Raw genomic sequence first — 57,671 nt, forward strand, 5'->3', positions numbered from 1 at the left:
GCGATCTGGCTTGATCCGCACTTATCAGGCAGTAAAGCGTGTAGAAATGCGATCACTGACAATAAAGTCCAGTTGCAGGCGTGCCGGCGAATTGACCAGCACGCAGGGTAGCTTTCAAACCTGGACTATCGCTTTCACGAGCAAGCGTCGATTCAACAAGGCCCAGGGTTGATCAGCTCCACACAGCGCAGCAGCTCAGTCAAACAATGCAACGGCCTGGGCTGTGGCTTCGGTGATACGACCCCAGTCGCCATTTTTCACCCAAGCGCTGTCGATCATCCAGGTCCCGCCGACGCACATCACGTTCGCCAGCGCCATGTAGTTCTTGAGGTTCGCGGCGCTTACACCACCTGTGGGGCAAAAACGCACCTCCGGGAACGGACCGCCCAACGCTTTGATTGCGCCAACCCCGCCACTGATTTCCGCCGGGAACAGCTTAAAGCGACGATAGCCCAAGGCATAACCGATCATGATTTCCGACGCGCTGCTGATGCCTGGCAACAGTGGCAACTCGCTATGAACCGCAGCCTCCAGCAGATCGTGCGTACTGCCTGGGGTCACGATGAACTGCGAACCCGCAGCTTCGGCAGCCGCCAGCATGCGGCGATCCAGAATAGTGCCAGCGCCGGTACACAGCTCCGGACGCTGGTCACGCAATATACGAATGGCTTTGAGGCCAAACTCCGAACGTAGGGTAATTTCCAGCGCGTTCAGGCCGCCTGCCGCCAGCGCATCGGCCAGCGGCAGCACGTCCTGTTCACGCGCAATAGTGATGACCGGCAGAATCTTCGCTTTCGCACAGAGTTCGTCGATCTGGGCAATCTTGCTCGCCATGTCATTGAACGGTTGTTTCACTTGGGTATTTTCCATGGCGGCTGATCCTTTGCTTATGGGCACCAGTAGATCTCTAGAGACGGGTTGAGGAAGGCACGGATCGGCATTTCGGCGACGTCATCGCCCGCCAGCGCCGTGCGCAGGGTTTGCAGTTTGGCCTGTCCGGAAATCGACAAAATCGGCGTTTTGGCCGAAGCCAGAAGTTTGCGGGTCATGGTCAGACGCTGATGCGGCGTAGTAGGTGCGTACATCGGCAAACACAAGTGATCGCTGTTCAAATCCAGCGCGTCGGCCAAATTCGGGCTGTTGGGAAACAGCGACGCCGTATGACCGTCATCACCCATGCCCAGCACCAATACGTCAATGGAGGGCATCTCCTCCTTGAGCGCGTTATCGGTCGCAACGGCGGCTTCATCCAACGTTCGAGTCGGACGGTAGAGGCTGAAAAAGCCCGCCTCTGCCGCAGGTCCCTGAAACAGATAGCGCTTCACCAGGCCTGCGTTGCTGTCGGCGTGCTCAGTGGGCACCCAGCGCTCGTCAGCTAAGCTGACCGCCACTTTGGACCACTGGATTGGCTTCTGCGCCAAGGCTTGAAAGAACGCCACCGGGCTTTTCCCACCCGAAACCACCAGTGTCGCAACGCCATGGGGATTGCTGTTGATGGCCGCCGTCAAAAGCTCGGCCACATGATCGGCCAGTGCATCGGCCAATAGGGTTGGATTGTCGAATTCGAGCGCCTTCAGGCCTGCTGGAAATTCAAGTTCACATATCGCCATACCAGGATCTCCCGTCACGCGTGATCAGTGCAATGGAGCTCATCGGGCCCCAAGAGCCCGCGGGATAAGGCTTGGGCGCATCGCCAGCCTTTTTCCAACCAGCAATAAGCTGGTCGCACCATTGCCACGCAGATTCAATTTCGTCTTTGCGGACAAACAAGTTCTGATGGCCGCGCATCACTTCCAACAACAACCGCTCATAGGCATCAGGGATCCGAGCACTGCGGTACGCATCGGAAAAGCTCAGTTGAAGCGGATTGCTGCGCAGTTGCATGCCTTTATCCAGCCCCTGATCCTTGGTCATTACCTGCAGCGAGATTCCCTCGTCAGGCTGCAACCGAATGATCAAACGGTTGCTGATCTGCAACCGTTGCTCGGGGGCGAAGATGTAGTGCGGCGGTTCTTTGAAATGAATCACGATCTGCGACAGCTTTTGCGGCATGCGCTTGCCTGTACGCAAATAGAACGGCACACCGGACCAGCGCCAATTGCGAATCTCGGCACGAATGGCTACGAATGTTTCGGTGTCGCTCTGGGTGTTGGAGTTCTCCTCTTCCAGATAGCCGGGAACCGGTTTGCCGTCGCTGTAACCGGCGATGTATTGCCCACGAACCACTTGAGTCGCCAGGCGTTCCGGGGTGAAGGGCGCCAGCGCCTTGAGCACTTTGACTTTTTCGTCCCGGATACTGTCGGCGGACAGGTCGCTGGGAGGGTCCATTGCAATCAGGCACAGCAGCTGCAACAGGTGGTTCTGGATCATGTCGCGCAACTGCCCGGCCTGATCGAAATACCCCCAGCGGCCCTCGATCCCTACTTTCTCCGCCACAGTAATCTCGACGTGTGAAATGTGGTTCTGGTTCCACTGGGTTTCGAACAAGCTGTTGGCAAAACGCAGCGCAATGAGGTTTTGCACCGTATCCTTGCCCAGATAATGGTCGATCCGATAGACACGGTTTTCCGGCAAGAACTGCGCCACGGCGTCGTTGACCCTGCGCGACGACGCGAGGTCGTGGCCGATGGGCTTTTCCAACACCGCGCGAGTACGGTCGGTCAACCCGACAGACGCCAGGTTTTCACAGATGGCGCCGTAAACTGATGCTGGGGTGGCGAAATAAGCGATCAGGGTTTCTGCGTTACCGACTGCGTCGGCCAGCGCAACGTAGTCTTCGGCCTTGAGAAAATCCACGTGCAGGTAACTCAGGCGTGCCTGAAAACGCTCAAGGTGTTCGCCTTCAAGTTGGGCATCGGGCACAAAACGACGCAGGCTCTTGTCGATGTAAGCCAGATGATCTTCTGGGCTACCGGTTTCGCGAGCCAAAGCTAGAATTCGGGTGTCGGCATGCAGCAGCCCTGCTCGGTCGAGCTGGTACAACGCTGGAAACAATTTGCGCACTGCCAGGTCACCCAAGGCGCCAAACAGGGCAAAAGTGCATGGTTCAACCGTAATCGAAAGCATAATGTTGGTTCTTTTATCAAGTTAGACTACAAATACCTTTTTTAAAGGCGTTACTCAAGGCCATATGTAGTAATAACCACAACATTTCTTCAAAACCTACATTCCAGTGGTGATCAACACAGGCCCTCAGTACGATAGGCCAACTTTGCGACAGGCTAAAGACCCTGATACAAGCGCTGCGACAGCCGTCGCTCAATAGGCTTTCACATCGCCTGCATGACACCTTTTGCAAACAGGCCGGCAGATCCGCTTGTTGCAGCTTCACAAGGACTTTCAATGGACCGTGTACGAAATCTTCTGGAACAGATCCAGAGCCGTCTTGAAGACTTGAACAAGGCCGAGCGCAAAGTCGCCGAAGCCATTCTGCTCAACCCTCAGCAAGCCACACGGTTCAGCATTGCAGCGCTCGCGCAGGCGGCGAAGGTCAGCGAGCCTACGGTCAACCGTTTCTGCCGCTCGTTCGATGTCAGCGGTTACCCCGAACTCAAGTTGCAACTGGCGCAAAGCCTGGCCAGCGGCGCGGCATATGTCAGCCGAGCCGTGGAGGCGGACGACAATCCCGAGGCGTATACGCGCAAGATTTTCGGCAGCGCCATCGCATCACTGGATAGCGCCTGTCAGGCGCTCGATCCAAATCTGGTCAGTAAAGCCGTGGACCTGTTGATTCAGGCGCGGCAGATCCACTTCTTCGGCCTCGGCGCTTCGGCGCCTGTGGCGTTGGACGCGCAGCACAAGTTCTTTCGTTTCAATCTGGCCGTGACCGCTCATGCCGACGTGCTGATGCAGCGCATGCTGGCGTCGGTGGCGCACACCGGCGAACTGTTTGTGATTATTTCCTACACCGGACGCACTCGGGAGTTGGTCGAGGTGGCGCGTATCGCTCGCGAGAACGGCGCTTCGGTACTGGGCCTGACAGCCGCCAATTCGCCACTGGCGAAGGCCAGTACCTTGAGCCTGAATATCCCACTGCCCGAAGACACGGATATCTACATGCCGATGACCTCGCGGATCATTCAACTGACCGTGCTCGACGTTTTGGCGACCGGCATGACCCTGCGCCGCGGCGTGGATTTCCAGCCGCACCTGCGCAAGATCAAGGAAAGCCTCAATGCCAGCCGATATCCGGTGGATGATGAGTTGAATTGAGCGAGTTTTTCTGTAGATATTCTGTTCCCCGTCAAGCTTTCAGCAGGTGTTTTTCGCTGAATGGCGCGAAGGGGCAGTAAACCCGGTGCGCGCGGTCTACCTGTTACACCGCGTGCGCAGACTTACGACGGGTTCCCCGCCGGTCGCGGGACAAGCCCAGCGCCTACGAGTCGTCATCGCAAATGCTCCACGGTCAGAATGCACTGTAGGAGCCAACTTGTTGGCGAGGGAGTTTATGCGGAGTATCAGGTACGCCGCTTCGCCAACAAGTTGGCTCCTACAGGAAAAGCCCCGGATCAATCAATGAACCAAATGCGCCTGCAAGCTCAACCGTGCCTGCTGTCCCGGCGCCAGGCTGAAACTGTCCGCCGCTGCTGATGCCGCTTCAATGCGCACAAACCCGCTCGCCTCACCCGCCTCCACGCCCAGCAAGGGTCGACTGCCGGGGTGCCAGACGACGGTGCTGGCGCTGTCGCCAGTGTCGATGCTTAAACGGCGGCACCAGACCTCGTCCTGCAACTCCAACGTGCCAGCATGCTCGAATACACGTTGGCAACCTCCAACGGGCCGCAACTCACCTTTTTGCTCACAGGCACTGCGGCTCAGTTCATCGTAACCGTAAGCGCCATCCAACCCTTCCAGCGCGACATGGGCAACATCGCTGATCCGCCAATAGGCATGCAGTGCATGGCTGAACTGGCACGGCTGGCTGTCCTCATGCAGCGTCGCCAGTCGCAGATCCATGCCCACCCCCAGCTCGGCAAACAGATCGGCTTGCCAATCCCACAATTTCAAACGCCAGTGCAGAGTTACGCCAGCTTCGCATTCGGCACTGTCGATCAACTTCCAGTCGAGCAAACGTGCCCAACCATGCGCAGGCCAACCACTCTCACATGGATGACGTCCGACCCAAGGCCAGCAGACCGGAATGCCGCCGCGTATGGCGCCGACCTGCGGCCACTGCGCCGCGCACCACAACCAAGGCTTTTGGTCGCGGGGCTGAAAGTGCAACAGTTGCCCACCCTGGCGGCTGAACACCGCCTGACATTGAGGATGATCGATCACCAGCACCTCACGCTGCTGATACCGCTCCCACTGAAACGTCGGCCGTGGCCGAGTCGATGTAAAAAAGCGCTGTAGGGGATGCTCAAGCAATCCTGTCTCGCCGATGGCCATAGCTGCCCCATGTGAGTGATCTTGAAGCGACACAACCTTTCTGTAGCAGCGAGCTTGTTCGCGAAGTGCCATTGCTGACGCACAGAGCCATCTGCCTCGCCAACAAGTTGGCTCCGATACGGACTGTTCATCCCCAATAAAAAACACCCTGAAACCTCCAGGGCCGACAACCCAAAAAAACGGGCAGCCAGGCTGCCCGTAAAGCACACACGACCCTTGATCGTCTTTGGAGCGCGCAGGAGCGTGCGCCGGAATCAGAACTTCGACTGGATCTTGATACCTGCAACCAGTGCGTTGTCGACATCATCGACACCGCCAGGGCTCTTGATGTACTGCAGGTTAGGACGCACAGTCAGCCAATCGGTGACGTGGAAGCCGTAGTAGATCTCGGAATTGTATTCAGTCTGCTGGATCGGCAGATAGCCAGGGTTATCGTAATCATCGATCCCGTTGGTGGCGTTGATCAGGCGACGGTTGTCCTGAGCATCATCGTTGACGTGGATACGCGCGATACCGATACCGATGTCATCCTTTGGACGCGCATCGAAAGGCCCTTTGTAGACGAAACCGACCTGCTGATAGTTGTCGACGAAATTGGTGGCTTTGTCATGCACAGTGGCGTTGGCGAAGATGCTCAGCCCCCGAGACGCATCGCCGTTGTGGCTGGTCAATTGCTGCTGAGCCACGACCCACCAGCCGTGCTTGTTCTTGTGGCTTTTGAAGTCGCCGCCGGCAGTCGCTTGTGGCTGGCCGTCTTCGTTTTCATAAAGGTCATCGGCATTCGGGCTGCTGACGTAGTAACCCAAGCGATACTCGCCGGGCAGCGCATTGATGCTCGGCGACCAGACCACTTCAACCGGAACCACGGTGCCTTTGGCGCCGCTGCCGCTGAGCTTGAAGCTGTTGCCGGTTTCCAGATAAGAGGGGTTCTGCTCGTAGACACCGATCTGGGCAAAGACTTCTGGCGTGATGTTGTACTTCACGCGCAATGCCCACTGGCTGACGGGCCAGTTGTACCAAGTGTTCACATAGTTACCCACTTGCGAACCACAGGACGAAAGGTTCTGGAAATCGCATGGGAAGCTGTTGAAGTCCTCGCCTTCGCCGAATCGACCCAGTTTCACATCCAGGGCGCCGTCGAAGTATTTCTGCTTGATCCACATCTGAGTCAGACGCCAGGTCTGACCACGGCCCCAGACTTCTTGCGAAGAGCTTAGAGTGCCGGCGCGCGGGTCGCCGATACGGTCGTTGGAAATGTTATTCCCGCTACGCTCGGTGATCGCCAGCTTGAACTCGGTGTCTTTCCAACCGAGGATTTTTTCCAGATCCATCTGCATACCGATGGCGAACTGGTCGCTGTATCGGGCTGTCTTGTCGTTGTTGTAACCGCCATGAAGGTTGGAGCCCATCTCACCGACGTATTCAAGCGAGAAGTCGTAACCCTTGTCGTACAGCTCCTGGCGAACACCACCCCAGTCGCCCGTCATGTGCTCGTTGGCGTGAAACGGCTCTACCGCTTGAACCGTACCCACACAACTCAACACACCTAAAACAGACAAGCCACCGATCAGCCGGAACTGGTTAAGCGATTTTTTGTGGTGCGTCTTCATCCCTTAAATCCTCGTTTTATTGTTATTAGCTTTAAACATCGTGTAACTACTTGCTTCGTGTGCCTGATTGGCCGGCTTACGGCAGAAATGGCCAGTCAGAGGTGCCTGGTCTCACATTAATGGGTCGGGATCAGTGGCGATTGAGCCGCGTGACATTGCTGACGCGTTCAGCCGTTTTCTGCTTTCCCAGCACACCCAGACGCTCTCCTGTATTGGCGTCGAATAACAGAACCTTGCTCGGATCCAATTGCAGGTTCAGCGACTCACCGACCTGCGGTGCAACATCTGGCGCCAAACGGCAGCAGACTTTGCTGTCGTTGAGCGTAACGAACACCAGCGTGTCTGGCCCCGTTGGCTCGGTGACCTGCACTTGAGCACGAATGCCTGGCAATGCACTGGTTTCGCCGGACGCTAGCACGATCTGTTCAGGGCGAAGGCCCAGAATCACCTCACGGTCTTCAAACCCCGCGTCGCTCATGCTCATTGGCAGTTCGCAACGCGCCTGACCGCTGTCCAGCAGTGCAACCAGACGGCCCTCCTTACGTTGCAGCCGCAGGGGGATGAAGTTCATCGGCGGCGAACCGATGAAGCTGGCCACGAACAGATTTGCCGGATCGTTGTAGATCTGTTTTGGCGTACCGAACTGCTGAATGATGCCGTCCTTCATGACCGCCACTTTGTCGCCCAGCGTCATTGCCTCGATCTGATCGTGGGTGACGTAAACCGTGGTGGTTTTCAGACGCTGATGCATCAGTTTCATTTCGGTACGCATCTCGACCCGCAACTTGGCGTCGAGGTTGGACAGCGGCTCGTCGAACAGGTAGATCTTCGGACGACGCGCCAGCGCACGGCCCATCGCCACACGCTGTTGCTGACCACCGGACAACTGGCCCGGCTTGCGATTGAGCAGGTGTTCGATCTGTAACAGCTTGGCGACCCGCGCCACTTCCTCATCGATGGCGGTCTGGCTCATCTTGCGGATCTTCAGACCGAACTCGATGTTCTCGCGCACACTCATGGTCGGGTACAGCGCGTAGGACTGGAACACCATGGCGATGTCCCGATCCTTCGGGCTCATGCCGCTGACATCCTGATTGTCGATGACAATCTCGCCGCCGGTGATGTTTTCCAAACCGGCGATGCAGTTCATCAGGGTCGATTTCCCGCAGCCTGACGGACCGACCAGAATCAAAAACTCACCGTCATTGATTTGCAGCTCGATGTTCTTCAGGGTCTCCGGCAGGCCGACACCATAAGTCTTGTTTACATTGCGTAGTTCGAGCGTTGCCATGATTACCCCTTGACTGCGCCGGCCGTGAGCCCGCGCACGAAATACTTGCCTGCAACGATGTACACCAGCAGGGTCGGCAGACCGGCGATCATCGCGGCAGCCATATCCACGTTGTATTCCTTGGCGCCCGTGCTGGTGTTGACCAGGTTATTCAGCGCCACGGTAATTGGCTGGGAGTCGCCACTGGAAAACACCACACCGAACAGGAAATCGTTCCAGATCTGGGTGAACTGCCAGATCAGGCAGACCATGATGATCGGTGTCGACATCGGCAGAATGATCCGGCGGAAAATGGTGAAAAACCCGGCACCGTCCAGCCGAGCAGCCTTCACCAGCGCCTCCGGAATGCTGACGTAGTAGTTACGAAAGAACAGCGTGGTGAATGCCAGCCCGTAGACCACATGGACAAACACCAGCCCCGTCGTGGTATTGGCCAGCCCCATCTTGCCGAGCGTGAAAGACGCCGGGAGCAATACGGTCTGAAAGGGCAGGAAGCAACCGAACAGCAACAACCCGAAGAACAGTTGCGAGCCACGAAAGCGCCACATCGACAACACATAGCCGTTCAGCGCGCCGATTGCCGTGGAGATCAGCACTGCCGGGACAGTGATCTTGATCGAGTTCCAGAAATAGCCATCCACCGTTGCCCAAGCTTTGACCCAGCCGATTGCGGTCACCACAGTCGGCCAGCTCAGCAGGTTGCCGGTGCTGATGTCTTCGGGCGACTTGAAGCTGGTCAGCAACATGACCACCAACGGCACCAGATACAGCACGCAGGCAATGATCAACACCGCATGGATTGCGATTCGGCTGAGGCTCAGCGACTGTTTGCCAACGAGACTAGTCATGACGCTTGGTCCTCAGCTCGGAATACAGGTAAGGCACGAGGATGGCGAGAATCGCCCCGAGCATCAGGATTGCACTGGCCGAGCCCATGCCCATCTGGCCACGGCTGAACGTGAAGGAATACATGAACATCGCAGGCAGGTCAGACGAATAACCCGGACCGCCCGCCGTCATCGCCGCCACCAGGTCAAAGCTCTTGATCGCGATATGAGCGAGGATCATCACCGCGCTGAAGAACACCGGGCGCAGGCTTGGCAACACGACCTTCCAGTAGATTTTCGGCATGCTTGCGCCGTCGATTTGCGCTGCACGAATGATCGATTGATCGACCCCGCGCAGGCCGGCGAGAAACATCGCCATGATGAAACCGGACGCCTGCCAGACGGCGGCGATGACCAGGCAATAAATCACCCGGTCCTGATCCACCAGCCAGTCGAGACGAAAACCCTCCCAGCCCCAGTCGCGCAGCATCTTGTCCAGCCCCATGCCTGGGTTTAACAGCCATTTCCAGGCGGTACCGGTGACGATCATCGAGAGCGCCATCGGGTACAGGTAAATGGTGCGAATGAACCCTTCGCGGCGAATGCGTTGATCCAGAAACACCGCCAGCGTCACGCCGACGACCAGGCTGATGCCAATGAACATGCCGCCAAACACTGCGAGGTTTTTGCTCGCGACCCACCAGCGATCACTCTCGTACAGACGCATGTATTGCGCCAGGCCTGCCCACTTGTATGTGGGCAGGAAGGTCGAGGTGGTGAACGACAGCACGAACGTCCACAGGATGTAGCCATAAAAACCGACCAGCACGATGAACATGCTCGGCGCCAGCACCAATTTAGGCAGCCAGCGTTGCAGCGCATCGAACGGCGAGGCTTTGCTGAAGACAGCGACAGAGCTCATCGAAAAATCCACATTCAAAACATCGTTTCCAGACCACAGGCGCACTTGAAACCAGACTCAGGCTTCATCAGCACGAACTGCGGCTGGGGTTACCGCTGGCGAACCAGCGGCGGGTCATTGAGGTTACTTGGCCGAGGTGATGGCCTTGCCCAGTTGCTTGGCGGCGGTTTCAGGATCGGCTTTGGGGTCGTTGATGTAGTTGGTCACCACATCGAAGATCGCGCCCTGCACTGCCAGCGTGGTCGCCATGTTGTGCGCCATGCTTGGTTGCAGACCGGTAGTCTTGGCATCCGCCAGGAAATCCTTGGCAGCTGTCTGCGCACAAGAGTCGAAGCCGTACTTGTCCATGTTGCTCAACATGTCGTTGCGCACAGGGATCGAGCCTTTGTTGATGCTGAAGACTTTCTGGAAGTCTTCGCCCAGGGTGACTTTCGCCAGATCCTGCTGCGCGGCAGTGGTGCCGTTCTTGGCGTTGTCCTTGCCCTTGAACACAGCGAGAGAATCGATGTTGTAGGTGAAGGAACGGTCAGTACCGGGGAACGCTACACACTGATAGTCCTTGCCAGCGATCTTCTTGGCGGCGGTCCATTCGCTCTTGGCCCAGTCGCCCATCAGCTGCATACCGGCCTTGCCGCTGATGACGTCGGCTGCGGCCAGGTTCCAGTCACGACCGGCCCGATTAGGGTCCATGTAGGTCGCAACTTTCTTCAGTTCAGTGAAAACCTTGACCATGTCCGAACCGGTCAGGGTTTTATCATCCAGATCGACAAAAGCCTTTTTGTAGCCATCAGAGCCCATGACCGACAACACGACATCTTCGAAGACAGTGCTGTCCTGCCAAGGTTGACCACCATGGGCCAGGGCAATAAAGCCTGCGGCCTTGAGCTTGTCGCCTGCGGCGTAGAATTCCTCAAGGGTGGTAGGCGCTTTGTCGATGCCGGCTTTCTTGAAAACTTGCGGGTTGATCCACAGCCAGTTAACCCGATGGATGTTCACCGGCACGGCTACATAGTTGCCTTCGTACTTCACGGTGTCGGAGACTTTCTTGTCCAGCAGACTGTCCCACTTCTCTTCTTTGGAGACGTCTTTGAGGGCGCCGGTGTCGAGCAGGCCGGTCTGTGCCCATTCTTGAATGTCCGGGCCTTTGATCTGTGCAACACCAGGCGGGTTACCCGATACAGCACGGCTCTTGAGCACGGTCATCGCGGTGGAGCCACCACCACCGGCGACAGCGCCGTCTTTCCAGGTAAAACCATCTTTTTCGACTTGTGCCTTGAGCACATCAACAGCTGCTTTTTCACCGCCGGACGTCCACCAATGGACAACTTCGACAGTACCTTTGGATTCGGCAGCGATGGCGCTCAGAGGGAACAACGAGGCGAGGGAAATGAGTGCAGCGAGACGGGTGATTGAATTCATCTAGTTGACCTTTCTTTTTGTTATGCCTGAGCAAGTCTTGGTGCTTGCGCTGCATGGATTCTAACCAAGGGGCAAGAGCGGACGGTAACGAAGGGACGCGTAATGGTCACTGAATGGTTACATTGAACAAACACTCACCATGAATACCCGACACCGCGCTGCGTTTACGGTCAGTTTCGATGATTGATAAAAGATTAACTGGCGTCTTGGCGAGCGGTCGGGCCGCCGCTCGGCTGTTTAGATAGGTCATTTATTATCTGTTCAATAAATGACCTATCTAATATTTATCCGCACTGGCGATATGTCAGTCGATGACTGCAGATCAGACCAGCGCAATCACGGGCAAGCAAGCTCCACAACGGTTCAACCCAACGCCGTATCCATCACCATCATCACGCAGAAGCCAGCAACCAGCCCCAGGCTTGCGATGCGGTCGTGACCGTTGCGCCGCGACTCTGGAATGATTTCATGCGTGACCACCAGCAACATCGCCCCGGCAGCCAGCGCCAGGCCTATCGGCAGCAACAGCTCGGCGACCGCCACCAGCCAGGCGCAGAGCACCGCAAATACGGGCTCGACCAAACCTGACGCAGCGCCAATCAAGAACGCCTTCAAGCGTGACATCCCGGCGCCCGCCAGTACCAGAGCGATCACCAGGCCCTCGGGGACGTCCTGAATGGCAATGCCCATCGCCAGGCTGTCGGCGTGAGCCAGACCGCCGCCCGCCGACACCCCGACCGCCATGCCTTCGGGGATGTTGTGAGCGATGATCGCGATGACGAACAACCAGATGTTGGACGCAATTGCCGGATGCTCCAGTGATGGAGGTAGGCTCGTGTCCCGCGACACCAGGTTATCCACAACAAACAGTCCGACGGCGCCCAGCAAAATACCGAAGCTGATCAACCCGCCCGCACCCCAGGGCGAAAACCCCAGGCCTTCAGCGGCGCTCAGGCCCGGCACGATCAGCGAGAACGCGGTGGCCGCAAGCATGATGCCAGCACCAAAGCCCAGCAGGCCGTCGGATACCGCGACCGGCATGCCGCGAATCACCAACACCGGCACCGCTCCCAGCGCCGTGCCCAACGCACAGATCGCCCCGCCTTCCAGCGCGCGCAGCATCCGTGGCTCCAGACTCAACCACGACAAGCCCTGAGCAATCAGTAATCCCGTACCGGCCAGTACCAGAATTGAACCCAAAGCCAGACGAAACAACCGCCCACTGCTGATCGTAAGTATTTCCGAACGCATAACCCGCCTTACTTCTTGTTGTTATAGGTATCAGACCAATGCGGCCTGATAACGCCTGGCGACTTCAGCCCAGTTGATGACGTTGTAGAACGCGCTGATGTATTCGGGACGACGGTTCTGATAACGCAAGTAGTACGCGTGCTCCCAGACATCCAGACCGAGGATCGGCGTATTGCCATTCATCAACGGGCTGTCTTGGTTGCCACTGCTTTCGACAACCAGTTTCTTCTCGGGCGTAACGCTCAACCAGGCCCAACCACTGCCAAAGCGAGTCAATGCGGCCTTGGTGAATGCGTCCTTAAAGCTGTCGAAACCGCCCAGTTGATCGTCGATGGCCTTGGCCAATGTGCCTGTCGGCAGACCACCGCCTTTCGGGCTCATGACTTCCCAGAATAGCGAGTGATTAGCGTGCCCGCCGCCCTGGTTGATTACCGCCGGGCGCAATTTCTCCGGTAGCTGCTTAACGCTGGCTACCAGCTTTTCGATGGGCCATTCGGCGTACTCGGTGCCTTCGACGGCCGCGTTGAGGTTATTGATGTAGGTCTGATGGTGCTTGGTGTAGTGGATTTCCATGGTTTGCGCATCGATGTGCGGTTCCAGGGCGTCGTAGGCGTAAGGCAATGCAGGCAAGGTAAATGGCATATCAATGAACTCCGAAAGAAAGGCTGCCCGCAGTGGTGGCGTTTTTTGCAAGCGCTGAACGCGAGTGCTCGCCACTGCTGTTGAGCAGACGATGGGTGCGAGGGTATTCGCCATGCTCGTTGATGAATCCCAACAGCTCGGCGTAGGTTTTATGACTGTGACTGAAGGCTGCCTGACGCAACGCCGGTGTCAGGCGCGGGGTCTGAATCATGTTCAGCAAGCGCTGGTGGGCCGCGCACAAGTACTCGGCGCTCTCCTCCGGCTGCTTGAGGGCCAAGTGCAAATCAGCCAGGTTGTGGTGAGAAATAACGAAAGCTGCCACCGCTTCGTCGGGCACGCTCCAGCGCTCCAGAAGTACCTGAGCCAACGCCAGCGCTTGCAGGTAAAGCTCGCGCGCGTCGATCAGATCACCGGCGTTGAAGCAGCTGTTGCCTTTCAGGATCGTGCGTTTCCAGTGCTCCATAGCGTGCCTCCAGAGGCGATGACAGCGGCGATCAAAGTCCGCCGGCAGTGAGTTTTTCCGGATTGAGCAGGGTTTCCAGTTGAGCGCGCTGCAAATCCGTGTGTTCGAGGGCGACGTCGATAATCGGGCGACCTTCGCGGTAGGCGGTCTTGGCGATCTCAGCGGCTTTCTGATAACCGATGATCGGGTTGAGTGCCGTCACCAGAATCGGATTGCGCGACAACGCCTCCTTGAGCTTGGCTTCGTTGACTTTGAAGCTGGCGATGGCCTTGTCTGCCAGGACACGGCTGGCGTTGGCCAACAGCTCGATGCTCTCCAGCAGGTTGTGAGCGATGATCGGCAGCATCACATTGAGCTCGAAGTTGCCCGATTGGCCCGCAATGGTGATGGTCGCGTCGTTGCCGATGACCTGTGCGGCCACCATCGCAGTGGCTTCCGGAATTACCGGATTGACCTTGCCCGGCATGATCGAGGAGCCAGGCTGCAGCGCTTGAAGTTCAATTTCACCCAGACCTGCCAACGGGCCGGAGTTCATCCAGCGCAGGTCATTGGCGATTTTCATCAGCGACACGGCAGTGCCTTTCATTTGCCCGGAAACCGCCACTGCGGTGTCTTGCGAGCTGATCAGGGCGAACAGGTCTTTGCCCGGAACAAAGCCTATATTGCTCAAACGACTCAAGTGCCCAGCGAACCGCGAGGCGAATTCCGGGTGCGCATTGATGCCCGTGCCTACCGCTGTGCCGCCTTGCGCCAGTGCTTGCAGGCTCGGCAGCAGGTTTTCCAGATGTTGGACGTTGGCGCGAATCTGCTGCGCCCAACCGTTCAGGACTTGGCTCATGCGCACCGGCATAGCATCCATCAGGTGCGTACGACCGGTCTTGATGAAGGGATGAACCTGTTCGGCCTTATGCTCGATGGTCTTGATCAAATGCGCCAAGGCTGGCAGCAATTGCTCGTGCATGACCAGCGCGGCGCTGACGTGGATGGTGGTCGGGATGATGTCGTTGCTGCTCTGGCCGCAGTTGACGTGATCGTTGGCATTGACTGGTTCGCCGAGCACACGGCTGGCCAAGGTCGCGATCACTTCGTTGGCGTTCATGTTGGTGCTGGTGCCAGAACCTGTCTGGTACACGTCCACAGGGAAATGCACCATGTAATCGCCCGCCAACAGCTCTTTACACACGGTGACAATGGCCTTGCTCTGGCCTTCGGTGATCTGCTTGAGCTCAAGGTTGGCCTGAGCGGCCGCCGCTTTGGCCAACAGCAATGCCCTGATGAATTGGGCCGGCATACGCAAGTGGCTGATGGGGAAGTTATTCACCGCACGCTGGGTCTGCGCGCCGTACAGGGCCTCGGTCGGGACCTGCAACTCGCCCATGCTGTCGCGTTCAATACGGGTAGTGCTCATCGGAAGATCCTTGCATCAGTTCAACGAGAGAAATCGAAGGCTGCAGGACACAGGTCGCCAATTGATGGGCGAAGGCCTGCCAGCGTTGGCGTTGCAGTGGGGAATGAGCCAGGCCCTGCATGTCGTGCAGTGGTCGCCACGCCTGATCCAGACACAGGCAACGCCAATGCCAGGGCAGCGCGGTATCACGTGCGGTATCGAGCAACAGGCGAAAGGTGCTTTCGACGATCAGCGAGTGTGGCGTGGCCGTGAACCGCGCGAGGTAGCGACCTTCTGCCAAGTAATGTTCGATCACCCGGGGTTCATCGGGATCGAGCGCACAGCGAATCCGAAGACTCAAACCACGCCAGTTATCCAGATAAGGCAACTCGTGCAGGACAGGACCCATGACCCGACTCTTTCAATAAATGATATTCATTATTAAATGAGTTTGAGAATCAAAACAACCCCGACAACAAAACCGTAACGGCCCGAAACGCGATCAGAGTCTGTAGGAGCCAACTTGTTGGCGAGAGATGGACGCGGTGTATCAGGCGCAATGCTTCGCGAACAAGTTCGCTCCTTGGGCGTTCTGGCCCTGCCCCCCCCATAAAGCATTTGCGATGACAGCTCGTAGGAGCAGGGCTTGTCCCGCGACCGGCGGGGAACCCGTCGTAAACTTGCGCGCGCAGTGCGACAGGCAAACCGCGCACACCGGGTTTACTGCCGCTGCGCGCCAGATCGCGGGACAAGCCGCGCTCCTATAGCTGTTCACCCGCCACATTGAAGACATACGCCATCCGCAGCGGTGAAGCATTGGATACGGCCACGCTTTTCAGCAAAAAACACCTACCGAAAGCTTGACCAGGAAAAGAGCATCTACAGAATTCTGCGGTCAACAAAAAGGCCTGCACACCGGTAATCGATGGCAAGCCTTGGTTACGGCATCAAAGCTGGATGAATCAGCTCCCTGCGACCGTCATTTTCTCGATCAATACCGACCCGGTGCGAATGTTACTGCGCATTTCCAGGTCGCTGCCGACGGCAATGATTTGCTTGAACATATCCTTCATGTTGCCAGCGATGGTCACTTCCTGGACCGCGAATTGTATTTCGCCATTCTCGACCCAAAATCCCGCCGCACCACGGGAATAGTCGCCTGTGACCATGTTCAAGCCGCTGCCCATCAGCTCGGTAACCAACAGACCGCGCCCCATCCGCCGAATCAACGCCGCCTGATCTTCGGTGCCGTGGGTGACAAACAGGTTGTGTACGCCCCCTGAGTTCGCCGTGCTCGGCAAGCCGAGCTTGCGTCCTGAATAGGTGCTGAGGATGTAGGACACCAGTTCGCCATTCTCCACGAACGGTTTGGCATACGTCGCCAGGCCGTCACCGTCGAACGCCGAACTGCCCATCGCCCCAATCAAATGCGGACGCTCGTCGATGGTCATCCACTCTGGGAACAACCGCTGACCGATGGCGCCTTCCAGGAACGAGGACTTGCGGTACAGGTTGCCGCCGGAAATCGCCCCGAGGAAGCTGCCGAACAAACCACCCGCCAACTCAGCAGAAAACAACACCGGCACCTCACAAGTCGGCACCGGACGCGCGCCCAAACGGCTGGCAGCCCGTTGCGCGGCTTTCTGGCCGATCAGCTTGGCGTCCATCAGCAGTTCGCCACGGCGATTGACGTCGTACCAGTAGTCGCGCTGCATTTGGCCGTCACCCTCGGCAATCATCACGCAGCTCAGGCTGTGACGGGTCGAGGCATAACCACCAATGAAACCATGGCTGTTGCCATAGACGCGGCAGCCTTGATGGACATTCAGCGTCGTGCCATCGGCGTTCTTGATACGCGGATCGGCATCAAAAGCGGCCGCTTCGCAAATCAGCGCCCGCTCGATGGCTTGCTCCGGGGTGATGTCCCACGGATGAAACAAGTCGAAATCCGGCAGATCCTTGGCCATCAGCGCGGCATCGGCAAGGCCTGAGGCTTCGTCTTCGGAGGTGTGTTTGGCGATTGCCAGGGCTGCGGCGACGGTTTCGCGGATCGCGTCCGGGCCGCTGGCGGAGGTGCTCGCCGAGCCTTTGCGGTGCCCAACGTACAGAGTGATGCCAAAACCCTGGTCGCGGTTGAATTCGACAGTTTCCACTTCGCGCTGACGGACCGAAGTCGACAGGCCCTGCTCCAGCGACACAGCCACTTCACAGGCACTGGCCCCCTGACGCTTGGCTTCGGCGACGATTTGTTCGACCTGCTCTTGCAAGGCCGGCAAGGCCTGCGGGCCGACGCTTTCTGATGCACTCATGACGTTCTCCATCAAATTCTGATTTCGGCGATGACCGAATACCCACCGGGCCGGACATTTGGCCCCTGACTGGTTATCATGGCGGCGTTTATTTGCGGACGGCCCCCATGGTTGATTCTTACGACGACTCCTTCGACGGAGAGAAAAGCAAAACCCAGGTCAAGCGAGAGCTACATGCTCTGGTTGAACTTGGCGAACGCTTGACGACTTTCAAACCGGACATACTGGCCAAACTGCCACTGACCGACCCTTTGCGTCGGGCATTGGCCGATGCTCCCAAGCACACCGCGCACATCGCGCGCAAACGCCACATACAGTTCATCGGCAAGCTGATGCGCGATCAGGACCTCGACGAAATTCTGGTGCTGCTCGACCAACTCGATGCCTCCACGCGCCAGTACAACGAGCGCTTTCACAATCTGGAACGCTGGCGTGATCGCCTCGTGACCGGCGCCGACGACGTACTGGAGCTGTTCGTCAACGAGTACCCGCAAGCCGATCGTCAACAACTGCGCTCGCTCATCCGTCAGGCTCAGCACGAGGCCGCGCAAAACAAGGCCCCGGCCGCAACCCGTAAAATCTTCAAATACATCCGCGAGCTGGACGAAGCCAAACGCGGACTGCGCTAAGCGCTGAGCGCCGGACGAGCGAATCGTCCGGCGCGGCTTTCTTGAAACCTCTGATCAGGAACCGGTACCACCCACGGTAATCGCATCGATCTTCAAGGTCGGCTGACCGACGCCTACCGGCACCGATTGCCCATCCTTGCCACAAGTCCCCACACCGCTGTCCAGCGCCAGGTCATTACCGACCATCGACACCTTGCTCATGGCTTCAGGACCGTTGCCGATCAATGTCGCGCCTTTGACCGGGGTCGTGATTTTGCCGTCTTCGATCAAATAGGCTTCGCTGGTAGAGAACACAAACTTGCCACTGGTGATATCCACTTGGCCACCACCGAGGTTGGCGCAGTAGATGCCGCGCTTGACCGAAGCAATGATTTCCGCAGGATCGCTCTGACCGCCCAACATATAGGTGTTGGTCATACGCGGCATCGGCAGGTGCGCATAGGACTCGCGACGACCATTGCCCGTGCGCGCCACGCCCATCAGGCGAGCGTTCAACTTGTCTTGCATGTAGCCCTTGAGCACACCGTTTTCAATCAACGTGGTGCATTCGGTTGGGGTGCCTTCATCATCGACACTCAACGACCCACGACGCCCGACCAGCGTCCCATCATCAACGATGGTGCAGAGCTTGGAGGCGACCATTTCACCCATGCGACCGCTATACGCCGAGCTACCTTTGCGGTTGAAGTCGCCTTCCAGGCCATGCCCCACCGCTTCGTGCAACAGCACACCGGACCAGCCGGAGCCCAACACGACAGGCAAGGTGCCAGCAGGCGCAGGGATCGCCTCCAGATTGACCAGCGCCTGACGCAACGCTTCGCGGGCGTAGCCCATGGCGCGGTCTTCGCTGAGGAAATAACGGTAATCGGTACGACCGCCGCCGCCGTGACCGCCGCGCTCGCGACGACCGTTCTGCTCGACAATGACGCTGACGTTGAAGCGCACCAATGGCCGCACATCGGCTGCCAGGCTGCCATCAGTGGACGCCACGAGAATGCGCTCCCAAACGCCCGCCATGCTCACGGTGACTTGCTGGATACGTGGGTCAAGCGCACGCGTAGCAACGTCGATACGTTTGAGCAGCTCGACCTTCTCGGCGCGAGTCATGACTTCCAGCGGATTGTCAGGCCCGTAGAGCTGTGCGACGTCCTGGGTGGTGAAAGCCTGAACCCGACCGTTTTGGCCTGCGCGGGAAATCGAACGGGCGGCACGCGCAGCGAGGGAAAGGGCTTCAGGGGTGATCGCGTTGCTGTAGGCAAAGCCGGTTTTCTCACCCGACTGCGCACGTACGCCGACGCCTTGATCGAGGTTGAAGCTGCCTTCTTTGACGATGCCGTCTTCCAAGGCCCAGGACTCGGAAATCTGCCCCTGGAAATACAGGTCGGCCGCGTCGATCCCAGGCCCGGCCAGCTCGCCCAGCACCGATTGCAGGCTCTCGATGCTAAGGCCGCCGGGCGCCAGAAGGTGTTCGCTGACAGAGGACAAGTCGCTCATATTCACTCCGGGGTGTTGGCAGGCCGCAAGGCGTCCTGCGAAAAAAATCGCCGGTGATTCGACACCGGCATTCGCGCCCGTATGGACGCTTGCTCTTGACTGTCTCGCTCGGCCAGCAGCACGGCTTCGCCTTGTGCCTGTTCGGCCAGCACGCGACCCCATGGATCTATGATCGCCGCGTGTCCGAATGTTTCTCTTGGCCCTGGGTGAGTCCCGCCTTGCGCCGCTGCCAGCATGTAGCACTGGGTTTCGATGGCCCGCGCGCGCAGCAGGATTTCCCAATGCGCCGCACCGGTCACGGCGGTGAAGGCCGATGGCGCGGTAATCAGTTCGGCGCCTGCTTCACGCAGGGCGGTGTACAGCTCTGGAAAGCGCAAGTCGTAACAGACCGTCAGGCCCAATTTCCCCACTGGCGTATCGACCACGACCACGTTGTTGCCGTGGGCATAATCGTCCGACTCCCGGTAACGCCCGCGACTGTCGGCAACATCCACATCGAACAGGTGCAGTTTGTCGTAACGCGCCACCGTCTCGCCCTGTCCGTCGACCAGCAACGAACACGCCGTGACTTTGCCCAGCGGCCGATCATTGGGCGGCAAGGGCAAAGTCCCAGCGACAATCCATAAGTTGAGGTCACGAGCGGCGAGTTTCAACCACGGCAGGATAGGACCTTCACCGCGAGCTTCGGCGCGACCGATATCCGCCACGTCGCGACGGCCCATGGCGGCGAAATTTTCCGGCAGCACCGCAAGCTTCGCACCGCCTGCTGCGGCCTGCTCCAGCAAGCGACGAGCCTGGGCCAGATTACCCTCGATATCGCTTTGACTGACCATCTGAATCACAGCAAAGGACATACGTACTCCTCACTCGATAGACCGGCACTGTACTCCAAGCGCCGGTGGCAGGCTCATGCCGTCTGACTATTGCGGTTTTTCAAATGGCTTATCGAAAGTAATTTTCGGCTCTTTCCAAGGGCCTTCGACCTTGTATTGCACGCTGGCGAACCGCGCGACACGATCTCCCAGCAGCTTGTCGACCAGAAACAACGCCCCCCCGATGGCCGGGGCACCGACAATCAACGCAGCGATGGGCAAATTATTGGTCACGGGCAAGGTGACCAGCAGCTTGGCGTCCACGCGGTCGTTGACCATGTCCAGCGTACCGTCGAGCTCCAGATTGCTCGAAGGACCGATCAGCGTGATTGGATCACGCGTCACGTAAACACCATCGCTGGCCACCAACAGCCCTTTGACCCGGTCGTAACTGAAGCCCTTACCGAGCAAGTCTGAGAAATCCAGACGTAAACGGCGACCGATGGAATTGAAGTTGAGCAGGCCAAACACGCGCAACGCCTGCGCTCCACCTTCCACTTCAACAAACTGACCACTGCGCAACGTCGCGTCGAGCGTGCCGGAGTAACGTTTGAGCCCCACCCATGCAGGCGATCCGGGCCAGCGCCCATCGGCGTTCATTTGGAATTCCTGGCTGGTCACGGTCGGCGCAAAGCCCCATGCCTTGAGGATATCGGCCAGGTTCTTGCCAGTGACCTGCCCTTTGAACCAACTGCTGGTCGCGCCCATTGCACCTTCCCAGCCACCATTGCCCTTGAGCTGCATGCCTTTGAGACCAAGATCCATGTCGGCCAATTGCATGCCGTTAGCGGTCGGTCGGATCTTCAGCGACCAGGCACCCAGCAAGTCATCCCCTTGAAACAGCTGGGTGACCTTGATGTTCATTGCAGGCACCTTGCGCGGGTCGATATCGGCCAGCGGATCAGGCGCGTTTTCGACCACAGCGGCATTCGGGTCAGGTGCAGGCAATCGGACGTACAGCAGGTTGATATCGATTGGCATGGTTTTGCTGTCAGGCAGCATCGCCGTGCCCTTCATCAACGAACTGTCCAGTGCCAGCGCCCAGGCTGCGTCCTTGCGATTGAGCTGAACGCTGGCCTGATTGAGCGTAGACCCCATGGCCGTGAGTTTGCCAATCTGCAAATCGACACTGTTGAGCAGTTGCTTGGCGCTGCCGCCTGGATCGTTACCGGCATAATGTTCAACCATCGCCTGCCATGGCGCGATGTCCAGTTCCCTTAGGGAGCCGCGCACCCTCAGCCCTTTCGTATCGGGAACAATCGCCCCGCCCTCGCCCAGAAACAGCTCACCACGACCGTCGGCAAATTTACCACCCGGCGCTGCAAAAGCCAGATTACCGAGATTGCCAAAACCGACATTCAAACGTCGCTCAGGGCCTTGTAGGTTCATGCTGAAATCGCTGTCGCGCACCTCGTCGGCGGTTTTGCCAAAGGGTGCGGGAAGATCGATTGCCAGCCCCTTGAGGCTGGAATTGATACGTAGCCGGCTGTCAGCGCCACTGAGCGTGATCTGCAATTGATATGGCAGATCGCCCGACACTGGCAGTGGTTGGGTGACGCCCAGCCAATCGGTCAAGCGCTTGACGGCTATCTGGCTGCTGGCAGCAATGCGCGTTACTGGCGCGCCGGGCTTGCCTTCGCCAAAAATCTCCGCAGTCACCGGCTTGTCGAAGGCGATGGCCTTGATGTTCTTGCCACTGAGCCCTTTGGCATAGTCAAAACGGAAGTCGCCGTTGAGCTGGGTCAAGTCCAACACCGGATCGGCGAGCTTCAAGTGCGCGCCCTCGGTTTTGAAATCCACCGCGACTTTCGGCACCTGGCCCTTGACCAGCGGGATATCAAGGTTGATGTGGCCCTGCAACGGCCCTTCACCCTGCCAACCCGCGAACATCTGGGCGGTACCAATGGGCGCTTCCTGAAGGATCTTCACACCATCATCGAGCCCGCCGGCAAAATCGCCATCCACCAGCAAATGGCTCGGTTGACCAGCAGCGACGTGCGGCACATCGACCGACACGTTGCTGACTTGCGTATTGAGCAGCTGGCCTTTGGTGGCACGAATACGCACACCGCTGTTTTCAACAAAAACGTTGCCATCGACACCGGTCAGCTGCGGCCAGCCTGGCTGAAACGCCAAGTTGGCGTTACGCACGTTGAAGAACAGACTGATGACCCTTGCCACATCCGGCGCGTTTTTATTGATCGAACCCTGATACTGGAAAAACCCTTGATCGACGTTGCCACTCAAGATAGCGGTGCGCAGCCATTCGTCGAGCGCCGGGCTCAGCACGGCGGGCAAGTATTTGGACGTGTAGCGACCATCGCCATCGACCATGCCGACGCGCAGGTCCATGTAGTCTTCCTGGCTTTGGTCGAAATGCAGACGAATCAGGAAATCGCTGGCGATCTTGCCGTCATCGCCCAACACCTTGATATAGGGTGCAATCAGGGTGAAACCCTGGTCGTCCAACGCCCAGGTCAAACGCGCCTCGGCATGCTTATACTGCCATTCATTGGCAAAAATCGGGTCCAGGTGCAGCATGAAATCGTCAGTGTTCAGACGCAATTCGCCCTGCCCAAGATCACCACTGATCGCGCCGCTGACATTTCCGGCTGCCGGAGCGCCGTGATAAGCGTCGAAACCGACCTTGTCCAGATTGGCGGCAAAACTCAAGCGCTTGGCACCTGTGGCCTGCGGGCGATAGTCAATCAGCGCATTACGCAGCCCGCCCGTCACGTTCAGGTGATCCAGCACCACCATCAGCGTGTCGGGCAATGGCGCCAGAGAGTCGAGCAACGGCGTGATAGGCGTCAGGTCCAGGCGATCGGCCTGTACGTGCCAGACTTCTTCGCTGTCGGACGTTGCCGCTGTCTGCCGAAGCTGAATCCGGCTTTCCCAACGCTTTTCACCCAGGTTCATCGCCAGCGAATCAAGTGAAACCAGCAAGCCACTATCGCCACGCTGAACCCAGGCGTTAAGCGCCAGGTTCTCGATTCGGCTCGACTTGCGATCCGCATACGCGCCTTTGAGCAGCGGCGCGTTCAGACGTACGACCGCGCTTTGCACAGTGCCTTTGCCCCAACTGAGCCAAAACTCGCCACCGGCCTTCAGGGTTTTCAACTTCCAGTCACGCGTCAGACTTTTCGGCAACCACTGCGCCCAGTCACTCTGCGGCAGGCTCAGGTAGGCATCGGCTTCACCGTCACGCCATGCTTGAGCGCTCACCCGTGACTTGACGTTAAGCGACAGCGGCTGACCGTCCGGCAACGTCAAGCGGGCGTCCAGACGCTGATCGCTACTGCCCGTTTTCAACGTCAGGCTGACGTAGGTCAGGGTCAACGGTGCCTGGGCGAAAGGCTGCAAGGTGATTTGGCTGTCGAACAGCGACAGGCGCGACACCATCTGCATTTGCGTCAAAACGTGTTCTGGGTCCAGAGGCGTGTCATTGCTGACCGGCAACCCTTGCAACGACCAATGGCCGTCTTTGTCTTCGCTAAGGATCAACTGCAAGCCGTCGAGCTCAATATTGGCAATCCGCACCTCGCGCGCCGACAGGCTGGCCCAGAGGTCGGGCACCGCACGCACATGATCGAGACGAAGCGCGCTGGCACCCTCGCCCACCATCACGTCATGGGCCACGAACACCGGCACAAAACCACTCCAGCTCCCTTCAAGACGGCCGATGCTCAGCGGCATGCCAAGCGCGGCCTGGGCTTTGTTTTGCACCTCGATGCGGTATTCGGCCACCAACGGCGCGAGTTCTCGACCCACGCTGACGTACAGCGCAATCAATACCACCACCAGCGCGCACAGACTCAGGCCCCAACGCAAAAGGGTCGCGAAAAAACGAGTCAGACGCTCCATGTCGCCGAGCCTCCGGGCAGGAAGCCTGCAAACAGCGCCCGGCTCAATCGTGCAGGTGTCGGTACGTCCGGGAAGTGCTCATTTGCCACGCATCATTCTCTTTGAAGGGCATCCATGCCGTCGGCCCGCCGGGCTTGGTTTTATGATTTTTGTCGCTCCACCCTTCACGGTGGAGCGCGTTCAAGCACAGTCAGAGCAGTACAACGTCGTATTGTTCCTGCGAATACATGGTTTCGACCTGAAAACGAATGGTTCGGCCAATGAAAGCCTCAAGCTCGGCTACATTGCCAGATTCTTCGTCGAGCAGTCGATCCACGACTTTCTGGTTGGCCAATACTCTATAACCGACGGCCTGGTAAGCACGCGCTTCGCGAAGGATCTCGCGGAAGATTTCGTAACAGACGGTTTCCGGGGTTTTCAGCTTGCCGCGCCCCTGACAACTGCTGCACGGCTCGCACAACACTTGTTCAAGGCTTTCACGGGTGCGCTTGCGGGTCATCTGCACCAGGCCCAACTCGGTGATGCCGATGATGTTGGTCTTGGCGTGATCACGCTCCAGCTGTTTTTCCAGCGTGCGCAGCACCTGGCGTTGGTGTTCGCCGTCCTCCATGTCGATGAAATCGATGATGATGATTCCGCCCAGGTTGCGCAGCCGCATCTGCCGGGCAATGGCGGTCGCGGCTTCCAGGTTGGTCTTGAAGATGGTTTCTTCAAGATTGCGATGGCCGACGAATGCACCGGTGTTGACGTCGATGGTGCTCATGGCTTCGGCTGGATCAATCACCAAATATCCACCGGACTTCAACGGCACCTTGCGCTCGAGGGCTTTCTGGATTTCGTCTTCGACGCCGTACAGATCGAAAATCGGCCGCTCGCCTGGATAATGCTCAAGGCGATCAGCGATTTCCGGCATCAGCTCGGCAACGAACTGAGTGGTCTTCTGGAAGGTTTCCCGCGAATCGATGCGAATCTTCTCGATACGTGGGCTGACAAGGTCGCGCAAAGTGCGCAGCGCCAAGCCCAGGTCTTCGTAAATAACACTGGGGGCGCCGATGGTTTTGATCTGTTCGCCGATTTGATCCCAGAGCCGTCGCAGGTAACGGATGTCCATCATGATTTCGTCGGCGCCTGCGCCTTCGGCGGCGGTACGCAAGATGAACCCGCCCGCCTCCTTGATGCCTTCCTGCGCCACGCAGTCGCTCACCACTTTCTTCAAGCGTTCGCGCTCGGCTTCGTCCTCGATCTTCAGCGAAATGCCAACGTGCGCGGTGCGCGGCATGTATACCAGATAACGCGAAGGGATCGACAACTGAGTGGTCAGGCGTGCGCCCTTGCTACCGATAGGGTCCTTGGTGACTTGCACCACCAGGCTCTGGCCGTCATGCACCAGCGAGGCGATGCTTTCGACGGACGGGCCTTCGCGCATGGAGATTTCCGATGCGTGAATGAACGCCGCACGGTCCAGGCCAATGTCGATGAACGCTGCCTGCATCCCCGGCAGCACGCGCACGACCTTGCCCTTGTAAATATTGCCCACTATCCCGCGGCGCTGAGTGCGCTCGACATGGACTTCCTGCAAAACGCCGTTTTCGACGACCGCCACGCGCGACTCCATCGGCGTGATGTTGATCAGAATCTCTTCACTCATGACTTGTTACCTTCCAGGCATTGCCAACAGGGTATGCCGAAACGCTGGAGGATTTCTGCGGTTTCGCACAGCGGTAAGCCGACGACCGAGGAATAGCTGCCATTGAGGCTTTCGACGAAAATCGCCGCCAAGCCCTGAATCGCATAGCTGCCCGCTTTGTCCTGCGGCTCGCCACTGGCCCAATAGGCCCGCGCTTCTTCAGGGGATACCGCGCGAAATTTCACGCGACTGCTGACGGTTCGGGTTTCGCAGCGCTGCTGGTCGACGACAGCGACGGCGGTCAGCACCTCGTGTTCGCGGTCTGACAACGCAGTAAGCATCGCCAGGGCGTCCGCTTCGTCCACTGGTTTACCGAGAATCTTGCCGTCGAGCACCACGGCAGTGTCCGCGCCCAGCACGCAGGCGCTTGAATAGGTCGGGGCATTGGCCAGCGACAGCAGGCCAGCATCGGCTTTGCCACGCGCCAATCGTTCGACATACTCAGTTGGGGTTTCGTTGTCGAGCGGGGTTTCGTCAATATCGGCGCTGAGCGTGGTAAACGTCACGCCGATCTGTGTGAGCAACTCACGGCGGCGAGGGGAGCCAGAGGCCAGGTGAAGTTGGGGCATGGGACGTCTCCGTGTCAGTGGATATCAGCTTAGGCGGTTGCGAAGAGCGGCGACTCGGACCGCCTCCCCTTTTACAACACGCAACCTTTGCAGGCTGTGTGGGAGCGCGTTTGCTCGCGAGAGGCCGATACATCCGATACACATCAAGAGCCTGAACCGCCGCATTGCGAGCGAGCCCTCCTCCACAGCCTTGCCTAGGTATTTAATTTATCTTCAGACGCAGGCGTAACCCACGCAAGCCATAGCTGACCCATGGCCACAACAACGCGCTGACCAATGCTGGCAACACCAGCGCCAGCGTCGGTTGACGATTGCCGGTCAGGGCGCTGAGCCACAACTGGACCAACTGTGCCAAACCGAAAATCACCAAAATCACCAGACACTGCTGCCACATTGGGAACATCCGCAAGCGCTGTTGCAATGACAGCACCAGGAAGGTGATCAGTGTCAGGATCAGTGCGTTCTGGCCCAGCAACGTGCCATACAGCACGTCTTCGGCCAGGCCCAGCATCCAGGCGGTGACCATGCCGATCTTGTGCGGCAGGGCCAGCGCCCAGAACGCCAGCAGCAGCGCAAGCCATAGCGGACGAAAGATTTCCATGAACTGCGGCAGCGGTGAAACGCTGAGCAGCAGGCCGATGGCAAAGGTCAACCAGACGACCCAGCCGTTTCTCGCGGGGGCATGACGAGCCATTATTCTTCCCTCTGCCGTAGCGTATCGGGCGCGGCAGACGCCGGCTTGGTCGCCGCCGGCCTGACGGGCGGTTTTGCGGGAGGCTTGCTCGCCAAAGGTTTACTCGGCGCAGCCGCTGGCGTTGCAACTGGCGCGCTTGCGGGCGCCGGCGTGGCGTGGGTAGTTGCCGAAGGCTTGGCAGGTGTACCCACTGCCGGCTTGGCTGGCGTTGCCGTCGCAGGTTTTGCAGCGCTCGCCGGTGAAGTCGCAGCTGGCAAAGTCGCCGAGGGCACCGCAGCAGGATCGCCCTGATGCTCCAGAGACTCCTGCTGTTGTGCGGCATCGGCAGCGCGCTCTTCCGGCGACCGGCCATCAGAGAACACCAGCAACAGGTAACGGCTACGATTCAACGCAGCGGTGGGCACGGCGCGAACAATGGCGAATGGCTGGCCAGAGTCATGAATGACTTCCTTGACCGTGGCCACCGGATACCCGGCAGGAAAACGCTGGCCGAGGCCCGAACTGACCAACAGATCGCCTTCCTTGATGTCGGCGGTATCGGCCACGTGGCGCAACTCCAGCCGCTCAGGGTTGCCGGTACCGCTGGCGATAGCACGCAGGCCATTGCGGTTCACCTGCACGGGAATGCTGTGTGTGGTGTCGGTCAGCAGTAGGACGCGCGAGGTGTACGGCATCAGCTCGACCACCTGCCCCATCAAGCCTCGGGCATCGAGCACCGGTTGCCCCAGCACGACACCGTCGCGCTCACCCTTGTTGATGATGATGCGATGGGTGAAAGGGTTTGGGTCCATGCCAATCAGCTCTGCGACTTCAACCTTCTCGTTGACCAACGCCGAGGAGTTGAGCAGTTCACGCAGGCGCACATTCTGCTCGGTCAAGGCCGCAAGCTTTTGCAGGCGTCCTTGCAGGAGCAGGTTTTCGGTCTTGAGTTTTTCGTTCTCGGCGGCAAGCTCGGTACGGCTGCCGAACTGGCTGGCAACGCCCTGATACAGGCGCTCCGGCAAATCGGCAATCCAGTAGGACTGCATCAGCACCAGCGACATCTGACTACGAACAGGCTTGAGCAAGGTGAAACGTGCGTCCACGACCATGACCGCAACCGACAGCACGACCAACACCAGCAGACGAACGCCCAGCGACGGGCCCTTTGAGAAAAGCGGTTTAATAGGCCGCTCCTTGCAGGCATACGTTCGATCGATTGTGCCTCGATTGGCTGTGCTTATTCATGCGACATGAAACCGGCCCGGTGCAAGTTGACGGAAGTACAGATTGACAGACTTTGAACGCCACAGGGTGGCGCCGACACAACACCCACACAGGCAACACCGTGGGTGCCGCCTGTCGGGTTCATCACAGTTGCAACTCTAGCGTGTTACTCGCTGGAGAGCAGGTCCATGGTGTGTTTGTCCATCATCTCCAGCGCACGGCCACCACCACGCGCAACACAGGTCAGCGGGTCTTCGGCGACGATGACCGGCAAACCGGTTTCCTGGGCCAACAACTTGTCGAGATCGCGCAGCAATGCGCCACCACCTGTCAGCACCAGACCGCGCTCGGCGATGTCCGATGCCAGTTCTGGTGGAGATTGCTCCAGCGCGCTTTTCACGGCCTGAACGATGGTTGCCAGGGATTCCTGCAACGCTTCCAGTACTTCGTTGGAATTCAGGGTGAAAGCACGTGGCACGCCTTCTGCCAGGTTACGACCACGCACGTCGACTTCACGCACTTCGCCGCCCGGGTAGGCCGTGCCGATTTCCTGCTTGATGCGCTCGGCAGTGGATTCACCGATCAGGCTGCCATAGTTGCGACGCACGTAGGTGATGATCGCTTCGTCGAAACGGTCGCCGCCGACACGCACCGATTCCGCGTAAACCACACCGTTCAGGGAGATCAGGGCGATTTCAGTGGTACCACCACCGATGTCGACCACCATCGAACCGCGTGCTTCTTCAACCGGCAGGCCGGCGCCGATGGCTGCGGCCATTGGCTCTTCGATCAGGAATACTTCACGGGCGCCCGCGCCCAGGGCCGACTCGCGAATCGCACGACGCTCGACCTGAGTGGATTTGCATGGCACGCAGATCAGCACCCGAGGGCTTGGCTGCAGGAAGCTGTTTTCGTGAACCTTGTTGATGAAGTACTGCAACATTTTTTCGCACACGCTGAAATCGGCAATGACGCCGTCTTTCATCGGACGAATGGCAGCGATGTTGCCCGGAGTACGGCCCAACATACGTTTGGCTTCCATCCCGACAGCCACGACGCTCTTCTGATTTCCGTGGGTCCGGATGGCCACAACCGATGGCTCGTTCAGGACAATACCGCGCTCACGCACGTAAATAAGGGTGTTGGCAGTGCCCAGGTCGATGGAAAGATCGCTGGAAAACATGCCACGCAGTTTCTTGAACATGGGAAAGGGACCCTAGGGAACGCGTGGGTAAAAAAGAGCGGCAAACTCTAACAACGACAGGGATTTTGGGCAAGGAGCCAATATGTTAAATTGGCGGTTTTTCCGAGCACTACCCTCGACGTTCGCGGCCTTATGACCGTTTAAAGCGTGTAGTGTTCTGCAATCTGACGTACGGCGCATGCCGTTCGCATTCCACTGGAGAACCCCATGGCGCTTGATCGCTCCGACGTGGAAAAAATCGCCCATCTGGCCCGACTCGGCCTGAATGACGCCGATATACCACGTACCACCGAAGCACTTAACAGCATTCTAGGACTGGTCGACCAGATGCAAGCGGTCGACACCACCGGTATCGAGCCTCTTGCGCACCCGCTTGAAGCTTCTCAACGACTGCGTGAAGACGTGGTCACCGAGAGCAACCACCGTGACACGTATCAAGCCATCGCACCAGCGGTCCAAGACGGCCTTTATCTGGTTCCGAAAGTCATCGACTAAGGGAATGTGCCTGCAATGCATCAAATGACACTGGCAGAGATCGCTCGCGGACTCGCCGATAAAAAGTTTTCTTCCGAAGAATTGACCCGCACGTTGCTGGCCCGTATCGCCCAGCTCGACCCGCAGATCAACAGCTTCATTACCCTCACCGAAGACCTGGCCATCACCCAGGCCCAGGCCGCTGACGCGCGCCGTGCAGCTGGCGAGAATGGCGCCCTGCTGGGCGTCCCGCTGGCGCACAAGGACTTGTTCTGCACCAAAGGCATCCGCACCAGTTGCGGGTCGAAGATGCTCGACAACTTCAAGGCACCCTATGACGCCACCGTGGTGGCCAGGTTGGCAAGCGCTGGCACGGTGACGCTCGGCAAGACCAACATGGACGAATTCGCCATGGGGTCGGCCAACGAATCCAGCCATTACGGCCCGGTGAAAAACCCGTGGAACCTCGATCACGTACCGGGCGGCTCGTCCGGCGGTTCGGCGGCTGCGGTTGCCGCTCGTCTGTTACCTGCGGCCACCGGCACCGATACCGGCGGTTCGATCCGCCAGCCCGCGGCGCTGACCAACCTGACCGGCCTCAAACCGACCTACGGTCGCGTTTCGCGCTGGGGCATGATCGCTTATGCCTCCAGCCTCGATCAGGCTGGCCCGATGGCACGTACCGCCGAAGACTGCGCCCTGCTGCTGCAAGGCATGGCGGGCTTCGACACGAACGATTCCACCAGCATCGACGAACCCGTGCCCGATTATGCCGCCAGCCTCAACGGTTCGCTGCAAGGTCTACGCATCGGCGTGCCGAAGGAGTACTTCAGTGCAGGTCTGGACCCGCGCATCGCCGACCTGGTCATGGCCAGCGTCGAAGAGCTGAAAAAACTCGGTGCCGTAGTCAAGGACGTCAGCCTGCCCAACCTGCAACACGCGATCCCTGCTTATTACGTCATCGCGCCAGCAGAAGCCTCCTCCAACCTGTCGCGCTTCGACGGCGTACGCTTTGGCTATCGCTGCGAAGATCCAAAAGACCTGACCGATCTGTACAAGCGCTCCCGCGCCGAGGGCTTCGGTCCTGAAGTGCAGCGCCGGATTCTGGTCGGCGCTTATGCGCTGTCGGCGGGTTACTACGACGCCTATTACCTGCAAGCGCAAAAAATTCGTCGCCTGATCAAAAATGACTTCATGAACGCCTTCACCGAAGTCGACGTAATCCTTGGCCCGACCACGCCCAACCCGGCCTGGAAAATCGGCGCCAAGAACAACGACCCGATTTCTGCCTATCTGGAAGACTTCTACACCATCACCGCCAACCTCGCGGGTCTGCCGGGCTTGTCCATGCCTGCGGGCTTTGCCGACGGTCTGCCGGTGGGCGTGCAGTTGCTTGCGCCGTATTTCCAGGAAGGCCGCCTGCTGAATGTCGCGCATCAGTATCAGCAAGTCACTGACTGGCACTTACGCGCCCCTACAGGCTTCTAAGGAGAAAACACATGCAATGGGAAGTCGTGATCGGGCTGGAGATTCATACCCAGCTCACCACCCACTCGAAGATTTTCTCCGGCAGCGCCACCACGTTCGGCTCTGAGCCCAACACGCAGGCCAGCCTGGTTGACCTGGGCATGCCTGGCTCGCTGCCGGTGTTGAACAAAGAAGCGGTGCAAATGGCGGTCAAGTTCGGCCTGGCCATCGACGCCGAAATTGGCCAGCACAACGTGTTCGCCCGCAAGAACTACTTCTACCCGGACTTGCCCAAGGGCTACCAGATCAGCCAAATGGAACTACCGATTGTCGGCAAAGGCCATCTGGACATCACCCTGGAAGACGGCACCATCAAGCGCATCGGTGTGACCCGCGCACACCTGGAAGAAGATGCCGGCAAAAGCCTGCATGAAGACTTCAGCGGCATGACCGGGATCGACCTCAACCGCGCCGGTACACCGCTGCTGGAGATTGTTTCCGAGCCGGACATGCGCTCGGCCAAAGAAGCAGTGGCCTATGTCAAAGCCATGCACGCGCTGGTGCGTTACCTGGGGATCTGCGACGGCAACATGGCCGAAGGCTCGCTACGCTGCGACTGCAACGTGTCAATTCGTCCGAAAGGCCAGGTCGAGTACGGCACGCGTTGCGAGATCAAGAACGTCAACTCGTTCCGCTTCATCGAGAAGGCAATCAACAGCGAAATCCAGCGGCAGATCGACCTGATCGAAGACGGCGGCAAAGTCATTCAACAGACCCGCCTGTACGATCCGGCCAAAGACGAAACCCGCTCCATGCGCAGCAAGGAAGAAGCCAACGACTACCGTTACTTCCCCGACCCTGACTTGTTGCCGGTGGTCATCGAAGATTCGTTCCTTGATCAGGTTCGCGCCACACTGCCCGAGCTTCCCCCGCAAAAACGCGAACGTTTCCAGTCGCAATTCGGGCTGTCGGCCTACGACGCCAGCGTTCTGGCATCGAGCCGTGAGCAAGCGGATTACTTCGAGAAAGTGGTGACCATCAGCGGCGATGCCAAGTTGGCGGCCAACTGGGTGATGGTTGAACTGGGCTCCCTGCTGAACAAGCAAGGCGTCGAAATTGACGAGTCGCCGGTCAGCGCCGAGCAGTTGGGCGGCATGCTGCTGCGCATCACCGACAACACCATCTCCGGCAAAATCGCGAAAATGGTCTTCGAGGCCATGGCCAATGGTGAAGGCAGCGCCGATGAGGTGATCGAGAAGCGCGGCCTGAAACAAGTCACCGACAGCGGCGCCATCGAGTCGATGCTCGACGACGTGCTGGCGGCCAACGCAGAGCAAGTCGAACAGTATCGCGCGGCAGACGAAGCCAAACGCGGCAAGATGTTTGGTTTCTTCGTTGGTCAGGCGATGAAGGCCTCCAAAGGCAAGGCCAATCCGCAGCAGGTCAATGAGCTGTTGAAAAGCAAGCTGGAAGGTTGATGTAAGCGTTGATCCTCATCCGGTAGGAGCGAATTCATTCGCGAAACGATAGTACATACGACAAATAAGCGTTGGTGTGCCTGCGTCTCGCGAATGAATTCGCTCCTACAGTTTGGTCTGGCTTCATCCCGGGCGACATAGAACAGCCGGGTAAAGAAATCTTCAAAGGACTGCGCCCCATGCTACGGCTTCTCGGCGCTTGCGCCCTACTCTCCCTGCTGGCCGGTTGCGCCAGTGAAAGCATTATTGACCCTCACGGCTACAACGCCACAGGCGGTGCGTCGTACTACGGTGCCAAACACCAAGGCAAACGCACTGCCAGCGGTGAGCGCTTCGATCAAAACTCACTGACGGCGGCCCATCGGCAACTGCCCTTTGGCACTCGCGTGCAGGTCACCAACCTGGACAACAACAGAAAGGTCGTGGTGCGCATCAATGATCGCGGGCCGCACACTCGCGCACGCCTGATTGACGTATCACGCGCAGCGGCCGAGCAATTAGGTATGCTGCGCAACGGCACCGCCAAGGTTCGCGTGCAGGCGCTGGACGATTGACTGCCACTCCCCAACCGAACACCGAAGGTATCCTGAATTCTCGAATTATCGACACTGCCGCTGCCCAATCTGATTGAGCTGATCGGTGGCCTGCTGTTACTCATCATCGGCGCTGAATTGTCGGTGCGCGCAGCCGTGGGGCTGGCGGCCATTCTTCAGACTCGCCCGCTGTTCCTGGGCCTGACCGTCGTGGCATTAGGCAGCAGCGCGCCGCAAATGGCGGTCGGCCTGCAAGCCGCATTTTCAAGCAGCAGCGACATCGCTATCGGCAGCGTCGTCGGCAGCAACATCTTCAACGTACTGGTCACCCTTGGGCTGGCGGCGCTGATCATCCCGCTGCGCGTTGCTCGGCAGTTGGTCCGGGTCGACATCCCGCTGATGATCGGCGCCACTGCATTGGTGGCTGCGCTTTCCTGGAATGGCGTGCTCAGCGGGTTGGACGGGGCGATTTTGCTACTCGTTCTGGGCGGCTACCTCGTCATCGTGCTGCGCCAGTCCGCCCATGGCACCCACTGTTTAATCATTGCGGATCGTCCGAAAAGGAAGGTTCGCCCGCTGATCGCGCAGTTGGCGATGATGATCGGTGGGCTGGCATTGATGATCTACGGCAGCCACTTTCTGGTCAGTGCCGCCACCGTCATCGCGCAGGACCTGGGGCTGTCCGAGCGAGTCATTGGCCTTACCGTGATCGGCATCGCCACATCACTCCCAGGGTTAATGACATCGCTGATTGCAGCCTTGCGTGGCGAACGGGATATCGCCGTGGGCAACGTGATCGGCAGCAATCTGTTCAATCTGCTGGGCGTGTTGGGCGCCACCGCGCTGATCAGCCCGCAGCCGTTGTCGATCTCACCCAACGCACTGGATTTCGACCTACCAGTAATGCTCGCGACGGCTGCGTTGACCTTGCCGCTGTTCTACTCGGGCTATCGCATCACACGCCTGGAAGGCTTGCTGCTGTTGGCGTTGTATGTGGTTTACGGACTGCACATCGTGTCGTTTACAACGGGCATGCCACTGGCCGATCAGTTGGAGAGCCTGATGCTTCATTACGTGCTGCCGGTGCTCGCGTTAGGTATCGCGTTCACCACCGTACGGGCGTGGCGACGGCAGCATTGATGGAGCTGGCGGTGCCCTGCGTATTGGAACGGGCACCGGCCGTTAGATCCACCCACCCCATTGCAAAATGACGATGCCGATGTTGGTCGTCACCGCCGCAGCGAGGGTGGTCATCACAATAATGGCGGCGGCCAACTCATGATTGCCATTGGCCGCACGGACCATGACGTAGCTGGCTGAAGCCGTCGGTGCGCCGAAATACAGAAACAGAATCCCCAACTCCGCGCCCCGAAACCCAACCAACCACGCGCCAAACGTGCAGATCAAGGGTAACCAGACCATCTTCATCAAACTGGCACTGACCACCAGGCTGCCGCTTTCGCGCAGGGATTTAAGCGACAAGGTGCCACCAATACAGATCAACGCCAGTGGCAGGGTCATCTGCGCCAGGTAACTGCCCGAGGTGTCGAGCCACTTGGGGAGTGGAATCTGGAAATAAGCGAACGGCGCAGCAAACACGATGCTCAGGATCAGCGGGTTGGCCAGCACGCTTTTGAAGATGCTCCACGGATCGGATTTGATCACCGGGCTGTACACCGCCAGCACCACGGTCGCCAGCGTGTTGTAGAACAGAATCACCAGCGCGGCGAGGATCGCTCCCAACGAAATACCGTAATCGCCATACATGCTGGCCGCCAGCGCGAGACCGATGACGCCGTTGTTGCCGCGAAACGCACCTTGGGTGTAGATCCCGCGTTCTGCGTAAGGCACCCGGTAAATTGCCCACCCCCAGGCAATGGCGAAACCGACCAGGGTGGCGACGATGAAGTAAATCAACACGCCTGGCTTAAATGCAGCGTGCAGATCAGCGTGAATAATCCCCAGGAACAACAGCGCCGGCATGGTGCAGTTGAACACCAGGGCTGAGGCTGTGTGGATAAAACTGTCGTTGATCCAGGCGATGCGTTTGAGCACAACACCGAGAAACAACATGGCGAACACCGGCGCAGTGATGTTCAGGGTTTCCAGAAAAATAGCCAACATGCCGATCAAAACCCTGTCCCGTCGTTAGGTGGCTAATGATATGCCAGCGTAGACGGTTGCGTGACAGGGAATTGCGGCGAATGCAGATGTGGAGGCTGACGCAGCCCTGGTAGGAGCATGCCCCCTGATACCTCGATCATTCTGATCCACCGCATTTGCCAAATTTACTGCCGCTGCGCGCCAGATCGCGAGCAAGCAACGCTCCGGCGACCCGCCAGAATCAAAAGCGGGAAAGCCCTGACACCCGGTTTGCTGCGCGACAGCCCGGCGTCTGGACGGCGGGCCACCTCCTACAGGTGATGCGGTGTCGTAAGCCCGGAATCAATCAAGCCTGCGCAGGCACCAGTTTCTTTTCGAACACCGAAACCCCATCCAGATCACGCAGGGTCACAGTCAACTCCGAGGTCTGCCCGTCGATGTTCACTTCCCCAAAGAACTGATACCCGGCAAACGGCGACATGTTTTGCGCAGTCGGGGCTTTCTGGAACACCAGTTCCGGGCCGAAGGTCTTGTCCAGTGTGTTAGGCCCGAACGTCCCGGCATTCAACGGCCCGGCGACGAATTCCCAAAATGGATCGAAATCCTGAAACACCGCCAGATCCGGCTGATAGTGGTGTGCCGCGCAGTAATGCACATCGGCGGTCAGCCACACGCAGTCCTTGATCTTCTGCGCACGCAGGTAACCCAGCAGTTCGGCGACTTCCAGCTCACGACCTTTTGGCGCGCCGTTATCGCTGTTGGCTATCGCCTCCCACCGCGCAACGCCCGGGCTGACTTCACCATCCGGCACACCCAGGCCAATGGGCATGTCCGCCGCGATGACCTTCCATTGCGCGCCCGACACCGCCAATTCGCGCTTAAGCCAATCCAACTGTTCACGACCGAGAAACGCTGTAGTCGGCCCCTTTTTTTCAGCCAGATTCGCATCGTTACCGTCGCGATAACTGCGCATATCCAGCACGAATACATCCAACATCGGGCCGTAACTGAGTTTGCGATAAACACGCCCGCCGTTGTCGGCATTCTGCAAACGCATTGGCGCGTATTCGAGAAACGCCTGACGCCCGCGCGCGGCCAATAGCTGGATGTCTTTCACCTTGTAGCGATCATCCAGTTGCTTGCTCGGCGACCAGTTATTGCTGACTTCGTGGTCGTCCCATTGCCAGATCTGCGGCACCTGGGCGTTGAAGCGGCGCAGGTTTTCGTCCAGCAGGTTGTAGCGGTAAGCGCCGCGATATTCGTCGAGCGTCTCGGCGACCTTGCTCTTTGCTTGGGTGGTGATATTGCGCCAGACGCGGCCGTCTTCCGCGACGATCTCGGCGGGCACCGGGCCGTCAGCGTAGATGGTGTCGCCGCTGTGGATAAAAAAGTCCGGCAAGCGCAGGCGCATGGCTTCATAGATGCGCATGCCGCCGATGTCCGGGTTGATGCCAAAGCCCTGGCCCACGGTGTCACCACTCCAGACGAACCGAATGTCGCGTTTGGTCTGCGGGACACTGCGCAGATGCCCAAACCAAGGCTCGCTGGCAACGCTGGTTTGTGCATCTTCGAAGAACACGCGATAGAAGATCGCTTGATCGCTGGGCAGGCCGGTGAGTTCAACCCGGGCGGTAAAGTCAGTACGTTGGTCGGCCAGCAACGAGACGCTGCGGCGCGGACTATTGAAGGTGCTTCGGGTGTCCCACTCCACGACCATGCGCGACGGACGGTCGCTGCGACTCCAGACCATCGCCCGATCACCTTGCAAGTCGCCGGACTGCACGCCATCGGTCATTTTCGGACGGTCTTTGACAGACGCGATGACAGCCGGCGCAAGCCCTGGAAGCAGCAGACCCGCGCCGGCGGCCTGAATGATGCGACGGCGGGTCAGGTCCAATTGAGTCATTTTTATCCCCCTATCAAACGAATATGCAGGGGTAAAATTTACAGACGGTTGTTGGCTGGAATGTGACAGGGACTTCAGGCGACACAACGACCAATAAGACTGCCACCTGTCTCGTGCCGCTGTCGCCTCCACAATATTTCCGGTGCTAACGAACGCTATGTCCCCGCAGGCACCGCATCCAGCTCAACCCCCTCCGGCCGTTTCAATGCGGCATACAACAACCCCGTCACCAGGCTGCCCGCCACAATCGCCAGCAGGTACAACAGTGCATGATTGATCGCATTGGGGATCAACAGCACGAACAGCCCGCCATGCGGCGCCATCAGTTTGCAGCCAAAATACATCGACAGCGCCCCAGTCAGCGCGCCGCCAACAATGCTTGCCGGGATCACTCGCAATGGATCTTTAGCCGCAAACGGAATCGCGCCTTCAGAAATGAAACACAGCCCCAGCACAAATGCTGCCTTGCCCGCCTCACGTTCACTTTGCGCGAATTTGTGCCGAGCGATCAGCGCGGCGATGCCCATGCCGATTGGCGGAACCATCCCCGCCGCCATGGTCGCGGCCATCGGCGCACCGCTGCTGGAGGCCAGCAACCCGACCGAAAACGCGTACGATGCTTTGTTGATCGGCCCACCCAGATCAGCGCACATCATGGCGCCCAGCAACACGCCCAGCAGTACGGCGTTAGCAGTGCCCATGGTGTCGAGAAAATGGGTCAGACCTTCGAGCATGCCTGCGACTGGTTTGCCGACGACGTAAATCATCACCAGACCGGTGAACAGGCTCGCCAGCAACGGAATGATCAGAATTGGTTTCAGCGCTTCGAGGCTGGCCGGCAATTTCGCATAGCGATTGACCGCCCATGCACTGTATCCCGCGAGAAAACCGGCGATGATCCCGCCAATAAAACCGGCGCCCAACGTGCTCGCCAGCAACCCGCCGATCATGCCGGGCGCAAGCCCAGGGCGGTCAGCGATGGAATACGCGATATAACCCGCCAGCAACGGCACCATCAGCTGGAACGCTGCCCCCGCGCCAATCTGCTTCAAGGCGGCAGCCAGCGTTCCCGGCTCGTCAGCCGCATGAATGCCAAACACAAACGACAGCGCGATCAACAACCCACCCGCCACCACCATTGGCAGCATGAACGACACGCCGGTCAGCAAGTGCTTATAGACACCGGTTTTCTCCTGTTTGGTCGGCGCTTTCGAAGCGCCCTGCGAGGATTCGACCTTGCCTTCGGCGAGCGCTTTTTTCAGCGTCGCCTCTGCTTGTTTGAGCGCGATGCCAGTGCCGCAGCGATAAATCCGCTTGCCGACGAAACGCTCGGTGGCGACCTCGATATCAGCGGCGAGCAACACCACGTCAGCCTCGGCAATCGCTTGAGCATCGAGCGGATTACGCGCGCCGACCGAACCCTGGGTTTCGACCTGCAACTGATAACCGAGCTTCTTCGCCGCCTGCTGAATCGCCTCGGCAGCCATAAAGGTATGGGCGACGCCGGTCGGACACGCGGTGACCGCGACCAGACGTGGTTGAGCGCTGCTCACGACCGATGCGGTTTGTGCGTCAGTGGCGATGTAAGGCTCGGCGAGCTGCGCGCCAGTGCGCACAAACCCATCCACATCCTGCAACGCCTGGGCAGGCGTCGATTGATAAAGCCGTTTGCCAACGAACCGCTTGAGGTCCAGCGGGCCGGTATTGACTACCAGCACCCAATCGGCAGCCGCGATGTCAGCGGGCGTCAGTTGCTGTTGCGCATTAGCCGGATCATGCACCTCGACACTGGTGCTCCAGCCTTGGCGCTGGGCCGCTGCGTCGAGCAGTCGAGCGCTGAGGACACTGCTGATCTTGCCATTGGGGCAGGCCGTAACGATGGCTAGCTTCATCAAAATTCCTCTTTTTATTATTCCGTCAGCGGGCGTACATGGACGCCACTCGCAAGCCGCTTGAGTTGTGTGACGTCGTTGATGCCGAAGCCGATCTGCGTCACGGCCATCGCGGCAATCGCCGTGGCGATGCGTAAGGTCTGCTCCGGTGAATGGCCGCTGAGCAAACCATGGACCATGCCCGCGAGCAGCGAGTCGCCGGCCCCTACGGTGCTGGCGACCGTGACCTTCGGCGGCAGCGCATGCAAGGCGATGTTCGGAGCGAACCAATGCACACCTTCGGAGCCCTGAGAAATCACCACATTTTCGATCCCGCGCTGATGCAACTGCACGGCGGCCTGTGACTGCGCGGCAATCGAAATGATCGGTGCATCCAGTGCATCAGCCAGCTCTTCGGTGTTGGGCTTGATCAGCCAAGGCGAGGCTTCAAGCCCCAGACGCAAGGCCTCGCCGCTGGTGTCCAGCGCTACCTTGAGCCCCTGCGCGTTCAAACGCAGCAGCAAGGCTTTCAGCCAGTGGGCAGCGACACCGCGCGGCAGGCTACCTGCGACGACCACCAAGTCGAAACTCGGCGCGATTTGCTCGATGCGGGTCGCCAACGCCTGCTGAGCCTCAACACTGACCTCAGGGCCAGGCCCATTCAGATCGGTGATCCGTCCGCTGCTTTCTGCCAGTTTGATGTTGCTGCGGGTTTCGCCCGGCACACGAACGAACTCATCGGTGAAACCGCGCTGGCCGAACAGTGTTTCAAACGGCAGTTGATTGTCGACCCCGAGAAATCCCGCCACCGTCAACTCATGCCCCAGATCGGCCAACACCTGCGCAACGTTCAGTCCCTTGCCAGCGGCATGACACAACATCGCGTCGCTGCGGTTGACTTGGCCGACCTGCAACTGGCCCAACTGCACCGTCAGATCGAGCGCCGGGTTCATGGTCAATGTCAGAATTTTCGCCATTACAGCCCCTCCACAAGCGCGCGGACTTCACGGGCGCTGCCGACGGCCAATGCCGCCTGCGCCAATTGTCGTGCGTCACTTCTATTCAATTCGCGCACGCAGGCTTTGACTTCGCCAATGCTGCGGGCCGATACGCTCAGTTCATCAACCCCCAGGCCAACCAGAATCGGCACCGCCGCAGGATCGGCCGCCAGCTCGCCGCACACGCCCACCCACTTGCCATGCGCGTGGGCGGCCCGCACGGTGATGTCGATCAGTTGTAATACTGCCGGATGCAGCCCGTCAGCCTGCGCCGAGAGCGTCGGGTGCCCACGGTCGATGGCCAAGGTGTATTGGGTCAGGTCGTTGGTGCCAACGCTGAAAAAATCCACCTCTTTGGCCAGCACGGGTGCCAGCAGCGCTGCCGACGGCACTTCGATCATGATCCCGAGTTGTAAATCGGCGACCGGGATTTCCAGACGCAGGCGCTCAGTCATGTCCCGCGCCTGATGCCATTCCTCAACCGTGCCCACCATCGGAAACATGATCCGCAGCGCACGGTTGTCGGCAGCGCGCAACAAGGCGCGCAACTGGCTCTCCATGATGTCCGGACGTTGCAAGGTCAAACGAATGCCGCGCACGCCAAGGAACGGGTTTTCCTCTTTGTCGATTGGCCAGTACGGCAGCGGTTTGTCGCCACCGACGTCGAGCGTACGGACCACCAGCGGACGGCCTTGAAGGTCGTCGAGCACGCGTCGGTACTCAGCTTCTTGCGTGGCTTCATCTGGCGCCTGGTTGTGCGCCATGAACAGCAATTCGGTGCGCAACAAACCGATGCCTTCGGCGCCCTGCTCCACCGCTGCGGGTGTGCCCGCGCTGTCGCCAATGTTGGCGAACACTTCGACCGTGTGCCCGTCGCGAGTGACCGCAGGCTCCATGCGCAAGGCTGATGCGGCCTGCAATCGCTTGTCGCGGCGGTCCCGATCGTCAATCGCACGCTGCACAGTGATGGCGTCCGGCGTCACAGTGAGGCGCCCACGCTGACCGTCGATCAACAGCAGCGTGCCAGGTTTGATCAGCAATACGGCATCGCCCGCGCCTACCAGCGCCGGGATACCCAGCGCACGGGCCACAATGGCGCTGTGCGCAGTGGCGCCGCCGCGCGCGGTCAGAATCCCCGCGACACGGGTCGGATCGAGACGCGCAACGTCGGAGGGCCCGACTTCATCCATCACCAGAATGTACGGCTGCTGCGGCTCGGCCAACTCACCGACGCCACAGATTTGCGCCAGTACCCGACGGCCCACGTCACGCAGGTCAGCGGCGCGCTCGGCCAACAACACATCTTGCAATTGTTCCTGTTGCCGAGCTGCAGCATCGATCACGTTCATCCAGGCGGCGGCTGCGCTTTCGCCTTTTCTCAGGCGCGAGGCGACCTCATCGATCAGTTCGGGATCGTCGAGCATTTCCTGGTGAGTGATGAATATCTCGCGAATGGCCTTGGCCGTGCTGCGTTGGATCAGCCGCTCGATGTCTTGACGCACTTCGGCCAGGGCCGATTGCAAGCGTTGGTGTTCGATGGCGTGGGACTCGCCCAACAAGGGGTAGTCGAACACTGGCAACACCTGCACATGCGCCGGCCCCATGGCGATGCCCGGCGAGGCGCCAACCGCTTGAACCTGACTGCCGTGAGCCGGCGCTGACAGCGTGTGGGCAACGACAGCGGCCACGGCGGCTGTCGGTGCTGGCGCGGCGGCGGTCGGCAGCGGTTCGATGTCTTCCCCCAGGCCATCGCGTACCGCCGCGATCAGTGCGGGCAAAGCGTCACCCGCAACGCTCGGCTCAGCGATAAATTCCAATACTTGCCCGCGTCGCGCGCCCAGGCTCAATAGCTTGCTCAAGCTTTTGGCGGAGACGGCGCTTTCGCCAGTGTCGACGATTCGTACCTTGATCTCGCCGTCAAACCCCTTGGCCAGTTGCGCCAGGATTTTCGCCGGGCGGGCGTGCAAACCATGAGCATTGGCCAGAGCGACACGCTCGGTGGGCCAGTCTTGCGGTAGCTCGCCGCCCAGTACTTCCAGCACCGCACGGCTGTTGGTGGCGCCACCCAGTTCGTGGCCTCGGCCTTCGATCAGCAACGCACACAGGCGTTCGAGCAAGGCCTTATGGGCTTCACCCAGGCTGGCGAGGCAAAACAGGCCGGTCAAGGGCTGACCGAGGTGACGAATCGGTTTGTCCGGCGTGACAAATGCCAACCCCGGACGCTTGACCATTTGCTCGCGGTGTAACAACCACAGGCCATCGCCCAATGGCAGCGGCTCGACCTGTTGCAGCACGGCGGCGAAACCGTTGCTCGCACAATCCGCCCGACGCAGCAAACGTGCGCCATGCCAGACCAGCTCTTCAAAATCATCCACCGACACACCGAGGCCAATCATCTGCGCGTCCAGCGCCAGCGCTTGCGGCGCGCCTTGCAGCAACGTGAGCAGGGCTTCGGGATCTTTGGCCTGGCGCAACGCCTCACCCAGATCATCTTCGCCCAGTGCTCGCGTCAACAACTGAAGCAAGCGCAGGTGTTCGTCGGATTTGGCGGCAATACCGATGGCAAGGTAGACAATCTGGCCGTCGCCCCAATCCACCCCCTCGGGAAACTGCATCAAGCGCACGCCGGTGGCGAACACCTGATCGCGGGTTTCAGGGGTGCCGTGAGGAATAGCGATGCCTTGACCAAGAAACGTCGAACCCTGCTGTTCGCGGGCTTGCAGGCCAACGAGGTAACCTTCGGCAACCAAGCCATCGGCGACCAGCACATCAGCGAGCAAACGCAGTGCAGCGGCTTTATCAACAGCCGATTGCGCCATGGATATTTGCTCTACAGTGAGTTCGAGCATGCCTTCTCCTTGCTGCGCGGGTCGCGCCTGGTTCTTGTTTTATGGATCGATCATCGACTGCATCAGCGAGAAAGCTGCACCACACCGAGCCTCCGTGTTCACGACAAAAGCCGTAAAAAATAGCTGGCTGAATCGTTTAATCAGAATGGATCGGCACGTTACTCGATAATCTCTCCTGATTGAAGCCCAACTGGTCGGCTGCTGTAGGAAAATTCCTTGCCTGCCCCACAAAACCGTGTGAGCTGATCAACCGCCACATTGAAGTCACCCGCCAATGGCGCGCCGTAACTCATGTAGGAACTGGGCTTGTCCCGCGACCGGCGGGGAACCCGTCGTAAAACCTGCGCATGCGGTGTGACAGGCAGACCGCATACACCGGGCTTACTGCGGCCGCGCGCCAGATCGCGGGACAAGCCGCGCTCCTATCAGTGCGCTCTGGCCCTTTTGATACGGCCAAGTTTTTCAGCGAAAACACAGGCTGAAAGCTTGAGTATCTACAAGACCGCATCAGGCTTCCAAGGATGCGCTATGTTCCTCGTTGACCACGGTCTGGTGTAATCATGGCCTAGATCGGCGAAAATCCTCGGCGGCATGATCGATCCATCCAAAAAAAGGAATGTTCGGGTTGAAACTCAGTGATATTGCGCGTTTGGCGGGTGTGTCCGTGACCACTGCAAGCTATGTGATCAACGACAAAGCCCAGCAGCAACGCATCAGCAGTGCGACTGTCGAGCGCGTGCGCGCGGTGGTGGAGGAACATGGCTTCAAGCCTAACCCTCAAGCCGCTGGTTTGCGCAGCCGGCATACGCGCACGTTGGGTTTTATTTTGCCGGACTTGGAAAACCCCAGTTACGCGCGCATCGCCAAGCAACTGGAACAAGGCGCTCGGGCACGCGGCTATCAGTTGCTGATCGCCAGTTCCGACGATGATCCCATCAGCGAGCTGCAATTGCTGCAGTTGTTCCGGGCCCGCCGCTGCGATGCGCTGTTTGTTGCCAGTTGCCTGCCGACCAGCGATGACAGCTACCGCGAGCTGCAAAAACAAGGGCTGCCGGTGATCGCCATCGACCGGGAAATGGACCCTGAACTGTTCTGTTCGGTGGTCAGCGACGACCATGACGCCAGCCAGCAGTTGACCCGCAGCCTGCTCGAAACCCATCCGCGCCATATTGCCCTGCTTGGCGCGCAACCTGAGCTGAGTGTGAGCCGCGAGCGTGCCAGCGGTTTCAAGGACGCACTGGCGGGCTTTAGCGGCGATGTCATGATCGAGCACGCCGAATCGTTCAGCCGCGATTGCGGGCGGCAACTGGCGGGCCAATTGTTTGATCGGTTGGGTTATATGCCCGACGCATTGATCACCACTTCGTACGTGCTGCTACAAGGTGTTTTCGACTTATTGCAACAGCGCAACCTCAATCCGGCTCATCTGCACCTGGGCACGTTTGGCGACACACAGTTGTTGGACTTCCTGCCGCTGCCGGTCAACGCCATGGCCCAGCAGCACCACTTGATCGCCGAAAAAGCCCTGTCGCTGGCCTTGGCGGCGATTGAGAACGATCAATACGAGCCGGGCGTCCATGCCATTGTGCGCACCTTCAAACAACGCATTCACGAGGCGTAGCGTGAGATTGGTCGACACCCATACCCACCTGGATTTCGACGACTTCGATACAGATCGCCAGGCCGTGCTCAAGCATTGCCTGCAGTTGGGTGTCGAGCGCCTGGTGGTGCTTGGGGTGTATCAACGCAATCTGCAGCGGGTGTGGGATCTGGCGCTCAAGGAGCCTGCGGTTTACGCGGCACTCGGTTTACACCCCATTTATCTCGACGAACATAAGCCCGAACACCTGGATGCGTTGCGTAATCGCCTGGCTCAATTGGCAGGTCATCCAAAACTGTGCGCGATGGGCGAGATTGGCCTGGATTACTACGTTGAGTCGCTAGACCGTGGGCGCCAGCAGCAGATTTTCGAAGCCCAATTGCAGATGGCCGTCGACTTCAACTTGCCCGTGTTGCTCCATGTGCGGCGCAGTCACGCTGATGTCATTGCCACGCTCAAGCGCTTCAAGCTCAAGCGCAGCGGGATCATTCATGCGTTCGCGGGCAGTGCCGAGCAAGCACGCGAGTACATCAAGCTGGGCTTTAAACTTGGGCTGGGCGGCGCCGCCACTTGGCCCCAGGCACTGCGTATGCATCGGGTCATTGCCCAACTGCCGTTGGACAGCGTGGTGCTGGAAACCGATTCGCCGGACATGGCGCCTGCCATGTACCCCGGCCAGCGCAACAGCCCGGAACACTTGCCGGACATCTGCACTGAACTGGCAAAACTGATGAGCCTCGACGCTGGCAAGCTCGCACAAATCAGCACCGACAACGCTAAAGCAGTGTTTGGCTGGACTTGAATAACCTTCCGCCTGATTTCATTTTGTAAGAAGAAATTTCAAAGCGGTGTCGCGGTCCCTTAATTATCCCCCCCTTCACTAAGGAAACCGGCAATGAAATTCTCCAGATTCGCTCAAGCGTTATCGAAATGGAGTGGCAGTCCGACGACTTTTCTGGTCGCGGTACTGCTGATCTGCATTTGGGCATTCACCGGACCGTTGTTCCATTACAACGATACGTGGCAGCTGATCATCAACACCTCGACGACCATCATCACCTTCTTGATGGTGTTTTTGATTCAAAACACTCAGAACCGCGACACCGACCAGTTGCACATCAAGATCGATGAGCTGTTGCGCGTCACCAAGGATGCGCAAAACGCGGTGCTCAGCCTGGATAACCTGGATCAGAAAGAACTCCATGAGTTGCGCAAAAAGTACAAGGCGATGGGTGAGGGTGAAGAGGTCGACTGCAGCCAACCGTTCCCGGAACCGGAGTGCGATGAGCAATTGAAAGTTGCCGACCACTGATCAGCGTCGAGGAACTAGTCGGCGCTTCGGGCTTCGTAATTGAGGGTTCGGCCTGTCGGTTTGATCCGATATTTCTCAACAGGGAGTTCGCTTATGAGCGGGTCAGCAACCAGTATTGCAAAGGCTGAAGTCGTTCTGCTCGGCACCCATAAAACACTCGCCACACATGAAGTCGCCGTGCATTCGGCATTAGGCGAAAAAATCGCCAAACTCCTGGGCGCCCGATTTTGCGGCGTTTACGACCCCGCTCTGCACAAAGGTGCGGGGCTGTATTACATCCCTTCCGACACGTTGATTGGCAAAGAGCAAAACAAAGCGCTGAACATTCGCTCAGTGCATGACTTCTTTGGCGGCTTGATCCAGTACCCGTTCATGGCTACCAAAGCGATCTCTCATCCACTCATCGACAATGCCACGGCTAAGCCGGCTGGCTGGTCGGAGCGTTTTTTCGAAGAGGCAGCCGACTCGGTGCTGCATGGTTTTACGGTGTTCAATCTGGACGATGCCCGGCGCGCGGGTCGCCAGTTGTTGGCGGACGGGCCGGTCAGGATCAAACCGGTACTGGCCACCGCTGGACGCGGGCAGATCGTCGTGCAGTCGCAGGCCGAACTGGATGAAGCCATTGGCGCACAAGATCGCGCCGAGGTTGAAGAGTGGGGCCTGGTGCTGGAAGAAGACCTGCACGACGTCATTACCTATAGCGTTGGGCAGATACAGGTTGCAGGCATCGTGGTCAGTTATCACGGCACGCAAAGCTTGACGCAGGACAACGACGGCGAGACCGTTTATGGCGGGTCAGAACTGTGGCTGGTACGTGGAGACTACGAAAGACTGTTCACACCTGATCTCGACGCGGATGTCAGAAAGTCGATCAACCAGGCCATGACCTACGAGAAAGCAGCGCACGATTGCTTCCCCGGCTTCCTCGCATCAAGACGCAACTACGACATCGCTCATGGCACCAACTCACGCGGGCACGTGTGCTCCGGCGTGCTGGAACAGTCCTGGAGAATCGGCGGTGCGAGCCCGGCGGAAGTCGAGGCGCTGGTGGCGTTCGCCGCCGATCCGGCCCTGAACCGTATCAGCGTCTCGACCCACGAGATCTATGGCGAAACAACTCTGCCAGCAGACGCCAATGTACTTTACGAAGGCGATGACCCTGACGTCGGCTTCATCACCAAATTCACACAGGTCCAGCCTTATGACCGTGCGCAGTGAAACCATCGAAATCGCCGTCGATGAACAAAGCATCTCCGGCACCATCCTTACGCCCGGCGCCAGGTTGCCCGGCATCTTGTTCGTCCACGGCTGGGGCGGCAGCCAACAACGCGATCTGGCCCGCGCCAAAAACATCACCGGGCTGGGCTGCGTGTGCCTGACCTTTGACTTGCGTGGGCATGAACGCACCCATGAAATGCGGGCGTCGGTGTCTCGCGAGCACAGCATGGATGACCTGCTGGCCGCCTATGACCGACTCGCCAGCCACCCGTCTGTGGATAACAACGCAATTGCCGTGATTGGCAGCAGTTATGGCGGGTATCTGGCGGCTATCCTCAGTGGTATTCGCCCAGTGAGATGGCTGGCCTTGCGCGTGCCGGCTTTGTATTGGGATGCAGACTGGGACATGCCCAAGCAGGCCCTGGATCGGGACAAACTGGCGCACTATCGACGCTCTGCGGTAACCGCCGCTGACAATCGCGCGCTAGCGGCGTGCAAGGAGTTCCAAGGCGATGTGTTGCTGGTCGAATCCGAAACCGACGACTACGTGCCACATGCGACGCTGATGAGTTATCGCACGGCATTCGATCTGGCGCATTCGCTGACCTATCGCCTGCTGGACGGCGCCGACCACGCGCTAAGCAGTGACACCAGCCAGCATGCGTACACCAGCATTCTGACCAATTGGATCAGCGAAATGGTGATTGGCGCACGCCTGGTGGACTACCCGCATCAGTCTGCGGCATTTGCCTGAACCCGCCAACTGCGATCTTGGTGCAGGTGCTCGGTCACGCACATAACGCCTTAGTCGGCGAGCGCGTCGCGGCCACCCTGCAAGGCGATAAGGCTTGGTTTAGCACGCAGCCCTCCACCTTCATGCAGTTCGGCGCCAGCAGGGGCGCCGTGCGCACCTCGATTTTGAACGACGCTTGCCCACGAAAGCCCCATCAAGCGCTAATCAGGTAATCGGCGCCGGGTTAAACAACGTGATGTCGTTGTGCAGCCGGTAGTGCTCGGTCCAGGTTTTCTTTTTGCCGCTGGCGACATCCAGATAGAAATGGAACAGCTCCCATCCCAGGTCCTCGATGCTTGCACGCCCCGTTGCGATACGACCGGCGTCAATGTCGATCAGGTCCGGCCAGCGTTGCGCCAGCTCAGTGCGGGTCGACACTTTCACCACCGGCGCCATGGCCAAGCCATACGGCGTACCGCGCCCCGTGGTGAACACATGCAGATTCATCCCGGCAGCCAGTTGCAGCGTACCGCAGACAAAATCACTGGCTGGCGTCGCGCAGAAAATCAGCCCCTTGCGCGTCACACGTTCGCCAGGGCCAAGCACCGCGTTGATAGCACTGTTGCCAGATTTGACGATCGACCCTAGAGACTTCTCGACAATGTTCGACAGCCCGCCCTTTTTGTTGCCCGGCGTGGTATTGGCGCTGCGATCTGCTTCGCCCTTGGCCAGGTAACGGTCGTACCAGTCCATTTCCCGCACCAGTTCTTCAGCGACCTTTTTGGTCTCAGCCCGTGAGGTCAGTAAGTAGATAGCGTCACGCACTTCGGTCACTTCGGAGAACATCACCGTGGCGCCAGCGCGCAACAACAGGTCTGAGGCATAGCCCAGCGCCGGGTTAGCGGTGATGCCGGAGAATGCGTCGCTGCCGCCGCATTGCATCCCCAGAATCAGCTCGGACGCGGGCACGGTTTCACGACGACGTTGATCAAGCCTCTTCAAACGGGTCTCGGCCAACGCCATTATCTGCTCGATCATCTCGTTAAAACCGTGGCTGGAATCCTGCAGCCGGTAAAGCCATGGATCGCTCAGGTCCACCGAGCTGTCGTCTTCGTGCATGACCTGCCCGGCCTGCAATTTCTCGCAGCCCAGGCTGATCACCAGCGCTTCGCCACCCAGGTTTGGGTTGCGCGCCAGGTTACGCACCGTACGAATCGGGATGTACGCGTCTTTTGCAGTGATGGCTACACCGCAGCCGTAGCTATGGGTAATTGCCACCACGTCATCGACGTTCGGGTAGTTGGGCAGCAACTCTTCACGGATGCGCTTGACCGCAAAGTCCAGCACGCCAGTGACGCACTGAACCGTGGTAGTAATACCCAAAATGTTGCGTGTGCCGACGGTGCCGTCCGCATTGCGATAGCCCTCGAAAGTATAACCTTCCAGTGGCGCGCCCTTGACCGGCACATCGGTGGACAGCGGCAAGCTGTCCAGCGGTGGCGCACTTGGCATGCGCAGCTGATCTTCCTTGACCCAACTGCCCTTTGGAATCGGTTGCAGCGCATAACCGATGGTCTGCCCGTAACGAATCACGGGCCCGCCCTCAGCGATGTCCACGGTATTGACCTTGTGGCTCTGCGGCACGTTATCGATGGTCACCAGACCATTATCGAATTGAGTCCCCACCGGAACGCCCTGGTCATTGACCACGACGACAACGTTATCGCGCTCATGCAAGCGGATATAACGCGGCGAGTCGGCATGTTGGATCAAGTTCATCACGGTTTTTCCTCAGAGTTTCGCTTGAGAAAGTTCGGCTTCGCTGGCCGGCAGGGAACCCTGCGTTGGGGTTTCCTTGAGTTCTACACGTTTGATTTCACCCACGATGAATATGTAACTGATCACCGCCACCAGCGCGTTGGCGCCGACGAACACCAGTGCCCATTTGAACGAGCCGGTGGAGCTGATGATGTAGCCAATCACAATCGGCGTGGTGATCGATGCAATGTTGCCGAACATGTTGAACAAACCACCGCTCAGACCTGCGATCTGTTTAGGCGAGGCATCGGACATCACAGCCCAGCCCAACGCGCCCACACCTTTGCCGAAGAACGCCAGGGCCATGAAACCCACGACGACCCATTCGATGTCAACGTAGTTGCAGGTGACGATGGAGGTCGACAACAGCAGACCACCGATGATTGGCGCTTTGCGGGCAAACGTCAGCGAGTGCCCTTTACGCAACAAGTAATCGGAAATGATGCCGCCCAGCACCCCGCCGATGAAGCCGCAGACAGCAGGCAACGAGGCGATGAAGCCGGCCTTGAGAATGGTCATGCCGCGTTCTTGAACCAGATACACGGGAAACCAGGTCAGGAAGAAGTAGGTAATGCCGTTGATGCAGTACTGAGCCAGGTAGATACCCAGCATCATGCGGTTGGTCAACAACTGGCGCACGTAGTCCCATTTCGGGCCGCTCGACGAGCCTTTGCCTTTGTCCTGATCCATATCGACCATGCCGCCGTTATTGGCGATGTAGTCGAATTCTTCCTTGTTGATACGGGGGTGGTTGCGCGGGCTGTGGATAACTTTTAGCCAAATCAGCGAGAACACAATGCCTACGCCGCCCATCACCACGAACACATGCTGCCAGCCGAAGGTGTAGACGATCCAGCCCATGATCGGGGCAAACAGCACGGTAGCGAAATACTGCGCCGAGTTAAAGATGGCTGAAGCCGTCCCGCGCTCGGAGGTCGGGAACCAGGCCGCGACGATACGGGCATTGCCAGGAAAGGAAGGTGCCTCAGCGAGGCCGACCATAAAGCGCAGCGCGAAAAGCAGAAAGATGGCGGTGGAGAGACCGAACTCACCCACATAGCCCTGCAGCACGGTGAACAGCGACCAGACAAAGATACTCAGTGCGTAGACTCTCTTCGAACCGAAGCGATCGAGCAGCCAGCCACCAGGGATCTGCCCGGCGACATAAGCCCAACCAAAAGCGGAGAAGATAAAACCGAGGGTGACGGCGTCGATGCCGAGACTTTTTTGCAGGCTGGAGCCTGCGATTGCGATGGTGGCACGGTCTGCATAGTTGATCGTGGTCACCAGAAACAGCATGAGCAGGATCAAATACCGGACGTGAGTCGGCTTGGTTTTCAGCATGTTCGAAACTCCCACTAATTATTTTTTTGCGCGGGTTAAACGATCTTTTGTTGTGTGTGTGCTGCTCGTCTCTGACACTCAATTCAGCTGCAGTTGAAGCGGGTGTAAGTGTGTTGCGGCGATCCCTCGGGTTTAAAAATCACGCGTATGGCGGCCTTGCCAATGCGAGCCTCTCTATTGCGTTGGAAGCGGTGAAGAACTCAATCCCGACGACAAAAAACCGCTGAGTGTTCAGCGGCTTTCAATGAGTGACGTGTCGGTTATTGCGCGCCCTGCTTGTCCATCAGCGCAGCGAGCATTTCAAACTCTTCTGCGGTCAGGTCGGTCAGCGGCGTACGCACAGGACCTGCGTCGTAGCCAGCGATTTTCGCGCCGGCCTTAACGATGCTGACGGCGTAACCCTGTTTACGGTTACGAATGTCGAGGTACGGCAGGAAGAAATCGTCGATCAGCTTGCCGACAGTTTGGTGATCGTCGCGGGCGATGGCGTGGTAGAAATCCATCGCCATTTTTGGCAGGAAGTTGAACACCGCCGAGGAGTAGACCGGTACACCCAGCGCCTTGTAAGCCGCCGCGTACACCTCGGCAGTTGGTAAACCGCCCAGGTAAGAGAAGCGCTCGCCCAAGCGGCGACGGATCGACACCATCAGTTCGATATCGCCCAGGCCATCTTTGTAGCCGATCAGGTTAGGGCAACGCTCGGCCAGACGCTCCAACAACGTTGGGGTCAGACGGCACACGTTACGGTTGTAAACGACAACCCCGATCTTGACCGATTTGCAGACCGCCTCGACATGAGCGGCAACGCCGTCCTGGCTGGCTTCGGTCAAGTAGTGAGGCAGCAGCAACAGGCCTTTGGCGCCCAAGCGCTCGGCTTCCTGAGCGTATTGAATCGCTTGACGGGTGGCACCACCGACGCCAGCCAGAATGGGGACGCTATTTGCGCAGGTGTCGACGGCAGTCTTGATTACTTCGGAGTATTCGCTGGCCGCCAGGGAGAAGAACTCACCCGTACCGCCCGCCGCGAAAAGAGCCGTTGCACCATAAGGGGCAAGCCACTCGAGACGCTTGATGTAGCCCGCGCGATGAAAATCGCCCTGAGCATTGAAATCGGTAACCGGGAAGGACAACAGACCGGCAGAGAGGATGGACTTCAGTTCTTGTGGATTCATTATTCGAACACCCTGAGGAGCAATTTTGTGAATGGAGCACCAGTCCTGCACTGATGTCGTATGTCATCGTACAACTGTAAATGAGAGGACTCAATAGGAGGTCGACAATTTAATGTTCGGGGGGATGAGTGGCTGTTCGCCCATTGATCGCGGTCTATTGCGTCGATTGCGCTTTTGATTCTGGCGAGAGGATATAGAGGCGTGGCGTGGCTCACGATCTGCCGCGAAGCGTTAGCAATCCTATGAATGAGGCGTGTCTGACACTTCGCCGGGGAATGGTTTCACGGCCGGTTCCCGGCCGATCGCGGGACAAGCCACGCTCCTATGCCTGTGGCAGAAGACGCCCAAATGACGAGAGGATTGATTCAGGCCCGCTGTGATTCAGCCTCTTCATGGGCATGACGCAGGCGTTCGCGGCTGTTGGTCAGGTGCAGACGCATCGCGGCGCGGGCGGCGTCGGAGTCCTGGCGGGCGATGGCGTCGTAGATTTCTTCGTGCTCGCGGCTTAGCCGCCCCATGTAATGCTGATGATCATCGTGGGCCAGGCGCGCCGAATTCAAGCGAGTTCGCGGAATGATGCTGGTGCCCAGGTGATTCATGATGTCGGTGAAGTAACGATTGCCGGTCGACAGTGCAATCGCCATGTGGAACTGAAAGTCCGGCCCGACGGAGTCGCTTGAATGGGATACGCCTTCGTTCAGCGCGTCCAGGGCAGCACGCATGTCGGCCAGTTGTTCAGGGCTACGACGTTGCGCCGCAAGCCCCGCCGATTCGACTTCCAGACTGATGCGCAATTCGAGAATCGCCAACACGTCACGCAGGGTAACGATGGTCGCCGGATCGACGCGAAACCCGCTTGGGCTCGGCGTGTCCAGCACGAACGTACCGATACCGTGACGCGTCTCGACCAACCCCGAGGCCTGCAACCGGGAGATCGCTTCACGCACGACCGTGCGGCTGACGCCCTGCTCTTCCATGATCGCCGATTCAGTTGGCAACTTGTCCCCGCGCTTCAACAGTCCGGTGCGAATGCGTTCGGACAACTCCGTGACCAACTCTTGAGCCAGGCTGCGATGCTTTCGGCGTGCGCGAGGCGGAGCACTCTGATTTTCCATATCCAACAGGCGTCTCTAAATACGGTGATGGGTAATCATAGCTCACCGGGTTGTACGATCACACCCGGTAAGCTTAATGACCGTAGGGCTTTAGGTTGCGCCGATGTCAGACCACAGGTTCGGCAAGCGGCTGCTCGTGCAACTGGCCACCGTCGATACGCAAATGCCGGCTGTGGAAGCGCTTCAAGCTGCTGCGATGGCCAATGCTAAGCAGAGTCAAGCCCGGCAACTCATCAATCAGCGCCTGGTACAACGCGGCCTCGTCTTCCTCGTCCATCGCTGACGTCGCTTCATCCAGATATAACCACTGTGGCGCGTACAACAACGCCCTGGCAAAAGCGACGCGTTGCTGTTCCCCCGGCGAGAGCATGCGCTGCCAGTGGTTGCTTTCGTCCAGGCGCGGGACCAAGTGGCTAAGCCGGCAGGTCTCGAGAATCTCAGCGAAGCGCTCAAACGGGTAAGCCCCTGGCGGTTGTGGATAGCTCAAGGCTTCGCGCAGGGTACCAATTGGCAAATAGGGCTTTTGTGGCAGGAACAATGAACGCTGAGCCGGCAACTTCACCGCTCCATGGCCATCAATCCATAACCCGCCCATCGCCCGCAGCAGTGTACTTTTGCCGCTGCCGGACCGACCGCTGAGCATCACTTTGTCGCCAGCCGCGATATCCAGATTGGCATTGGTCAGTAATTGACGCCCACCGGCCAGCGAAAGCGCCAGGTCTTCGAGATGCAGTGCGTTCTGCTCATGGCTAACATCGATGGCAGGGACCCGCGCTTCGTTCTCGTCCATAGCCTGACGGAAACTCAACAGACGATCACAAGTTGCGCGCCACGATGCCAGCGAGGCATAGGCGTCGATGAACCAACTGAAGTTCTCCTGCACATTGCCAAACGCCGAGTTGATTTGCATCAGCTCGCCCAGTTCGATCTTGCCCGCGAAATAACGCGGCGCTGCGACCACGAACGCAAAGACGATAGCGATCTGTGAATAGCCGGCGGTAAAGAATGTCAGGCGTTTTTGCACCCTCATGATGGTCCAGAAATTACTCCAGACCATACCAAAGCGGCCGCTCAGGCGTTCGTTCTCGTTAGTCTCTCCATCGGACAGGGCAATGCTTTCGGCGTTTTCACGGACACGCACCAGCGAGAAACGCATGTCGGCTTCGTAACGCTGTTGTTGATTGCTGAGGAGGATCAGCCGTTTGCCGATCAAGTGGGTCAGCCAACTGCCGACTGCGGCATACACCAGCGCCGCCCAGAACATGTAGCCGGGAATGGTGATACCGAGCAGTTCGATGCTGCCGGACACGCCCCACAGAATGACCGAGAACGACACCAGGCTGACCACTGTACGTAGCAAGCCAAGACTCAGGCTCAACGTGTCAGTGGTGAAGTTATTGAGATCCTCGGACAAACGTTGGTCCGGGTTATCGGTATAACCGCCCTGCTCCAGTCGGTAGTAATTCTTGTGGGCGAGCCATTTGGTGAAGTGCTGTTCGGTCAACCAGCGCCGCCAGCGGATGGTCAGCATCTGCGTCAGGTACAGACGATAAACGGCGCTGAGAATGGCAATGGCCGCAATCCCACAGAAATACAGGATCAGGTGGGTAAACGCAGCCAGATCCTTGTTCTGCAGCGCATTGTAAAAGTCGCGATACCAGCTGTTGACCAACACCGAAATAAAGACACTGAACAGCGACAGCACAATAACGGCGATCAGCAGGACCCACGCCATGGCTTTTTCTTCGCTGCGCCAGTAAGGCGTGACAAGCTTCCAGACGCGTGAGAAAAACTTCCCTGACACGGTGTCATTGACCGTGGGCTCTACAGCATTCAAATTCATGGTTAAGGCTCAGTGGCAGGTATTTAGTGACGTCGCCTCAATGTGCCAGACGCCACCCACGATCTTCCATGAATAAATGTTTAAGTCCTCAGCGACGCACAGGACGCTTTTGCAGTTTGCGTTGCAGGGTCCGGCGGTGCATGCCCAGCGCCCGGGCAGTCGCCGAGATATTGCCTTCGTGCTCAGTCAGCACGCGCTGGATGTGTTCCCACTGCAAGCGGTCCACCGACATCGGGTTTTCCGGCACCAGGGTATCGAGATCGGCATGCTCGGACAGCAACGCAGCCAATACGTCATCAGCATCGGCCGGCTTGCACAAATAATTGCAGGCACCGCGTTTGATGGCTTCCACCGCCGTGGCGATGCTCGAATAACCGGTCAGTATCAGGACACGCATTTCCGGGTCCAGTTCCAGCAGTTTGGGCAACAACACCAGACCAGAGTCGCCTTCCATTTTCAGGTCGACGGTCGCGTAGTCCGGGATATCCGCCTGGGCCAGGGCCAGCCCTTCTTCGGCAGAACCTGCCGTACTCACGCGAAACCCGCGCCGGGCCATCGCACGAGCCATCACGCGAGTGAACGTGGCGTCATCGTCGACCAGCAACAAATGCGGCAGTTCTTCGCCTTCAACCTGGGTTTCGTCAGTCATGCTTCATCTCCTCGTGTGTCACGTGGCAGGCGCAGCTCGGTGAGCGTGCCGCCTTCCTCGTGAGGATAGAGTTTCACCGAGCCGCCCGCGCGGGTCACGCTGGCTTTGCTCAAGAACAGGCCCAGGCCGAAACCTTTGCCCTTCGTTGTAAAAAAAGGTTTGCCGATTTGCTCGGCAATGGCCAGCGGCACGCCGGGGCCGTGATCGCGAATACTGATACAGATTTCCAGTTCGTCCCAATCAAGGTTCACTTCCAGGTCTTCAGCGCAGGCGTCGGCGGCGTTGTTCAGCAAGTTCAGCAGGGCCTGGGTCAGATCAGGCGGCGGTGCGATCACGGGGGTGTCACCCTGCCCCAACCACAGAAAGCGATAGCTGGCTTCAGGGCGCATCAGGTGCCAGCGATTGAGCGCCTGATCGAGCCAATGGCTGACGGTTTGTTCTTGCACTGCCAGAAGCCGATTGGCTTCGGCCGCACGCACCAGTTGTTGCAAGGTTTCCTTACACAACTTGACCTGATCTTGCAGGATCGACAGGTCTTCCTGAAGCACCGGATCGTGATGGTCCTGGCGCATCTCCTTGAGCAAAACGCTCATGGTCGCCAAGGGCGTGCCCAGCTCGTGCGCGGCGCCAGCGGCTTCGGTTGCGACGGCAAGCAGTTGCTGATCGCGAGCGCCCTCTTCCCGGCGTAACGCACGCATTTGCTCCTGCCGACGCAACTCTTCAGCCATGCGAGCGGCGAAGAAGGTAATGACACCCGCCGCCAACGCGAAGCTCAGCCACATGCCGTAAATCTGCATTTCCTCGCGGGACACGGCGGACGCTTCCAGCGGATAAAACTTCGTCAGCATCAAGGTGTACAGCGCCAGCGCGATACCGGAAAGGATCAGCGAATAGCGCCACGGCAAAGTCACCGCCGCGATGGTCAGCGGCACCAGGTAATAGGAAACGAAGGGGTTGGTCGAACCACCGGAAAAGAACAGCAACGCGCTGTGGATAAACAGGTCGAACGCCAGCTGAACGGCGTATTCCAACTCGGTAACCGGCCACGACGTGCGCAAACGCAGGGCCGTCAGCATGCAGACGATCGCCGAAAAGCCGAGGGTGATATCCAGCTGCAACCACGGCAGCGGCAGCAAACTGAACAAATAGGCGGCCCCCACCGATCCGGCTTGGGCGGCCAACACAAGAACACGAACGACGGTCAGTCGCCAGAGATTCTGGCGAGTGGCTGAAAGCATTTGGACGGGGGCGAGCATGAGCTCTCCTGATGAGCGCTCCAGGCGAATCGACGGGAGTATAACCAATGATGATGGAAATACAGCTTATAGAGCATCAAAGCGCCACATCCATAGACAGCAAAGCCCTGCCGCACAGGAGAGGCTTCCCCAACCGGAACAAGATTGGGCAATGACAGTCTGATAGGCATCCGTGCGCCGATGCCCATCGCGCTGATTCATTAA

At 58.7% G+C, this 57,671-nt stretch carries 47 protein-coding genes; 12 read left to right on the forward strand and 35 right to left on the reverse strand.

What is annotated here, in order from left to right:
- Positions 1–195: 195 nt before the first annotated feature.
- From VGC62_RS26385 to zwf, 3 genes are read right to left on the reverse strand one after another with little or no spacing between them, the layout of a single operon-like run.
- Positions 196–870, reverse strand: a complete 675-nt coding sequence (locus tag VGC62_RS26385) for a bifunctional 4-hydroxy-2-oxoglutarate aldolase/2-dehydro-3-deoxy-phosphogluconate aldolase (RefSeq protein WP_331190018.1) — start codon at positions 868–870, stop codon at positions 196–198.
- A gap of 17 nt (positions 871–887) precedes the next feature.
- Positions 888–1,610, reverse strand: coding sequence for a 6-phosphogluconolactonase (gene pgl, locus VGC62_RS26390; RefSeq protein WP_331190019.1), 723 nt, complete (start codon positions 1,608–1,610; stop codon positions 888–890).
- Positions 1,597–3,066 (reverse strand): glucose-6-phosphate dehydrogenase, encoded by a 1,470-nt coding sequence (gene zwf / locus VGC62_RS26395; protein ID WP_331190020.1) that lies wholly within the window; start codon positions 3,064–3,066, stop codon positions 1,597–1,599. The genes pgl and zwf overlap by 14 nt, the downstream gene beginning before the upstream one ends.
- Before the next feature lie 276 nt (positions 3,067–3,342).
- Between zwf and VGC62_RS26400 the strand changes: the two genes are divergently transcribed.
- Positions 3,343–4,212: a MurR/RpiR family transcriptional regulator gene (locus VGC62_RS26400; RefSeq protein ID WP_331190021.1), complete on the forward strand. Its 870-nt coding sequence runs from the start codon at positions 3,343–3,345 to the stop codon at positions 4,210–4,212.
- 300 nt (positions 4,213–4,512) lie between these two features.
- Here the strand turns inward: VGC62_RS26400 and VGC62_RS26405 are convergent, their stop codons facing one another.
- The 12 genes from VGC62_RS26405 to pmbA form a co-directional block, all read right to left on the reverse strand.
- A complete protein-coding gene (locus VGC62_RS26405; RefSeq protein WP_331190022.1) occupies positions 4,513–5,388 on the reverse strand; it encodes a D-hexose-6-phosphate mutarotase in 876 nt (291 codons plus the stop codon).
- Positions 5,389–5,642: 254 nt separating this feature from the next.
- Complete coding sequence (locus VGC62_RS26410) at positions 5,643–6,998, reverse strand: carbohydrate porin (RefSeq protein ID WP_331190023.1); 1,356 nt, start codon at positions 6,996–6,998, stop codon at positions 5,643–5,645.
- 130 nt (positions 6,999–7,128) lie between these two features.
- The gene (locus tag VGC62_RS26415) at positions 7,129–8,289 is read right to left on the reverse strand and encodes a sn-glycerol-3-phosphate ABC transporter ATP-binding protein UgpC (RefSeq protein WP_331190024.1); all 1,161 of its coding nucleotides are present in this window, start codon (positions 8,287–8,289) and stop codon (positions 7,129–7,131) included.
- Positions 8,290–8,291: 2 nt separating this feature from the next.
- Positions 8,292–9,137 (reverse strand): carbohydrate ABC transporter permease, encoded by an 846-nt coding sequence (locus VGC62_RS26420; protein ID WP_331190025.1) that lies wholly within the window; start codon positions 9,135–9,137, stop codon positions 8,292–8,294.
- Complete coding sequence (locus VGC62_RS26425; RefSeq protein ID WP_331190026.1) at positions 9,130–10,038, reverse strand: sugar ABC transporter permease; 909 nt, start codon at positions 10,036–10,038, stop codon at positions 9,130–9,132. Before VGC62_RS26425 ends, VGC62_RS26420 begins: the two co-directional genes overlap by 8 nt.
- Positions 10,039–10,161: 123 nt before the next feature.
- A complete protein-coding gene (locus VGC62_RS26430; RefSeq protein WP_331190027.1) occupies positions 10,162–11,457 on the reverse strand; it encodes an ABC transporter substrate-binding protein in 1,296 nt (431 codons plus the stop codon).
- Between the two features lie 363 nt (positions 11,458–11,820).
- Positions 11,821–12,708, reverse strand: a complete 888-nt coding sequence (locus VGC62_RS26435) for a ZIP family metal transporter (protein WP_331190028.1) — start codon at positions 12,706–12,708, stop codon at positions 11,821–11,823.
- A gap of 30 nt (positions 12,709–12,738) precedes the next feature.
- A complete protein-coding gene (locus tag VGC62_RS26440; RefSeq protein ID WP_331190029.1) occupies positions 12,739–13,350 on the reverse strand; it encodes a superoxide dismutase in 612 nt (203 codons plus the stop codon).
- A gap of 1 nt (position 13,351) precedes the next feature.
- The gene (locus tag VGC62_RS26445) at positions 13,352–13,813 is read right to left on the reverse strand and encodes a hypothetical protein (protein WP_331190030.1); all 462 of its coding nucleotides are present in this window, start codon (positions 13,811–13,813) and stop codon (positions 13,352–13,354) included.
- A gap of 31 nt (positions 13,814–13,844) precedes the next feature.
- Positions 13,845–15,221: a class II fumarate hydratase gene (locus VGC62_RS26450; RefSeq protein ID WP_331190031.1), complete on the reverse strand. Its 1,377-nt coding sequence runs from the start codon at positions 15,219–15,221 to the stop codon at positions 13,845–13,847.
- On the reverse strand, positions 15,202–15,609 hold the full coding sequence (locus tag VGC62_RS26455; protein ID WP_331190032.1) for a FagA protein: 408 nt from the start codon (positions 15,607–15,609) through the stop codon (positions 15,202–15,204). The genes VGC62_RS26450 and VGC62_RS26455 overlap by 20 nt, the downstream gene beginning before the upstream one ends.
- A gap of 553 nt (positions 15,610–16,162) precedes the next feature.
- Positions 16,163–17,509 carry a metalloprotease PmbA gene (gene pmbA, locus VGC62_RS26460; RefSeq protein WP_331190033.1) on the reverse strand — a complete coding sequence of 449 codons (1,347 nt, stop codon included), beginning with the start codon at positions 17,507–17,509 and terminating at the stop codon, positions 16,163–16,165.
- Between the two features lie 107 nt (positions 17,510–17,616).
- On the opposite strand from pmbA, the gene yjgA reads away from it, so the two are divergent.
- Positions 17,617–18,138, forward strand: a complete 522-nt coding sequence (gene yjgA, locus VGC62_RS26465; RefSeq protein ID WP_331190034.1) for a ribosome biogenesis factor YjgA — start codon at positions 17,617–17,619, stop codon at positions 18,136–18,138.
- A gap of 54 nt (positions 18,139–18,192) precedes the next feature.
- Here yjgA and tldD read toward each other — a convergent pair whose 3' ends face one another.
- From tldD to mreB, 8 genes are all read right to left on the reverse strand, one after another.
- Complete coding sequence (gene tldD, locus VGC62_RS26470; RefSeq protein ID WP_331190035.1) at positions 18,193–19,632, reverse strand: metalloprotease TldD; 1,440 nt, start codon at positions 19,630–19,632, stop codon at positions 18,193–18,195.
- A gap of 2 nt (positions 19,633–19,634) precedes the next feature.
- Positions 19,635–20,486 (reverse strand): carbon-nitrogen hydrolase family protein, encoded by an 852-nt coding sequence (locus VGC62_RS26475; protein WP_331190036.1) that lies wholly within the window; start codon positions 20,484–20,486, stop codon positions 19,635–19,637.
- A gap of 66 nt (positions 20,487–20,552) precedes the next feature.
- Positions 20,553–24,368 carry a YhdP family protein gene (locus VGC62_RS26480; protein ID WP_331190037.1) on the reverse strand — a complete coding sequence of 1,272 codons (3,816 nt, stop codon included), beginning with the start codon at positions 24,366–24,368 and terminating at the stop codon, positions 20,553–20,555.
- A 190-nt stretch (positions 24,369–24,558) separates the two neighbouring features.
- On the reverse strand, positions 24,559–26,016 hold the full coding sequence (gene rng, locus VGC62_RS26485) for a ribonuclease G (RefSeq protein WP_331190038.1): 1,458 nt from the start codon (positions 26,014–26,016) through the stop codon (positions 24,559–24,561).
- Positions 26,013–26,624 (reverse strand): Maf family protein, encoded by a 612-nt coding sequence (locus VGC62_RS26490; protein ID WP_331190039.1) that lies wholly within the window; start codon positions 26,622–26,624, stop codon positions 26,013–26,015. The genes rng and VGC62_RS26490 overlap by 4 nt, the downstream gene beginning before the upstream one ends.
- Before the next feature lie 202 nt (positions 26,625–26,826).
- Positions 26,827–27,318 carry a rod shape-determining protein MreD gene (gene mreD, locus VGC62_RS26495; RefSeq protein ID WP_065990112.1) on the reverse strand — a complete coding sequence of 164 codons (492 nt, stop codon included), beginning with the start codon at positions 27,316–27,318 and terminating at the stop codon, positions 26,827–26,829.
- The gene (mreC, locus tag VGC62_RS26500) at positions 27,318–28,454 is read right to left on the reverse strand and encodes a rod shape-determining protein MreC (protein WP_414705853.1); all 1,137 of its coding nucleotides are present in this window, start codon (positions 28,452–28,454) and stop codon (positions 27,318–27,320) included. Before mreC ends, mreD begins: the two co-directional genes overlap by 1 nt.
- Positions 28,455–28,690: 236 nt before the next feature.
- Positions 28,691–29,728 (reverse strand): rod shape-determining protein MreB, encoded by a 1,038-nt coding sequence (mreB, locus tag VGC62_RS26505; protein WP_020292894.1) that lies wholly within the window; start codon positions 29,726–29,728, stop codon positions 28,691–28,693.
- Positions 29,729–29,935: 207 nt separating this feature from the next.
- On the opposite strand from mreB, the gene gatC reads away from it, so the two are divergent.
- The 5 genes from gatC (at position 29,936) to VGC62_RS26530 (ending at position 34,820) form a co-directional block, all read left to right on the forward strand.
- A complete protein-coding gene (gene gatC, locus VGC62_RS26510; RefSeq protein ID WP_331190040.1) occupies positions 29,936–30,223 on the forward strand; it encodes an Asp-tRNA(Asn)/Glu-tRNA(Gln) amidotransferase subunit GatC in 288 nt (95 codons plus the stop codon).
- Positions 30,224–30,238: 15 nt separating this feature from the next.
- On the forward strand, positions 30,239–31,690 hold the full coding sequence (gatA, locus tag VGC62_RS26515; protein ID WP_331190041.1) for an Asp-tRNA(Asn)/Glu-tRNA(Gln) amidotransferase subunit GatA: 1,452 nt from the start codon (positions 30,239–30,241) through the stop codon (positions 31,688–31,690).
- A gap of 11 nt (positions 31,691–31,701) precedes the next feature.
- Positions 31,702–33,147 carry an Asp-tRNA(Asn)/Glu-tRNA(Gln) amidotransferase subunit GatB gene (gene gatB, locus VGC62_RS26520; protein WP_331190042.1) on the forward strand — a complete coding sequence of 482 codons (1,446 nt, stop codon included), beginning with the start codon at positions 31,702–31,704 and terminating at the stop codon, positions 33,145–33,147.
- Positions 33,148–33,326: 179 nt separating this feature from the next.
- On the forward strand, positions 33,327–33,701 hold the full coding sequence (locus VGC62_RS26525) for a septal ring lytic transglycosylase RlpA family protein (RefSeq protein ID WP_331190043.1): 375 nt from the start codon (positions 33,327–33,329) through the stop codon (positions 33,699–33,701).
- A gap of 69 nt (positions 33,702–33,770) precedes the next feature.
- On the forward strand, positions 33,771–34,820 hold the full coding sequence (locus VGC62_RS26530; protein ID WP_331190072.1) for a calcium/sodium antiporter: 1,050 nt from the start codon (positions 33,771–33,773) through the stop codon (positions 34,818–34,820).
- A gap of 42 nt (positions 34,821–34,862) precedes the next feature.
- On the opposite strand, the gene VGC62_RS26535 is transcribed toward VGC62_RS26530, so the two are convergent.
- From VGC62_RS26535 to ptsP, 5 genes are all read right to left on the reverse strand, one after another.
- Positions 34,863–35,804: an AEC family transporter gene (locus VGC62_RS26535; protein ID WP_331190044.1), complete on the reverse strand. Its 942-nt coding sequence runs from the start codon at positions 35,802–35,804 to the stop codon at positions 34,863–34,865.
- 325 nt (positions 35,805–36,129) lie between these two features.
- Positions 36,130–37,689 carry an alkaline phosphatase D family protein gene (locus VGC62_RS26540; RefSeq protein ID WP_331190045.1) on the reverse strand — a complete coding sequence of 520 codons (1,560 nt, stop codon included), beginning with the start codon at positions 37,687–37,689 and terminating at the stop codon, positions 36,130–36,132.
- Positions 37,690–37,844: 155 nt separating this feature from the next.
- Complete coding sequence (locus VGC62_RS26545; protein ID WP_331190046.1) at positions 37,845–39,581, reverse strand: PTS fructose-like transporter subunit IIB; 1,737 nt, start codon at positions 39,579–39,581, stop codon at positions 37,845–37,847.
- A 17-nt stretch (positions 39,582–39,598) separates the two neighbouring features.
- Positions 39,599–40,537 (reverse strand): 1-phosphofructokinase, encoded by a 939-nt coding sequence (gene pfkB, locus VGC62_RS26550; protein ID WP_331190047.1) that lies wholly within the window; start codon positions 40,535–40,537, stop codon positions 39,599–39,601.
- A complete protein-coding gene (gene ptsP / locus VGC62_RS26555) occupies positions 40,537–43,407 on the reverse strand; it encodes a phosphoenolpyruvate--protein phosphotransferase (protein ID WP_331190048.1) in 2,871 nt (956 codons plus the stop codon). Before ptsP ends, pfkB begins: the two co-directional genes overlap by 1 nt.
- A gap of 625 nt (positions 43,408–44,032) precedes the next feature.
- Between ptsP and cra the strand changes: the two genes are divergently transcribed.
- From cra to VGC62_RS26580, 5 genes are all read left to right on the forward strand, one after another.
- Positions 44,033–45,028, forward strand: a complete 996-nt coding sequence (cra, locus tag VGC62_RS26560) for a catabolite repressor/activator (RefSeq protein ID WP_331190049.1) — start codon at positions 44,033–44,035, stop codon at positions 45,026–45,028.
- Positions 44,985–45,809: a TatD family hydrolase gene (locus tag VGC62_RS26565; RefSeq protein ID WP_331190050.1), complete on the forward strand. Its 825-nt coding sequence runs from the start codon at positions 44,985–44,987 to the stop codon at positions 45,807–45,809. The genes cra and VGC62_RS26565 overlap by 44 nt, the downstream gene beginning before the upstream one ends.
- Before the next feature lie 93 nt (positions 45,810–45,902).
- A complete protein-coding gene (locus tag VGC62_RS26570; RefSeq protein WP_331190051.1) occupies positions 45,903–46,319 on the forward strand; it encodes a low affinity iron permease family protein in 417 nt (138 codons plus the stop codon).
- A gap of 93 nt (positions 46,320–46,412) precedes the next feature.
- Positions 46,413–47,537 (forward strand): DUF3182 family protein, encoded by a 1,125-nt coding sequence (locus VGC62_RS26575; RefSeq protein WP_331190052.1) that lies wholly within the window; start codon positions 46,413–46,415, stop codon positions 47,535–47,537.
- Positions 47,521–48,291 carry an alpha/beta hydrolase family protein gene (locus VGC62_RS26580; protein WP_331190053.1) on the forward strand — a complete coding sequence of 257 codons (771 nt, stop codon included), beginning with the start codon at positions 47,521–47,523 and terminating at the stop codon, positions 48,289–48,291. Before VGC62_RS26575 ends, VGC62_RS26580 begins: the two co-directional genes overlap by 17 nt.
- Before the next feature lie 204 nt (positions 48,292–48,495).
- On the opposite strand, the gene garD is transcribed toward VGC62_RS26580, so the two are convergent.
- The 7 genes from garD to VGC62_RS26615 form a co-directional block, all read right to left on the reverse strand.
- The gene (gene garD / locus VGC62_RS26585; RefSeq protein WP_331190054.1) at positions 48,496–50,049 is read right to left on the reverse strand and encodes a galactarate dehydratase; all 1,554 of its coding nucleotides are present in this window, start codon (positions 50,047–50,049) and stop codon (positions 48,496–48,498) included.
- Positions 50,050–50,061: 12 nt separating this feature from the next.
- Positions 50,062–51,432, reverse strand: coding sequence for an MFS transporter (locus VGC62_RS26590; RefSeq protein ID WP_331190055.1), 1,371 nt, complete (start codon positions 51,430–51,432; stop codon positions 50,062–50,064).
- Positions 51,433–51,692: 260 nt separating this feature from the next.
- Positions 51,693–52,604: a 5-dehydro-4-deoxyglucarate dehydratase gene (gene kdgD / locus VGC62_RS26595; RefSeq protein WP_331190056.1), complete on the reverse strand. Its 912-nt coding sequence runs from the start codon at positions 52,602–52,604 to the stop codon at positions 51,693–51,695.
- Between the two features lie 365 nt (positions 52,605–52,969).
- On the reverse strand, positions 52,970–53,719 hold the full coding sequence (locus VGC62_RS26600) for a FadR/GntR family transcriptional regulator (RefSeq protein WP_331190073.1): 750 nt from the start codon (positions 53,717–53,719) through the stop codon (positions 52,970–52,972).
- A 106-nt stretch (positions 53,720–53,825) separates the two neighbouring features.
- Positions 53,826–55,562, reverse strand: a complete 1,737-nt coding sequence (locus tag VGC62_RS26605) for an ABC transporter ATP-binding protein/permease (protein WP_331190057.1) — start codon at positions 55,560–55,562, stop codon at positions 53,826–53,828.
- 88 nt (positions 55,563–55,650) lie between these two features.
- On the reverse strand, positions 55,651–56,211 hold the full coding sequence (locus VGC62_RS26610; protein WP_331190058.1) for a response regulator transcription factor: 561 nt from the start codon (positions 56,209–56,211) through the stop codon (positions 55,651–55,653).
- The gene (locus VGC62_RS26615) at positions 56,208–57,467 is read right to left on the reverse strand and encodes an ATP-binding protein (RefSeq protein ID WP_331190059.1); all 1,260 of its coding nucleotides are present in this window, start codon (positions 57,465–57,467) and stop codon (positions 56,208–56,210) included. Before VGC62_RS26615 ends, VGC62_RS26610 begins: the two co-directional genes overlap by 4 nt.
- Between the last annotated feature and the right edge of the window lie 204 nt (positions 57,468–57,671).

It is taken from the genome of Pseudomonas sp., from assembly GCF_036404235.1.
In the GTDB taxonomy this organism is placed as follows: Bacteria; Pseudomonadota; Gammaproteobacteria; order Pseudomonadales; family Pseudomonadaceae; genus Aquipseudomonas.

Excerpts from the sequence above, each read along its gene's own strand:
- VGC62_RS26385 (WP_331190018.1), bottom strand. The coding sequence starts at position 870 with ATGGAAAATACCCAAGTGAAACAACCGTTCAATGACATGGCGAGCAAG.
- pgl (WP_331190019.1), bottom strand. The coding sequence starts at position 1,610 with ATGGCGATATGTGAACTTGAATTTCCAGCAGGCCTGAAGGCGCTCGAA.
- zwf (WP_331190020.1), bottom strand. The coding sequence starts at position 3,066 with ATGCTTTCGATTACGGTTGAACCATGCACTTTTGCCCTGTTTGGCGCC.
- VGC62_RS26400 (WP_331190021.1), top strand. The coding sequence starts at position 3,343 with ATGGACCGTGTACGAAATCTTCTGGAACAGATCCAGAGCCGTCTTGAA.
- VGC62_RS26405 (WP_331190022.1), bottom strand. The coding sequence starts at position 5,388 with ATGGCCATCGGCGAGACAGGATTGCTTGAGCATCCCCTACAGCGCTTT.
- VGC62_RS26410 (WP_331190023.1), bottom strand. The coding sequence starts at position 6,998 with ATGAAGACGCACCACAAAAAATCGCTTAACCAGTTCCGGCTGATCGGT.
- VGC62_RS26415 (WP_331190024.1), bottom strand. The coding sequence starts at position 8,289 with ATGGCAACGCTCGAACTACGCAATGTAAACAAGACTTATGGTGTCGGC.
- VGC62_RS26420 (WP_331190025.1), bottom strand. The coding sequence starts at position 9,137 with ATGACTAGTCTCGTTGGCAAACAGTCGCTGAGCCTCAGCCGAATCGCA.
- VGC62_RS26425 (WP_331190026.1), bottom strand. The coding sequence starts at position 10,038 with ATGAGCTCTGTCGCTGTCTTCAGCAAAGCCTCGCCGTTCGATGCGCTG.
- VGC62_RS26430 (WP_331190027.1), bottom strand. The coding sequence starts at position 11,457 with ATGAATTCAATCACCCGTCTCGCTGCACTCATTTCCCTCGCCTCGTTG.
- VGC62_RS26435 (WP_331190028.1), bottom strand. The coding sequence starts at position 12,708 with ATGCGTTCGGAAATACTTACGATCAGCAGTGGGCGGTTGTTTCGTCTG.
- VGC62_RS26440 (WP_331190029.1), bottom strand. The coding sequence starts at position 13,350 with ATGCCATTTACCTTGCCTGCATTGCCTTACGCCTACGACGCCCTGGAA.
- VGC62_RS26445 (WP_331190030.1), bottom strand. The coding sequence starts at position 13,813 with ATGGAGCACTGGAAACGCACGATCCTGAAAGGCAACAGCTGCTTCAAC.
- VGC62_RS26450 (WP_331190031.1), bottom strand. The coding sequence starts at position 15,221 with ATGAGCACTACCCGTATTGAACGCGACAGCATGGGCGAGTTGCAGGTC.
- VGC62_RS26455 (WP_331190032.1), bottom strand. The coding sequence starts at position 15,609 with ATGGGTCCTGTCCTGCACGAGTTGCCTTATCTGGATAACTGGCGTGGT.
- pmbA (WP_331190033.1), bottom strand. The coding sequence starts at position 17,509 with ATGAGTGCATCAGAAAGCGTCGGCCCGCAGGCCTTGCCGGCCTTGCAA.
- yjgA (WP_331190034.1), top strand. The coding sequence starts at position 17,617 with ATGGTTGATTCTTACGACGACTCCTTCGACGGAGAGAAAAGCAAAACC.
- tldD (WP_331190035.1), bottom strand. The coding sequence starts at position 19,632 with ATGAGCGACTTGTCCTCTGTCAGCGAACACCTTCTGGCGCCCGGCGGC.
- VGC62_RS26475 (WP_331190036.1), bottom strand. The coding sequence starts at position 20,486 with ATGTCCTTTGCTGTGATTCAGATGGTCAGTCAAAGCGATATCGAGGGT.
- VGC62_RS26480 (WP_331190037.1), bottom strand. The coding sequence starts at position 24,368 with ATGGAGCGTCTGACTCGTTTTTTCGCGACCCTTTTGCGTTGGGGCCTG.
- rng (WP_331190038.1), bottom strand. The coding sequence starts at position 26,016 with ATGAGTGAAGAGATTCTGATCAACATCACGCCGATGGAGTCGCGCGTG.
- VGC62_RS26490 (WP_331190039.1), bottom strand. The coding sequence starts at position 26,624 with ATGCCCCAACTTCACCTGGCCTCTGGCTCCCCTCGCCGCCGTGAGTTG.
- mreD (WP_065990112.1), bottom strand. The coding sequence starts at position 27,318 with ATGGCTCGTCATGCCCCCGCGAGAAACGGCTGGGTCGTCTGGTTGACC.
- mreB (WP_020292894.1), bottom strand. The coding sequence starts at position 29,728 with ATGTTCAAGAAACTGCGTGGCATGTTTTCCAGCGATCTTTCCATCGAC.
- gatC (WP_331190040.1), top strand. The coding sequence starts at position 29,936 with ATGGCGCTTGATCGCTCCGACGTGGAAAAAATCGCCCATCTGGCCCGA.
- gatA (WP_331190041.1), top strand. The coding sequence starts at position 30,239 with ATGCATCAAATGACACTGGCAGAGATCGCTCGCGGACTCGCCGATAAA.
- gatB (WP_331190042.1), top strand. The coding sequence starts at position 31,702 with ATGCAATGGGAAGTCGTGATCGGGCTGGAGATTCATACCCAGCTCACC.
- VGC62_RS26525 (WP_331190043.1), top strand. The coding sequence starts at position 33,327 with ATGCTACGGCTTCTCGGCGCTTGCGCCCTACTCTCCCTGCTGGCCGGT.
- VGC62_RS26535 (WP_331190044.1), bottom strand. The coding sequence starts at position 35,804 with ATGTTGGCTATTTTTCTGGAAACCCTGAACATCACTGCGCCGGTGTTC.
- VGC62_RS26540 (WP_331190045.1), bottom strand. The coding sequence starts at position 37,689 with ATGACTCAATTGGACCTGACCCGCCGTCGCATCATTCAGGCCGCCGGC.
- VGC62_RS26545 (WP_331190046.1), bottom strand. The coding sequence starts at position 39,581 with ATGAAGCTAGCCATCGTTACGGCCTGCCCCAATGGCAAGATCAGCAGT.
- pfkB (WP_331190047.1), bottom strand. The coding sequence starts at position 40,537 with ATGGCGAAAATTCTGACATTGACCATGAACCCGGCGCTCGATCTGACG.
- ptsP (WP_331190048.1), bottom strand. The coding sequence starts at position 43,407 with ATGCTCGAACTCACTGTAGAGCAAATATCCATGGCGCAATCGGCTGTT.
- VGC62_RS26565 (WP_331190050.1), top strand. The coding sequence starts at position 44,985 with ATGCCATTGTGCGCACCTTCAAACAACGCATTCACGAGGCGTAGCGTG.
- VGC62_RS26570 (WP_331190051.1), top strand. The coding sequence starts at position 45,903 with ATGAAATTCTCCAGATTCGCTCAAGCGTTATCGAAATGGAGTGGCAGT.
- VGC62_RS26575 (WP_331190052.1), top strand. The coding sequence starts at position 46,413 with ATGAGCGGGTCAGCAACCAGTATTGCAAAGGCTGAAGTCGTTCTGCTC.
- VGC62_RS26580 (WP_331190053.1), top strand. The coding sequence starts at position 47,521 with ATGACCGTGCGCAGTGAAACCATCGAAATCGCCGTCGATGAACAAAGC.
- garD (WP_331190054.1), bottom strand. The coding sequence starts at position 50,049 with ATGAACTTGATCCAACATGCCGACTCGCCGCGTTATATCCGCTTGCAT.
- VGC62_RS26590 (WP_331190055.1), bottom strand. The coding sequence starts at position 51,432 with ATGCTGAAAACCAAGCCGACTCACGTCCGGTATTTGATCCTGCTCATG.
- kdgD (WP_331190056.1), bottom strand. The coding sequence starts at position 52,604 with ATGAATCCACAAGAACTGAAGTCCATCCTCTCTGCCGGTCTGTTGTCC.
- VGC62_RS26600 (WP_331190073.1), bottom strand. The coding sequence starts at position 53,719 with ATGGAAAATCAGAGTGCTCCGCCTCGCGCACGCCGAAAGCATCGCAGC.
- VGC62_RS26605 (WP_331190057.1), bottom strand. The coding sequence starts at position 55,562 with ATGAATTTGAATGCTGTAGAGCCCACGGTCAATGACACCGTGTCAGGG.
- VGC62_RS26610 (WP_331190058.1), bottom strand. The coding sequence starts at position 56,211 with ATGACTGACGAAACCCAGGTTGAAGGCGAAGAACTGCCGCATTTGTTG.
- VGC62_RS26615 (WP_331190059.1), bottom strand. The coding sequence starts at position 57,467 with ATGCTCGCCCCCGTCCAAATGCTTTCAGCCACTCGCCAGAATCTCTGG.